At 62.2% G+C, this 57,671-nt stretch carries 47 protein-coding genes and 1 pseudogene (1 of these 48 running past the window's edge); 29 read left to right on the forward strand and 19 right to left on the reverse strand.

The window, feature by feature from the left end; genetic code table 11:
* The coding region (locus VGD45_RS26865) for a DNA-directed RNA polymerase subunit alpha C-terminal domain-containing protein (RefSeq protein ID WP_331158472.1) at window positions 1-217 on the forward strand (217 nt) is incomplete at its 5' end.
* A 68-nt stretch (window positions 218-285) separates the two neighbouring features.
* Window positions 286-690 (forward strand): annotated as a pseudogene (gene rplQ, locus VGD45_RS26870) (50S ribosomal protein L17); the annotation flags it as partial.
* A gap of 297 nt (window positions 691-987) precedes the next feature.
* Here the strand turns inward: rplQ and VGD45_RS26875 are convergent.
* The 3 genes from VGD45_RS26875 to VGD45_RS26885 are packed head-to-tail and all read right to left on the reverse strand — an operon-like array spanning window position 988 to window position 2,274.
* The gene (locus VGD45_RS26875; RefSeq protein ID WP_331158473.1) at window positions 988-1,308 is read right to left on the reverse strand and encodes a putative quinol monooxygenase; all 321 of its coding nucleotides are present in this window, start codon (window positions 1,306-1,308) and stop codon (window positions 988-990) included.
* Between the two features lie 13 nt (window positions 1,309-1,321).
* Entirely contained in the window at window positions 1,322-1,621 is a 300-nt protein-coding gene (locus VGD45_RS26880; protein WP_331158474.1) for a hypothetical protein, read from the reverse strand.
* 17 nt (window positions 1,622-1,638) lie between these two features.
* A complete protein-coding gene (locus tag VGD45_RS26885) occupies window positions 1,639-2,274 on the reverse strand; it encodes a DUF1579 family protein (protein WP_331158475.1) in 636 nt (211 codons plus the stop codon).
* A 118-nt stretch (window positions 2,275-2,392) separates the two neighbouring features.
* Between VGD45_RS26885 and VGD45_RS26890 the strand changes: the two genes are divergently transcribed.
* Window positions 2,393-3,238: an AraC family transcriptional regulator gene (locus VGD45_RS26890; RefSeq protein WP_331158476.1), complete on the forward strand. Its 846-nt coding sequence runs from the start codon at window positions 2,393-2,395 to the stop codon at window positions 3,236-3,238.
* Here the strand turns inward: VGD45_RS26890 and VGD45_RS26895 are convergent.
* The gene (locus VGD45_RS26895; RefSeq protein ID WP_331158477.1) at window positions 3,232-4,215 is read right to left on the reverse strand and encodes an FAD:protein FMN transferase; all 984 of its coding nucleotides are present in this window, start codon (window positions 4,213-4,215) and stop codon (window positions 3,232-3,234) included. The genes VGD45_RS26890 and VGD45_RS26895 overlap by 7 nt on opposite strands.
* A gap of 82 nt (window positions 4,216-4,297) precedes the next feature.
* Window positions 4,298-6,760, reverse strand: coding sequence for a TonB-dependent receptor (locus VGD45_RS26900; RefSeq protein WP_331158478.1), 2,463 nt, complete (start codon window positions 6,758-6,760; stop codon window positions 4,298-4,300).
* Window positions 6,761-7,098: 338 nt separating this feature from the next.
* On the opposite strand from VGD45_RS26900, the gene sthA reads away from it, so the two are divergent.
* Both sthA and mscL read left to right on the forward strand, forming a co-directional pair.
* Window positions 7,099-8,490, forward strand: coding sequence for a Si-specific NAD(P)(+) transhydrogenase (gene sthA / locus VGD45_RS26905; protein ID WP_331158479.1), 1,392 nt, complete (start codon window positions 7,099-7,101; stop codon window positions 8,488-8,490).
* 72 nt (window positions 8,491-8,562) lie between these two features.
* Window positions 8,563-8,970, forward strand: coding sequence for a large-conductance mechanosensitive channel protein MscL (mscL, locus tag VGD45_RS26910; protein WP_331158480.1), 408 nt, complete (start codon window positions 8,563-8,565; stop codon window positions 8,968-8,970).
* A 39-nt stretch (window positions 8,971-9,009) separates the two neighbouring features.
* Here the strand turns inward: mscL and pepQ are convergent, their stop codons facing one another.
* Window positions 9,010-10,347: a Xaa-Pro dipeptidase gene (pepQ, locus tag VGD45_RS26915; protein ID WP_331158481.1), complete on the reverse strand. Its 1,338-nt coding sequence runs from the start codon at window positions 10,345-10,347 to the stop codon at window positions 9,010-9,012.
* 43 nt (window positions 10,348-10,390) lie between these two features.
* Window positions 10,391-11,245, reverse strand: coding sequence for a 2-keto-4-pentenoate hydratase (locus VGD45_RS26920; RefSeq protein WP_331158482.1), 855 nt, complete (start codon window positions 11,243-11,245; stop codon window positions 10,391-10,393).
* Between the two features lie 172 nt (window positions 11,246-11,417).
* Between VGD45_RS26920 and VGD45_RS26925 the strand changes: the two genes are divergently transcribed.
* The 4 genes from VGD45_RS26925 (at window position 11,418) to VGD45_RS26940 (ending at window position 13,447) form a co-directional block, all read left to right on the forward strand.
* Window positions 11,418-11,702, forward strand: coding sequence for a hypothetical protein (locus VGD45_RS26925; protein WP_331158483.1), 285 nt, complete (start codon window positions 11,418-11,420; stop codon window positions 11,700-11,702).
* Between the two features lie 230 nt (window positions 11,703-11,932).
* Window positions 11,933-12,445 (forward strand): GNAT family N-acetyltransferase, encoded by a 513-nt coding sequence (locus VGD45_RS26930; RefSeq protein ID WP_331158484.1) that lies wholly within the window; start codon window positions 11,933-11,935, stop codon window positions 12,443-12,445.
* Window positions 12,446-12,651: 206 nt separating this feature from the next.
* A complete protein-coding gene (locus tag VGD45_RS26935) occupies window positions 12,652-13,032 on the forward strand; it encodes a hypothetical protein (RefSeq protein WP_331158485.1) in 381 nt (126 codons plus the stop codon).
* 1 nt (window position 13,033) lies between these two features.
* Window positions 13,034-13,447: a hypothetical protein gene (locus VGD45_RS26940; protein WP_331158486.1), complete on the forward strand. Its 414-nt coding sequence runs from the start codon at window positions 13,034-13,036 to the stop codon at window positions 13,445-13,447.
* 84 nt (window positions 13,448-13,531) lie between these two features.
* Here the strand turns inward: VGD45_RS26940 and VGD45_RS26945 are convergent, their stop codons facing one another.
* From VGD45_RS26945 to uvrA, 6 genes are all read right to left on the reverse strand, one after another.
* On the reverse strand, window positions 13,532-15,586 hold the full coding sequence (locus VGD45_RS26945; RefSeq protein ID WP_331158487.1) for a sulfatase-like hydrolase/transferase: 2,055 nt from the start codon (window positions 15,584-15,586) through the stop codon (window positions 13,532-13,534).
* Between the two features lies 1 nt (window position 15,587).
* Entirely contained in the window at window positions 15,588-16,277 is a 690-nt protein-coding gene (locus VGD45_RS26950; protein ID WP_331158488.1) for a YidC/Oxa1 family membrane protein insertase, read from the reverse strand.
* Window positions 16,277-17,614 carry a hypothetical protein gene (locus VGD45_RS26955; RefSeq protein WP_331158489.1) on the reverse strand — a complete coding sequence of 446 codons (1,338 nt, stop codon included), beginning with the start codon at window positions 17,612-17,614 and terminating at the stop codon, window positions 16,277-16,279. The genes VGD45_RS26950 and VGD45_RS26955 overlap by 1 nt, the downstream gene beginning before the upstream one ends.
* Window positions 17,611-18,207: a class I SAM-dependent methyltransferase gene (locus tag VGD45_RS26960; protein WP_331158490.1), complete on the reverse strand. Its 597-nt coding sequence runs from the start codon at window positions 18,205-18,207 to the stop codon at window positions 17,611-17,613. The genes VGD45_RS26955 and VGD45_RS26960 overlap by 4 nt, the downstream gene beginning before the upstream one ends.
* Window positions 18,204-19,211 carry an adenylyltransferase/cytidyltransferase family protein gene (locus VGD45_RS26965; RefSeq protein WP_331158491.1) on the reverse strand — a complete coding sequence of 336 codons (1,008 nt, stop codon included), beginning with the start codon at window positions 19,209-19,211 and terminating at the stop codon, window positions 18,204-18,206. Before VGD45_RS26965 ends, VGD45_RS26960 begins: the two co-directional genes overlap by 4 nt.
* Window positions 19,212-19,339: 128 nt before the next feature.
* Window positions 19,340-22,195 carry an excinuclease ABC subunit UvrA gene (uvrA, locus tag VGD45_RS26970; protein WP_331158492.1) on the reverse strand — a complete coding sequence of 952 codons (2,856 nt, stop codon included), beginning with the start codon at window positions 22,193-22,195 and terminating at the stop codon, window positions 19,340-19,342.
* A gap of 227 nt (window positions 22,196-22,422) precedes the next feature.
* Here uvrA and ssb point away from each other — a divergent pair, with 227 nt between their 5' ends.
* The 16 genes from ssb (at window position 22,423) to VGD45_RS27050 (ending at window position 40,153) form a co-directional block, all read left to right on the forward strand.
* Entirely contained in the window at window positions 22,423-22,911 is a 489-nt protein-coding gene (gene ssb / locus VGD45_RS26975; RefSeq protein WP_331158493.1) for a single-stranded DNA-binding protein, read from the forward strand.
* 217 nt (window positions 22,912-23,128) lie between these two features.
* Window positions 23,129-24,505: a tRNA (N6-isopentenyl adenosine(37)-C2)-methylthiotransferase MiaB gene (gene miaB, locus VGD45_RS26980; protein WP_331158494.1), complete on the forward strand. Its 1,377-nt coding sequence runs from the start codon at window positions 23,129-23,131 to the stop codon at window positions 24,503-24,505.
* Window positions 24,506-24,524: 19 nt separating this feature from the next.
* Window positions 24,525-25,532: a PhoH family protein gene (locus VGD45_RS26985; protein WP_331158495.1), complete on the forward strand. Its 1,008-nt coding sequence runs from the start codon at window positions 24,525-24,527 to the stop codon at window positions 25,530-25,532.
* Between the two features lie 20 nt (window positions 25,533-25,552).
* On the forward strand, window positions 25,553-26,023 hold the full coding sequence (ybeY, locus tag VGD45_RS26990) for an rRNA maturation RNase YbeY (protein ID WP_414717612.1): 471 nt from the start codon (window positions 25,553-25,555) through the stop codon (window positions 26,021-26,023).
* Window positions 26,004-26,870 (forward strand): HlyC/CorC family transporter, encoded by an 867-nt coding sequence (locus VGD45_RS26995; RefSeq protein WP_349263380.1) that lies wholly within the window; start codon window positions 26,004-26,006, stop codon window positions 26,868-26,870. The genes ybeY and VGD45_RS26995 overlap by 20 nt, the downstream gene beginning before the upstream one ends.
* A 25-nt stretch (window positions 26,871-26,895) precedes the next feature.
* Complete coding sequence (gene lnt, locus VGD45_RS27000) at window positions 26,896-28,422, forward strand: apolipoprotein N-acyltransferase (RefSeq protein ID WP_331158497.1); 1,527 nt, start codon at window positions 26,896-26,898, stop codon at window positions 28,420-28,422.
* A gap of 47 nt (window positions 28,423-28,469) precedes the next feature.
* Window positions 28,470-29,117: an FMN-binding negative transcriptional regulator gene (locus VGD45_RS27005; protein ID WP_331158498.1), complete on the forward strand. Its 648-nt coding sequence runs from the start codon at window positions 28,470-28,472 to the stop codon at window positions 29,115-29,117.
* A gap of 100 nt (window positions 29,118-29,217) precedes the next feature.
* Window positions 29,218-30,000, forward strand: coding sequence for an undecaprenyl-diphosphate phosphatase (locus VGD45_RS27010; RefSeq protein WP_331158499.1), 783 nt, complete (start codon window positions 29,218-29,220; stop codon window positions 29,998-30,000).
* Window positions 30,001-30,010: 10 nt separating this feature from the next.
* A complete protein-coding gene (locus VGD45_RS27015; protein WP_331158500.1) occupies window positions 30,011-31,279 on the forward strand; it encodes a dicarboxylate/amino acid:cation symporter in 1,269 nt (422 codons plus the stop codon).
* A gap of 85 nt (window positions 31,280-31,364) precedes the next feature.
* The gene (locus tag VGD45_RS27020; RefSeq protein WP_331158501.1) at window positions 31,365-31,847 is read left to right on the forward strand and encodes a hypothetical protein; all 483 of its coding nucleotides are present in this window, start codon (window positions 31,365-31,367) and stop codon (window positions 31,845-31,847) included.
* A 125-nt stretch (window positions 31,848-31,972) separates the two neighbouring features.
* Window positions 31,973-34,270 (forward strand): TonB-dependent receptor, encoded by a 2,298-nt coding sequence (locus tag VGD45_RS27025; protein WP_331158502.1) that lies wholly within the window; start codon window positions 31,973-31,975, stop codon window positions 34,268-34,270.
* Window positions 34,267-35,853, forward strand: coding sequence for a sialidase family protein (locus VGD45_RS27030; protein ID WP_331158503.1), 1,587 nt, complete (start codon window positions 34,267-34,269; stop codon window positions 35,851-35,853). The genes VGD45_RS27025 and VGD45_RS27030 overlap by 4 nt, the downstream gene beginning before the upstream one ends.
* Window positions 35,854-35,976: 123 nt before the next feature.
* Window positions 35,977-37,461, forward strand: coding sequence for a peptidoglycan recognition family protein (locus VGD45_RS27035; protein ID WP_331158504.1), 1,485 nt, complete (start codon window positions 35,977-35,979; stop codon window positions 37,459-37,461).
* Between the two features lie 4 nt (window positions 37,462-37,465).
* Complete coding sequence (locus tag VGD45_RS27040; protein ID WP_331158505.1) at window positions 37,466-38,524, forward strand: cell division protein FtsA; 1,059 nt, start codon at window positions 37,466-37,468, stop codon at window positions 38,522-38,524.
* A 185-nt stretch (window positions 38,525-38,709) separates the two neighbouring features.
* Entirely contained in the window at window positions 38,710-39,852 is a 1,143-nt protein-coding gene (locus tag VGD45_RS27045; RefSeq protein WP_331158506.1) for a fatty acid desaturase, read from the forward strand.
* Window positions 39,853-39,952: 100 nt separating this feature from the next.
* The gene (locus VGD45_RS27050; protein WP_331158507.1) at window positions 39,953-40,153 is read left to right on the forward strand and encodes a type II toxin-antitoxin system VapB family antitoxin; all 201 of its coding nucleotides are present in this window, start codon (window positions 39,953-39,955) and stop codon (window positions 40,151-40,153) included.
* 386 nt (window positions 40,154-40,539) lie between these two features.
* Here VGD45_RS27050 and VGD45_RS27055 read toward each other — a convergent pair whose 3' ends face one another.
* Window positions 40,540-42,519, reverse strand: a complete 1,980-nt coding sequence (locus tag VGD45_RS27055; RefSeq protein WP_331158508.1) for a TonB-dependent receptor — start codon at window positions 42,517-42,519, stop codon at window positions 40,540-40,542.
* Between the two features lie 212 nt (window positions 42,520-42,731).
* Here VGD45_RS27055 and VGD45_RS27060 point away from each other — a divergent pair, with 212 nt between their 5' ends.
* On the forward strand, window positions 42,732-44,000 hold the full coding sequence (locus VGD45_RS27060) for a hypothetical protein (RefSeq protein ID WP_331158509.1): 1,269 nt from the start codon (window positions 42,732-42,734) through the stop codon (window positions 43,998-44,000).
* Window positions 44,001-44,012: 12 nt separating this feature from the next.
* On the opposite strand, the gene VGD45_RS27065 is transcribed toward VGD45_RS27060, so the two are convergent.
* The 3 genes from VGD45_RS27065 to VGD45_RS27075 all read right to left on the reverse strand — a co-directional run bounded on the left by VGD45_RS27065 (window position 44,013) and on the right by VGD45_RS27075 (window position 47,304).
* Window positions 44,013-44,450, reverse strand: coding sequence for a hypothetical protein (locus VGD45_RS27065; RefSeq protein ID WP_331158510.1), 438 nt, complete (start codon window positions 44,448-44,450; stop codon window positions 44,013-44,015).
* A gap of 104 nt (window positions 44,451-44,554) precedes the next feature.
* Window positions 44,555-45,808: an amidohydrolase family protein gene (locus tag VGD45_RS27070; protein WP_331158511.1), complete on the reverse strand. Its 1,254-nt coding sequence runs from the start codon at window positions 45,806-45,808 to the stop codon at window positions 44,555-44,557.
* On the reverse strand, window positions 45,808-47,304 hold the full coding sequence (locus VGD45_RS27075) for an amidohydrolase (RefSeq protein WP_331158512.1): 1,497 nt from the start codon (window positions 47,302-47,304) through the stop codon (window positions 45,808-45,810). The genes VGD45_RS27070 and VGD45_RS27075 overlap by 1 nt, the downstream gene beginning before the upstream one ends.
* A gap of 323 nt (window positions 47,305-47,627) precedes the next feature.
* Between VGD45_RS27075 and VGD45_RS27080 the strand changes: the two genes are divergently transcribed.
* Together VGD45_RS27080 and VGD45_RS27085 are read left to right on the forward strand one after the other, a co-directional pair.
* Complete coding sequence (locus tag VGD45_RS27080) at window positions 47,628-49,661, forward strand: tetratricopeptide repeat-containing sulfotransferase family protein (protein ID WP_331158513.1); 2,034 nt, start codon at window positions 47,628-47,630, stop codon at window positions 49,659-49,661.
* Between the two features lie 109 nt (window positions 49,662-49,770).
* Window positions 49,771-52,158, forward strand: a complete 2,388-nt coding sequence (locus VGD45_RS27085; protein ID WP_331158514.1) for a TonB-dependent receptor — start codon at window positions 49,771-49,773, stop codon at window positions 52,156-52,158.
* Between the two features lie 49 nt (window positions 52,159-52,207).
* Here VGD45_RS27085 and VGD45_RS27090 read toward each other — a convergent pair whose 3' ends face one another.
* On the reverse strand, window positions 52,208-53,500 hold the full coding sequence (locus VGD45_RS27090) for a serine hydrolase domain-containing protein (protein ID WP_331158515.1): 1,293 nt from the start codon (window positions 53,498-53,500) through the stop codon (window positions 52,208-52,210).
* A gap of 181 nt (window positions 53,501-53,681) precedes the next feature.
* Here VGD45_RS27090 and VGD45_RS27095 point away from each other — a divergent pair, with 181 nt between their 5' ends.
* Complete coding sequence (locus tag VGD45_RS27095; protein WP_331158516.1) at window positions 53,682-56,048, forward strand: Tex family protein; 2,367 nt, start codon at window positions 53,682-53,684, stop codon at window positions 56,046-56,048.
* On the opposite strand, the gene VGD45_RS27100 is transcribed toward VGD45_RS27095, so the two are convergent.
* Window positions 55,992-57,671, reverse strand: the 3' portion of a protein-coding gene (locus VGD45_RS27100; protein ID WP_331158517.1) for a DUF3413 domain-containing protein. Its footprint extends 225 nt past the window's final position; the window shows 1,680 of its 1,905 coding nt (coding positions 226-1,905); its start codon lies off the right edge, out of view; the stop codon is at window positions 55,992-55,994. The genes VGD45_RS27095 and VGD45_RS27100 overlap by 57 nt on opposite strands.

The raw sequence follows: 57,671 nt of genomic DNA on the forward strand, positions 1-57,671 counted from the left end.
TCGCAGCGCGAACTGCTTGAAGGCCGAGAACATCCACTACATCGGCGACCTGGTGCAGCGGACCGAAGTGGAGCTGCTGCGCACGCCGAACCTCGGCAAGAAGTCGCTCACCGAGATCAAGGAAGTGCTCGAGAGCCATGGCCTGTCGCTGGGCATGCGTCTGGACAACTGGCCGCCGGTCAGCCTGAAGCGCGACGACGAACGCGATGTGATCTGACGAGTATCTGAGATGAGTAATCCGGGGTCTCGAAGAGACCCCGGTTTCTGTTTGAAGGACTTAGAAAAATGCGTCACCAACTTTCTGGCCGGCAGCTTAGCCGCAACGCCCCGCATCGCCAGGCGATGCTGCGTAACATGGCAGCCTCGCTGCTCCGTCACGAGACCATCCGCACCACCGTGCCGAAGGCGAAGGAATTGCGTCGTGTCGTCGAGCCGTTGATCACGCTCGGCAAGGACGACAGCGATGCCAACCGCCGCCGTGCTTTCTCTCAGCTGCGCGACGCCGAAGTGGTCGTGAAGCTGTTCGAGACGCTCGGCCCTCGCTTCAAGGCGCGTCCGGGTGGCTACACCCGCATCCTGCGCATGGACCCGCGTCCGGGCGACGCCGCGCCGATGGCGCTGATGCAGCTGCTCGATCAGCCGGCTCCGGCCGCTGAAGAAGCCGCTCCTGCCGCCGAGGGCGAAGAAGCCGCGCCGAAGAAGAAGGGCGCTTCCAAGAAGAAGTCCGCGGGCTCGAAGCGCGTGAGCAAGAAGGCCGTGAAGACCGAGGCGGAAAAGGCCGATAAGAAGGCCAAGGCCGAGAGCAAGGCCGCCGCCAAGGCCAAGAAGGTCGAAGCTGCCGCCGCCAAGAAGAGCGCCAAGAAGACTGCCACGCCGAAGAAGAAGGCTGGCGGCGCCAAGAAGAAGGCTGCTGCGAAGAAGTGATTCGAGCGCGCCGTTCGCGGCGCGCTGCCGATACCAAAGGCCCTCTCGAAAGAGAGGGCCTTTTTATTTGGTCCCCTCATTTAGCGGTTGGTGCCGCACCCAGCGATAACTGTCTGGCGAGCCCTCGATCACTTCGTCCTTGCTGCGTAGAAACGCCTGCAAGTGCGGGCTGCCGACGTGAGCATCCAGATCGGCCGCCGAACGCCACTGTTCGAGCAGCATCCAGAGCGCCGGATCTTCGGTCGATCGGAACAGCTCGTAGGAGATGCAGCCGGGTTCCGCGACGGTGGGTGCGATCAGCGCTGCCATTCGCCGGCCAAGCTCTTCTTCCTGCCCTGGTCTGGCGCGCACGATTCCAATGGCAGTGAGGCTGATATCGGTCAAGCGACGTCCCCGATCAGCGCTGTTCGGCGAACAGCGCTTGCAGCCCGATGAACGGCGTCAAAGTAAGGATCTCCACGTCCAGCAGTCCGGCCGCGACCATGGGCAACTGACGCACCAGAGCGTCGGCCTGCGCTCGATCTGGCGCTTCGATATTGAGCACCGCGCCGCGGCCGGAGCCCGAAAAGAAATGAATTGCCCGCACCGAATCGGCGACCAGCAGTTCCCAGACCTTGGCGACTTCGGCGTGGCGCAGCTTCGCCTGGTCTTCTTCGGTGGCGGTGGGTTTCAGTTTGAGAATCGCAATGTGTTGCATGCGGAGCTCCTGGATTGTCACATGCGCGTGTAGATGGACCGGTCGATCAGCTGCTCGCCGCGTCCGGGCGGGGTGAAATACAGCTCGATGACGTGCCGGTCGTCGTTCTGAATATCGATGGCCGTGCGCATGGGAATTTCCTTGCCGGCGAACTGCTCGCCCAACAACCCTTGATCGGTGAACGCGCCGTCGAGATCGAGGCGTGCGGCGGGTTTGTCCAGTCGCGAGCTTCGATACAACATCATGTTCGAGTTGAGCGCGTCGAACGTGACCCACTCGTAACGGCTGTCGATGTTGCTGAAGCCCAGAATTCCGAGCCGATAGTAAGGCGAGCCTGCCAGCGCGCCCTGCGTCACGTCGTGCAGATGCCGACCGCCGGCAAACCAGAAGCGTTGCGCCACCATGCCGCTGGATTTCGCGGGAGCTTGCGGCGAGCCGATGGCGATATAAATCTCTTTATCGACCAGCCATTCGCCCTGCAGCGATCGAACCGCGGCGTGAAATGGGCCCGGTAAGCCTCGACGTACGAACGCGGGCATTCCTGCGGCGGCCCGTTGTTTGTCGGCGGGCTGAATGTCGGCGGCATGGGCGCCGGTGCTCGCTAGGGCCGTGGCGCCGGCCATCAAGGTCAGAAAATCTCGTCTGTCCGTCATAAAAAAACTCCCGTCGCAGGCCCACGATTGTTCCTCGCGTAAGCAGTCGGGTCGCGCACGTTCGGTTATTCGGCCCGAGCATTGACGGATTGTGCTCGTCAGCCGCTAGACTCGGCGCATGACCTCTGTCGCCCCCGAGACCTCTGCAGCGTCATTGCTGGTCGATGCCGTCGAGATCGCGCACCTGATGGCGGGACCTTGCGAGCCGCCGCCGACGGACACTTATCGGCTGTCGATGAACACCGGCCCGGCCGCATGGGGCACGTGTAGTAATCCCGAGCGCGGACGGCGTTATCTTCGCAGTCCAGGCGGCATCAACTTCGCGCCGGCCGGTGCGGCCATTGGCTGGACGCTGCATTCGCCGTTGAGCATGTTGAAGCTGGCCGTGCCTCACCGATTGATGCGACGAGCGGCGCAAGACCTGGATCTCGACTACCGGTCGCTGGATTTTCGGATCGCGATCCAGGAACGCGATACGCAGATCGAATGGCTCGCAAGATCGCTGCACGCGGAAGCGATCGCGGGTGAACCCAATGGCCTGTTGTTTCGGGAAACCGTCGGGCTCGCGTTATCGATCGTGCTGCTGCGAAAGTTCGGCGCGTCGGCGCACAACAGCCGGATCGAGAACGGACGTTTCGCGCCGGCGCAGCTGAAACGAATCGTCGATTACGTGGAGAGCAACCTCGGTCGTGAGGATCTGTCCCTGGCTCAACTCGCCGCTGTCGCGGGAACCAGCGTCTCCAGCTTCAAGATCCTGTTCAAACGCTCGGTGGGGCTGCCGGCTCATCGTTTCGTGATCGAACGTCGCGTGGAACGCGCGGCAGCTTTGCTGAGCCTCGGTCGACGCATCAGCGAAGTAGCGGCGGAAACGGGCTTCGCCCACGCCACTCACCTGGCGCGCTGGACACGTCGCCTACGTGGATTGAGTCCCAGCGATTTACAGCGACGCAGCGCCGCTCAGTGAGTCTGGTCGGGCGGAGCGAGGCCTTTGGTGTACAGCACCTTGCCTTCCGGCGTGACTAGCACGGCGTCGATGTCGTCGAGCCGGTTGTATATTTCAATGGCTTTTTCCGGACCGAGCACGAAGGCTGTCTTCGACAACCCGTCCGTGCGCGTTGCCGTCGGTCCAATAATTGTCGCGCTTCTGACCTTGCTCGCCGAGTGACCCGTCTTGGGGTCGATGATGTGGTGATAGCGGACGCCGTTCTCGTCGAAGTAACGTTCGTAATCTCCCGAGGTTGAGAGCGCTGCGTCTTCGAGAGGAATACGCGCGATCACTTCGTCCTTGCGATCGGGATGACGAATACCCACGACCCACGGCTTGCCGAAGCGATCGCCGATGATTCGGCTGTCGCCACCCGCTGTGACTAGTGCGTGGTCGATGCCTCGCGCCTGGAGCACGGCGATGCCGCGATCCACCGCATGACCCTTGCCGATGCCGCCCAGATCGACGCGCACGCCGGGTCGGGCGAAATGGACGGTGCTGTTCTTGCGATCCAACTCGACGTGCCGATAGTTGATACCCGGCAGCGCGGCGGCGATTTGTTTCTCGTCGGGCCGCACGTGTTTCCGGAAGTCATACATGTATCCGACGCTCGCGTAAGTCACATCGAACGCGCCGTCGGTGATGCGTGAATATTCGAGCGAAGTATTCAGCAGATCGAACAGCTCCGCGGAGATCTTGATCGGCTCCTGCGCGGCGCGAGCATTGACGATGGAGAGTTCGCTGGTCGGCTTATAAGTGCTCATCGCCTGATCGACACGGCGCATCTCCGCGAGCACCGCCTCGATGGCGGCGTTGCCCTGCGCCTTATCCGCGGCCCACAGCTCCACGACGATGCGGGTGCCCATGATCCCGTCTTGGACGCGCTCCACCCATTCGGCGCGAGCGGGCTGGACGAAGCAGAGCAGGGCGAGGATGGCCGGCAGCAGGTGTTTCATGGCGCGCATGGTAGCGCAAAAGAAAAGGCGGCTCGGTTTCCCGAGCCGCCTCACTCCTGCGAGAGTCAGTCGTTGCTGTTGTTTAGAACTTGAAGCGTGCAGTCACACCGTAGGTTCTCGGCGCACCGAGGAAGCCATTCACAGTGCTGGTCGAAGCCGCGCCGCCGGCCGAAGATCCCTGCAGCGTTGCGTCGAAGATCACCTGGTAGTAGTCCTCGTCCGTCACGTTCAGCGACCACACCTCGACCATCCACTTCTCATCCGCCGCGCCAAAGCCGAGCCGCGCGTTCACCAGCGTCATCGCATCCTGCATCTTGCGAGGATCCAGGTTGGAGCCGGTGTTGTACTCCGATGTGTAGCGCGCGCCAATGTTGCCGCGGATGAGCAGATTGTTACCGATAGGCTGTTCGTAAGTCGCCGACAGGCTGCCCGACCACTCCGGCGCGAACGACAGCTGATCGTCCTCTCGCTCCGGACGGAAGAAGGCAATCGCCGTGCCGAAGTCCTCGATGGTCGTGTCCGCGTACGTAACGCCACCTTGGAAGCTCAGCTGTTCGAGCGGCGTGTACCACACGAAGTCGAGATCCACACCCTGCGACACCACCTGCGGCAGCGAAGTGACGATGAACTGCAGACCGGTGAAGGTGTTGAGCTGGAAGTCGGTGTAGTCCTGGTAGAACACCGCGCCATTCAGGAGCAGGCTGTTGTCGGCCCACTGTGTCTTCACACCCAGCTCGTACGAATCGACGGTCTCCTTGTCGAAGCTCGTATCGGTGTCCACCACGGGACCGCCCGGCGTACCTGGATTGAGAATGAAATTTCCGGTGCGCTCGCGATACAGGTTGAAGCCGCCAGCCTTGTAGCCCTTCGCATACGACAGGTACGACATGACATCGTCGGTGAAGCGGTAGGCGATCTTGGCCGTGCCGCTCCATTCCTCTTCGTCGAGCGATTGCGAGAACGCCACGTCGTTGAAGATCGGATCGGCGTAAGTGACGCTGCAGCCGATGCCGAAGATGGTCGCGGCGTTTGGGTTGCTCACGAACCCTGGGATGCCGCGCAAGGTCGCGCAACCGACGCCGCCGTGCCCGTTGGAATAATCCGAGTCGAGGTCCTTGGACTCGTCCGTGTAGCGCAGGCCCAGAGTCAACTCCAGCGCGTCGGTGAAGCGGATGCTGTTGTTGGTGAACAGCGCCCAGCTCTTGGACTCCTGCTCATAAACGTCACGCGTCGCGCCGCCGCCCGGATACATCAGCGCCCGTATCGGGGCGGGGATCGCGTTCAGCGCGCCACCCAGCAGACCGTTGAAGTAAGCCTGGAACTGATTGCCCAGAATCAGCTGGTCGTGCGACTCCAGATCCTCGTCGGCATAGAACAGACCGACCAGCCAGCTGAGCTTCTCGCTCTCGCCGGCGAGCCGGAATTCCTGCGACAGCTGCTCGAACGAGTTGCTGAAGTCGCCGTTCGGCTCGCGATACAGAATGTCGACCGTGGTGAAGTCGGCGTCCTGACCGTTGATGGTTTCCCAATCGCGCCAGGCCGAGATCGAGGTGACGGTCGCGCCGCCGAGCGCTTCGAGATCCCAATTGATCTCCATGGATCCGCCCTTTTCCTCGACTTCCTGTTTGGTCGAGCGGTTGGAATACGCGACCCGATCGAACGGATCGACAGGATTGCGGAACGAGCCGGGCACCAGCGTGTTCAGGACCTGCAACACGCCGGTGGTCGGCGTCAGCACGACTTGCGGAGCCGCGCAGCAGTTCTCGTCGCGATCGGTGTAGTCGGCGGTCAGGCGGATATCCAGCGAGTCGCTGGGCTTGATCAGCAACTGGCCGCGCGCGGTCTTGAACTTGCGGTCGACATCTTCGTCTTCGGTGCGAGGACCGGGGCCACGCACGACGTCGAGGAAGCCGTCGCGCTCGCGCGAAGCGATATACAAGCGTCCCGCGACCGCGTCGGAGAAGGGCACGTTCACGGAGGCGGCGCCTTCCATCGCGCCGTAGTCGCCCGCGGTGAGCTCCACGTCGGCGCCGAAGTCGAACGACGGACGTTTGGTGACGACGTTGATGACGCCCGCAGAGGTGTTCTTGCCGAACAGCGTGCCTTGCGGACCTTTGAGCACCTCGATGCGCTCCAACTCGCCGAGGTCGCCGAAGCCCACGCCGTTGCGCGGCCGGTAGACGCCGTCGATGACGACGCCGACGGACGATTCCAGGCCGGCGTTGTCGCCGACGGTACCGATGCCGCGGATACGGGCGGTGGTGACCGACTCGTTGGAGGTGGATGTCACCAGCAAGCCGGGCGTGAGGATGGTGAGGTCTTTGATGTCCTTGACGCCGGTATCTTGCAACAGCTGCTCGGACACGGCCGTCACGACGATCGGCACGTCCTGCAGGCTTTGCTCGCGCTTCTGAGCAGTGACGATGATGGTGTCGATAGTGCGCGTGTCTTGTTGCTCGGAGGCTTCCTGCCCGAACGCCGGCACTGTTATCAAAGCCAATGCACCTACTACCGCTCGGCGCAGCAGCACACTTCGATCTTTCATGGATCCCCCTTGTTTAGATCCAGATGCTTAGAGCCAGATTAAGAACTTGTCATGGCGGGGCTGCAAAGCCCGCAGCTGATAGCCCAGCACGTGAAGCGTACTGAGTTCAGAGCGCCAGCGAAAGTGATTTCGCATAAAAGCAACGCCTGCAAAGGCACCAAAATGATTCAAACATGACCGTTGCGGGCGGCATATTCGGAGATTGCGCCATGCAGTCCGGGCTAGTCCCGAGCCCCGGCAGAACTAGTTGCGATCTGCAGCACTGGGCTGTTGTTCCATGACAACGAGTCAGGGATGATGCACGGCTCGAATGTCTGAATCAGAGTCTGGTAGCGAGCATGGCGACCGAACAATTTGATGTCGTGGTCATCGGCAGTGGCCCCGCCGGCGAGGGGGCAGCGCTCACCGCCGCCAAGAATCACCGCAGCGTCGCCATCGTCGAGCGTTACGTCGAGGTGGGCGGAGGCTGCACGCATTGGGGCACGATTCCCAGCAAAGCCCTCCGCCACGCGGTGAAGATCCTGCATGACTTGCGGCGAAATCCCTTGCTCCGTGAGTTTCACGACGCCTCGCGCCTGACTTACCCGCAACTGCTGGCGTCCGCGAACAAAGTGATTGAGGCGCAGGTGGCCAGCCGGCGGCGCTTTTATGAACGCAATCGTGTCCCCGTGTTCTTCGGCGAGGCGAGCTTCGTGGATGCGAACACGGTGGAAGTGCAGCCGCCGGTCGGCAAACCGACGCGGTTGTCCGGCAAGCACATCGTCATCGCGGCGGGCTCGCGCCCGTACCATCCACCGGAACTGGACTTTACCCACGATCGGATTCGAGACAGCGATTCCATCCTGCGCTACGCCGAGCATCCGTTCTCCGTGACCATCTATGGCGCGGGTGTTATTGGTTGTGAGTACGCCTCGATCTTCATCAACTTAGGCGCGAAGGTGACGCTGGTCAATACTCAACACCGCCTGCTGTCGTTTCTCGATGATGAAATCGCCGAGGCTTTGTCATATCACCTGCGCGAGCAGGGCTGCGTGATTCGTCACAACGAGCAATTCAAGGCACTGGAGGCGCGCGAGCGCGACGTGGTGCTGCATCTCGAGTCGGGCCGCAAAATCAAATCGGACCTGCTGCTATGGGCCAACGGCCGCACCGGCAACTCGGACAAGCTGCACCTGGAGCGCGTCGGCCTCAAGGCCAACAGCCGCGGCCAGATCGAAGTTAACCAGCATTACCAGACGGCCGTCCCGCATGTATACGCGGTGGGCGATATCGTGGGCCCGCCGGCGCTCGCCAGCGCCGCCTATGTGCAGGGCTCGCACGCGGTGTTACATATGCTCGATCCGAACATCGCGCCTCACAGCACCGCGACCATCCCGAGCGGCATTTACACGATCCCGGAGATTTCCTCCATCGGCCGCAACGAGCGCGAGCTGCAGGAAGCGAAGGTGCCGTATGAAGTCGGTCACTGCTCGTTCAAGAATCTGGCGCGCGCGCAGATGACGGACGAACGCGTCGGCATGCTGAAGATCATCTTCCATGCCGAGACCATGCAGGTGCTGGGCGTGCACTGCTTCGGCGACAACGCCTCGGAGATCGTGCACATCGGCCAGACGGTGATGGCGAGCGCGAACAACGATATCCGCTATTTCACGCAGACCACGTTCAACTATCCGACCATGGCCGAGGCGTATCGGGTCGCGGCCTATAACGGCATCAACCGACTGACCTGAGATCCGCATTACATTTGTCACTTCAGTTGGCGTATCGTCGCGTTGCGCTAACAACTCCAACCGAGGTGGCTAATGAGCTTCGTCAAGGAATTTCGGGAATTCGCCGTCAAGGGCAACGTGGTGGACATGGCGGTCGGTATCATCATCGGCGCCGCCTTCGGCAAGATCGTGAGCTCGCTGGTCAGCGACGTGGTGACCCCGCCGCTCGGTTATCTCATCGGCGGCGTGGACTTCACCAAGCTCGCGGTCACTTTGCCGGCCATCCAGGACGGAGCGGAGCCAGTGACCATCCGCTACGGCGTGTTCCTGCAAGCGACGTTCGATTTCATGATCGTGGCGTTCGCCATTTTCTTGCTGGTGAAGCTCATCAACCGGCTGCGTCGCGCTGAAGAAGCCAAACCGGCCGCGCCTCCCGCGCCGCCCCGCCAGGAAGTGTTGCTGGAAGAAATTCGCGATCTGCTGAGACAGCAGCAGCGCTGAAGACTAGCTCTCGCCGCCGCGCTGGACGCGGCGGCAATCCTACTTCACGTTAGCGAACGCCGGCCGCGTCAGGTTCTCCGGCGTGCCGGTCGTGCACACCACGTCGTCTTCGATGCGAACGCCGCCGTACGGTTTGAATCGCTCGACCTGCTGCCAGTTGATCTGCTTGCCCAGAGGCGAGGTGCGCGCCTTGTCCAACAGCTGGTCGATGAAATACAAACCGGGCTCGATCGTCACCACGAAGCCAGGCTCCAGCGTGCGAGTCAAGCGCAAGTAAGGATGTCCCTGCGGCCGCGCTTTCTGTTTGCCGTCCGGCGTGACGCTGAAGCCCGCGACGTCGTGGACTTGCAAGCCAATCAAGTGCCCGATGCCATGCGGAAAGAACACGCTGCTCAAGCCACTGCTCAACGCTTCATCGGGCGAAGCCGTGATGACGTTGAAGACGCGCAGAATCTTGGCGATGCGACGATGTGCGCTGAGATGAATGTCGGCGTAGTCGACGCCGGCGCGCACTTCCGAGCACAGTTGCTGCTGCTGCTCGTCCATCGCCTTGATCATTGCCGCGAACTCGTCGTTCTCACGTGAGTAGGTTCGCGTGATGTCGGCCGCGTAGCCGTGAACCTGCGCACCGGCATCGATCAAGAAGGAGCGAACGTTTGCGGGAGGAGAGCGCTCCTGATTCTGATAATGCAGGACGGCAGAGTTGGCGTTGAGCGCGACGATGTTGGGATAGGGCAGCTCGTTCTCGGTCTGCCCGGACGCACTCACATATGCCATCTGAATTTCATACTCGGACGCCCCGCGCCGAAACGCGGCCTCGGCGGCTTTGTGAGCGCGCGCTCCCATCAGTGAAGCGCGACGCATGCACTCCAGCTCATATTCCGTCTTGAACGCGCGCACGTAATGCAATCGATGCAGCAGCGCTTCAGGATTGCGCCCAGTGAATCCCCAATCGGTAAATTCTTCTCGCCACTCGCCGACGAACGCGCAGCGCGTGAGCCCGGCGATGTGGGCCTTCGCTTCGGACGCTTCGCGAATGACTTTGATCTCGAACGCGCTGGTCCAGAAATCGTTTGGCATCTCGGGCGGCTTGTACCAATAGTCCACCGGCTGCAGAAAGATCAGCTGCAGGCGCTGACCCGGCCGATAGACGATCCAGCAATCGGCGGCCTCCGCGAGCGGCGTCCACAATCGAAAGTGCGGATTGGGTTTGAACGGGTAGGGCTGGTCGTCGAGAAACTGCATGTGCAGCCCGCCTGCATAGATGGCGAGCGCGTCGAAGCCGGTGACTGACAGCGCCTCGTCGGTGTGGCGGCGCTGGATTTCCAGGTGCGCGGCGTACAGGGTTTGCAGCGAAGCGTTCGATTGAGCGTTCATGAGCGTCGTTCCGAGCGAGTCGTCGTGGACTCAGTGCGTAGGACTATTCGGTCACGTTGATTTCCAGCGTGGCCCAGGGGATCTCCTTGGTCGCATCGTTCGCATAGTAGCTGGCGACGCAACGGCCTGTCGTGGCGGGCAGCATGCGCCCGAGCGCGCCGGTGAGCAGAATTTGCCCACGCTCGATTTTCCATCCTTGCTCCAGCATCTTGTTCACCAGAAACAGCGCCGCGCGCCATTGATCGCCGAGCGAGTCGCTGCCCTTGCCAGTGAACATTTCTTTGTCGTTGCAGGCGAGCCGGATGTCGACGGCGTTCGGATCGCGCTGCTGCGGCGGGATGAATTCGCCGACGATGTATTTCGCCGCCGCGACGTTGGTGGCGACGATGTCGATGGCGTCGAGCGTCTGCGGCTGCGAATAGTCGAGATTGGGAAGCTCGATCGCCGGCGCGACGCCGTCGATGTGAGCGCGCAAAGCTGTGACGTCGGCAAGCGGCTTTTCGATTGGAGCGCTGATGCGCATCGCCATCTCCACTTCGATGTGAAGTCCGCGCAGCTCGCGCAGACTCACAGTGTCTGCAGATCGCAACGCGCCCTCTTTGAACAACACACCTGCGACCGCGTCGTTGGTTTTGAAGCGTGCTTGCGCAGGCGGCGATGTAAGTCCTGCTTTGAATCCCGCGGGGCGTGTGTCCTGCAGTTTTGCGCGCACGCTGCGCGTCTGCACGCGATATGCAGATTCAATTGTCAACGTTTCGTCAATGTTGGGCAGCGTGCGATGCTCGCGCCACGATGTCACTATTTCGTCAACGACTCGTTGCGGCGTCGAGCTGCAACCGCCGAGCGCGAGACAGATCAATGACATCGACGCGATCGCGCGCGCGCTACTGGTTTTCATGTGAGTTCGTGACATGTCTTCACGCAGCGACGTTGCACTTGGCATGACGAGTGACTGTTTCAAACGTAGGTGAAACATCTTAGACTGCCGCCGCTGCAAAGGAATGGTGGCATGCGCTACCAGACTGTTGCTGTCCATCAACCTACATCATCACATTGGGGTGATCGTTCACATGAACATCAAAATGATCCTCGCTGCGTTGGCCCTGTCGCTGTCGCTCGCTGCTTGCGCCAAGAAGGAAGAGGCTCCGGCCGAAGCCGCTCAGGAATCGGCTGCTGAAGCCACCGACGCCGCCGCTGCTGCTGGCGACGCCGCTGCCTCCGCTGGCGAAGCTGCCACCGACGCGGCCGCTGCCGCTGGTGACGCTGCTGCCGCCGCTGGCGAAGCCGCTGCCGACGCTGCCACTGCTCCTGCCACGCCGCCGGCTGGCGAGACCACTCCGCCCCCGGCTCAGTAATCGAGCTTGGCGAGTTTGGGGGCAGATTCAAGTCTGTTCCCACCAGCACCGGGCGGGTTCATCCCGCCCGGTTGCTTTAAGGGGTTCACTGCGGCCTCGCAAGCGGAGATCACCGATATCGTCGCCGCCGATTTTTGCAGTAACGTAGTCACGGATAAGTAATCGCTCCCGGCAGCGCCGCTGTCGGCCTCGATTCAAGTCGGAGGTGGCAAGGGAATCGCCAGCAACCCGTGCCCGTCAGCATTCGCGATGCATTGAATTCTCCGCGCGACCGTCAATGGATCCAGGCTCAATACCCGGCGTACCTGGAAGACCTGTCGCAAACGAGCATGAACACCGGCATCTTTCCGGCCACCGGCGAGGTGCAGACCGAGCTCATGGCGCGGTGGTTCGCCGACGACAGCTCGTATCCCCTCATTATTCTCAAGAACGAGCAGCCCGCCGGCTTCGCACTGGTGAGCCGCCCGCCGCGCAACCGCCGCGATCTGATCGATTTCCGCATGGCCGAGTTTTTCATCGCCGCCAGGTCACGCCGCCTGGGCATCGGGCGCGATGCGGCTCAGCTGATCTTCAATCGCTTCGCCGGAAGCTGGGAGATCACGGAGTTCGTACACAACAAGACCGCCGTGAGTTTCTGGCGTGCGATCCTGTTGGAATATACGGGCGGCAAATACAAGGAAAGAGTGATGCACGGCGAGGTCCATCAAACCTTCGTCTCCACCAATCGTCAGCGGCCGCGCTGAGCTCAATTGCCGAGCGACGTGGAAACGCACCTTGCGTCGTGGCTTCAGGGGCATGTTCGGAAATCGATTTAACATTCGGCGCTCCAGCTGGAGTGTGTGCTGGAGGCTGTTCCACAGGGAGGATGCTCTTGGTGGCGTGCGCTTGGTCGATTATTCTTGCCCAGCCCTGACACTGTGCGCGACCGGCCATGATCAAGAGGTGAAGGATGTTCGGTTGGTTCAAGAAGGACTCTGCGCCAAGCAACGGTCCTGATTTCCGGTCGGTGGATTCTCCCGAGAAGGCGCAGGCATTGGCGCGCTCGGGCGAGTTGCAGAAGATGCTGTTGCTGCCGGCGGAGTTTGGCGGCGAAGATGTTCCTCCGAACTGGGTGCTGGTGCCGTCCTGGGTCGCAGAGAAAAAAGCCGAGACCGACCAGAACATCGTTTTTCCGCTCGCCGCCGAAGGCAAGATTTCCAGCTACCGCGCCACGCCTCAATACCAGGGCAAGAGCTTCGTACCCAACGCCATCACTATCGAGGCGTCCGATCCCGAATCTTTCAGCGTGACCATCGCCATCTGGGGCGATGCTCTCGAAGAGGATGCCTGAGATGCTGGAGGCCACGAATCGGACCCTCGTCATTTTCTTTCTAACAATTCAGAGCAGCTACTCCGGTAACACGGAACAGCCCGCGAGCGACGAGGCGTTCGACACCGTACAATTCTTCCAGTCAGACAGCGGCGCCTGGAGAATCAAGACATTCGCGATGGACCAGGATGTTCACGTCTGGTCTCTCGGAGGGAAGGTCGGCGACATCGTCACGGTCGCGCGCTCGAACACGGAGAAACACTACGGTGACGTTCTGCTCGAGGGATACATCTCGAAAAGCTCCACGGGCTTCGACGGCCTGCGCCAGGAGCTCGAATCCCGCGGCCTGTCCACTCATCTCGAGATATCGGATTCCGGGCTTGTCTTCTGGACCCCGGAGGGGACGCGATATCGATCCAAATCGAAGCCGCGGTGAGTTGGAATTGCGTCAGTTACACCTGGCAGTCTTCATGTTTTTGTCGCCAGCGCGGCTGCTGGCTGGTCGCAACGAGCTCGGCGCTCACTCCAGCGACGACCAGCCCTTCGCGTCGAAAGGATCTTTGCCCTTCAGGACGTACTGAGTCTCGATCACGAACGCTTCCGGCTTCTGCGCGGTGAATTGCCATGGCACGATGGAGACGTAGAACGGATCGTCGCGGCCGGCCGTGACGATGGGCTTGTCGTTGAGGTATGGATTCACGCAGCCGCCGATTTCCTCGCAGACGATGCGAGGCACTTCGGCGTTGGGCGTGAATGTTTCGGATACCTGGAGAGCGCCGTTTGCGCTGCGTTCTTTGACCAGCAGCACCGAGCGGCTGCCGACGAATTTGTTGGCCGTGGTGCCCCCGGCGATGGCGCGCGACGAGCGGTCCTGCACGACTTGGGCGATGCCATGGTCGGAGACGATGACAATCTTGGTGTTGTCGTAGACGCCGGAGCGCTTCAGGAAATCCAGATAATCTGCAACGGCCAGCAACGAGCACCGGGCCGCTACATAGTGCTGCAGGGAAAGCAGGTGGTTATGGCCACGACGCTGCACTTCTTCCTTCGATACTTCATATGGCTCGCGTCGCGGCCGGCAATCTTCGCCCATGTACACAGGTTGGTGCGGCAGCAGATTGGAGATGAAGTTGAAGTTGGACTCGGTCGCGGTTGTAGCCGACATCTCCGCGAACCCTTGCAACTGCGCCCACTCTCTGAATGTCGTCGCCGCCGATTGATCCATGAACGGCCGCCACGGGCCTCGCTTGTACAGAACGGCCTTCAATGCATACGGCGCACTGCGCATCGAGCCGAGCAGGACGAGTAGATCCGCATAGTTGGCCATCGCCAGGTCGTTCAGTGCGAAGCCCATCTGCTCGGCGCGCGATTTGACCGCCGACATCGGGACGTGGCTGCACGTCACGCCCTCGATCTGCAGCGAGCGGCAATCGCCTTCCAGAGTGAATCCCATGCCGCGCGGCCCGACCATGTTTACTCGATAGCCGTGCTGGGCGAAGTTGTGAGGCAGGATCGAGAATGCTTCGGCGGATAGCTTGCTGAGCGACTGATGCCGCGCGTTCATCTCCAGAGGCGTGTAATCGTAGCCGCCCAGCATCGGATGTACGCCGGCGATGGAGTTGTAGCCCGCGGCGATGGTGCGCGGATACCAGGTGAACCCGCTGAGCCGCTCGCGCAGATCGGGGTGGTCCTGCAGGATGGACTCGACGAACGAGCCCATGAACCGATCCAGAAACACGATCAACACGTTGGGCTGAGTTTGCGAAAACTGTAACGGACGCTCCGACGCGACCAGACCGCCTCGAGAGCCGCCAGCTTCACCGACGCGGTCTGCGGTTATCCTCGACGCAACGACGAGAGCCAGAGAGATATTGACCAGCACGATGCCGATGAGGAAGGGGCGCGCCTTGAAGCGCAGCAGCGCCCAGCACAACGCCGGCGTGACGATCAGAACGAGTGCGCCGTCGAACAGCGCTCGCCAGCGGATCGTGGCTGCCGACTGCGGAACCTGCTCCAGCGTCAGCCCCGTCATCGCGGGATAACCCAGCGGGGCCGCGTAGGTATAAATAATCGTCAGTATGACCGCGCTGAGGGCGAGCACGGTGAGCAATGTCCGCATTCGCGCAGTGAACGCCAACATGTAGAGCATGCCGGCGACATAGACGATCAGCATGGCGTCGCGGGCATTGACCGAGACCAGATAGCCGAGATGCAGATCCAACTCTCCCGGCGACGTGAGGAACGTCGTGATCGGCACGACCAGCAGGATCAATCCCGACACCAGTGCTACCGACAGCAGGTAAAGCGGCAGGCGCAGCCGTCCTAAAGCGTCTGTGAGGCGCACCAGCCCCTCTCCATACATCCCTATGGTGCCGATCGCCGCCGCGACGGCAACGCCAAGCAGCACCTCCGGTTTGAAGTCGTACCAGAGGGCGGCGGTGAGAACGGCGTAGATGGCTAGCATGCCCAGCGCTATGCGCAGCGCGTCCGGTATGCGCAAGCGAGGCGAGCTGAGAACGCGAAACGCCAGGAGCAACGTCAACGCAGCGAGCGCAAAGTAAGGCAGGTACATCATGTCAGCGCTGCGCGGCGAGCCGTTCGAAGGGTAGCAACGATTGCAGACTGCGACCCGCGAGCTTTCGTTGCACCACGTTGCGGACCAGTGAGAACAAATTGTTCAACGTCCAGTACAGCGTGAGTGCGGCGGCGCTCTGGTACAGCAACACCAGGAAGAGGGTCGCCAGCAACCAGGCTTGCAGACGTTTGCCGCGATCTTCGACGTAGTAATAAACCGACGCTGCATTGATCGCCGTCATCAACAACGGCAGCACGTTTACGCCGCCGAGCAGCCCGTCCGGACGGCTCAGATCGGCGATCGGGCCGAACGGCGCGCCGACCAGCACTTCCAGGCCGGAAAGAAAGCGATACACCGTGACGAACACCACGATCTGAACGAACAAGTCGGCCGAGCCGAGCACTTCGGAAATCGGGTGATAGCGATAATGGCGGTACACCGTCCTGATGTAGAAGTACCGCTCGCGACCGCGGAAGTGACGTTTCATTCGCGCCACTTCGCTGGCCACTCGCTGTCTGATGGCGCGAGCTGCCTTGGAACGCTGCTCCATCTGATAGTAGAGCGGCAGCAGCGCCACGTTGAGCAGCACACTGAAGATGACGAGCTGCGGGCCCGCCTGGTCGCTGAACCAGGCGTACGAATAGATCAGCATCAGCGGCTGCAGGAAGATCTGATCGAGCACTTCCAGCATCAGGCCGCTCCTTGCGAGCCCAGTCCAGCCGGCGTTCCGGAGAAGCCGACGCGCGCTTTTTTAGGCGAGGCACTCGCGCGCTCGCGGACCAGAATCTCCGAGATCTGTTCCGCGGCTACCCGGCTCGCCGTGCCGAAGTTATAAATGAGCTGAGCGCGCACCTCGGTCAGTCGCGCCGGCGAATGATTGACGAGCGCCTGGCCGATGTGAGCCGCGATATTGTTTATCTCGGACGGCGGCACTGGCACGATGAACTCGCGGCAGCGCTCCTTCAACTCACTATCGCCGCCGAGCAGATCGCCCTCGAGACCTCCGACGATGCGCCGCTGGTCGATGATCAACACGGGGCGCTCGTAGATGAAGGCAAACTCGTGAGCGATGCCGGAGATGTCGCTCAACAGCACATGGGCTTTGGACATCGACTCGGCCGGCGTGCGCGAGGTATCGACCTGCACGCCGCTCACCGCTAAAACTTTGGCGTACAGCTCGGGCTGAGAGACCTTCATCTGCGGATGGGGGCGGACGATGACGCGATACTGCCGGGCGATCGCGGCGATGAAATCCACGCCGAACGACTCGAACATGCTGAACGGTCCCCAACTCGGCGCCACCAGCACAACCGTTTCACCGCTGGGCGGCGGCGCTGCGTGGCGGTTCTTCAGCAATTCTTCATAGTGCGGTATGCCCGTGTGGTAGAGCTGTTTGGCGGGTAAGCCTCGAATGCCTTCGATCTTCCGGATGTTGGCTTCGAGAATCTCGCCGCAACACAGGACCGAGTCGAAAAAGTCATAGGCGTACGGCCGCACATAGCGCGATTCGCCCAGCGCGTGCTGCAGAATCGAATAATGTTTCACCCGGGGCGAGCGACGGAACGTCATCACATCGAGCTGCGGCGTGGTGGTGACGAGCATGTTGGCTTCGATGTTGTTCAAATACGCGTAGCCCACCATGCCCGGCGCGATGGCCCGGTGCGTGACCTTCGGGGGCAACGGCTCGTACGAGTCGTCTCGTTCGTACATCGTGAAGAACGTCGGTTCGACGCCGCGTGCGACCAGCTCCTTCAGCACCGGCAGAAAAGTAATTTCGTAACGTGGATCCTCGCAGTGGATGGCGAGATCGCAGCGCTGATCCTTGTGACGGATGCGAAAGATCGCTTCGAGCACGCGGTAATAGAGCCCGCGCACGCCGAAGTAAACGGATACGACGAGGCCGGAAACGACGTAGAAGAGCGCGCTGCCGGTGCCGGGGTCGATGTATGCAGCCGCTGGCGCGGCGTGCGCGAGCAGCCACAGTCCGATCAGCCAGTAAGTCGCGGATCCATCCGACGAGCGTGTCATGTTCGCCGCCGCGCCTCGAAATAGAATTGTTTGGTGCCGAACGCCGACTCCAGCTCGTCAGGGTAGATGCGATCGACCGCCGTGACCTGGTGATGCCGCGACAGCAGCGCGATGGTTTCCGGCAGAGTGCGGTAGTTGGAGGCGTAGCCGTCCTTGACCACCCGTTCAGCCTGCGATTGCAGCGTGCAGGTCGAGCGCACCCATACGATAGGCGCCGTCAGGCGCGCGAACAGAGCGTCGACCACCGAATCGTCGAAAACATACTGAATGACGCCCGCGACGATGGCGGCGTCGACCTGCGGCAAGTCGCCTGGCTGAGCGATGTCGAACACAGCCGTGCGCACTCGCGGATCTATATCTCGCAGCAGATCGGCCGCGATGTCGTAACCGTAGAATTCCTCGAAGTCCGTGAGGCGCAGCAGACACTCGAGCAACGAGCCGTCGCCACAGCCCAGGTCGAGCAGCCGCTTGCCGGAAACCTTCGCCAGCCGCGGCACGAGATAGTTGAGCTCGTGGATACGACGCTTGCGCGTGAACGCGAAAGGATATTCCGTCTGCGCTTTCCAGAACGCCGAGGCGGTTTGTGTGCTCATGCTGGGTGGCTGCTCGAAGAACCGTTCACGCCGTGCCATTCGTCGCACACGTACACGCCGGACGCATAGAAGCGGATCTGACCGCTCGAAATGCTGTTCTCGAGGTATGCGGTCAAATCGAACAGCTCGCCGGACATCAGACTTGCCAGCGGAATCGGCAGGCGGATCACGCTTTGCGGCACGCGATGAAACGTTTCGCCGTTGGGGATGAGCTTGCCGCTCGCGGCGGCAGCACGAATGTCGTCGGGGCTGCGACGCGGGAACTCGATCGGTTCGCCGACCTCGCGCGCGAACTCCGACAGCCGTGTGACGGTCCCGTTGTTGACGAAGTGCACGTTGCCGAGCAGATCGACTTCGGAGTAGTCGTAGACGACGCAGGGCGCGGCTTTGGCTCCGAGTCGTCGCAACGCCTCGAGGCGATTGGCGCCGTCGATGACGATCATCTCGCGCACCACCGAGATCGGATTGAAGAACGTGCGATCGGCGCGGATCTTGGCGAGCAGCCGCTCGACCTTGGCTTCGTCGTGCGCCTCGTAGCGCTTGAGTTCCTCGATCGGCACCATGCGCAGCCGATCGCGCAGGAAGTGTTCGTCGCGCCGGCGCGAGCGCTCGACGCGTTTGCGAATCTCAGTCGTGGAGATTCCTTGCGTGCGCGGCAGCAGCACCAGTCGGATGCCGTTGTCGCGCAGAAAATTCAGGGCCGGCGTGCGATCCGCCGAAAACAACCAGTCGTCGCCTTGCACGACGATGTCGGGTCGCAGCGCCGCGTAGTTGGGGCGCTGGTCGACATCGGTGTAATGGATGACCTCGGCGACGAATGGCAACGACCGGATCTGTGCATCGCGCTCCTCGAGGGTGAGGATGGGACGGGCCCCCTTGGTCTCCTCGACGCCCTGGTCGCTCATGATCCCGACCGTCAGCTCGCCCAAGGCCGCCGCCTGGGTCAGGATGTTGAGGTGCCCGCGATGGAGGATGTCGAACACGCCAGTGGTGTAAACGCGCACGTGAGCTGTCTCGCTTGGACCCGATGCGACCGAGAAGGCGGCCGGCTAGCGGCGGTATTAAGTCATAAAGCCGCTGGATCCGGTGTGAGGGATGTCACATGAGCCGTGGGGTCCCCAGGTGACGCGCATCACGCTCTTTTGCGCACCGCCTGCTGCTTCTTCTTGTCCAGGATGGGCTTCAGATACTTGCCCGTGTACGACCCCTTCACCTGAGTGATCTGCTCCGGCGTGCCCGTACCCACGATAGTGCCGCCACCGCCGCCGCCCTCGGGGCCGAGGTCGACGATCCAGTCGGCGGTCTTGATGACGTCGAGGTTGTGCTCGATGACCACGATGGTGTTGCCTTCGTCGCGCAGACGATGCAGCACGCCGAGCAACTGTTCGATGTCGAAGAAGTGCAGGCCGGTGGTGGGCTCGTCCAGAATGTAGAGCGTGCGGCCGGTGGAGCGCTTCGACAGTTCCTTTGCCAGCTTGACGCGCTGAGCTTCGCCGCCCGACAACGTGGTGGCGTTCTGGCCGAGGCGGATATAAGAGAGGCCGACGTCCATCAAGGTCTGCAGCTTCGGTGCGATCACCGGCGCATGGCGGAAGAACTCCAGCGCGTCTTCGACCGTCATCTCCAGCACTTCGTTGATGTTCTTGCCCTTGTAGCGGATCTCCAGCGTCTCGCGGTTGTAGCGTTTGCCTTTGCAAACGTCGCACGGCACGTACACGTCGGGCAGGAAGTGCATCTCGACTTTGATGACGCCGTCGCCCTGGCACGCCTCGCAGCGGCCGCCTTTGACGTTGAAGCTGAAGCGCCCGGCTTCATAGCCGCGGGCGCGCGCTTCGGGCACGCCGGCGAAGATGTCACGGATAGGAGTGAACAATCCGGTGTAGGTGGCCGGATTGGAGCGAGGCGTGCGGCCGATGGGGCTTTGATCGATGTCGATGACGCGATCGATATTGTCCAACCCCTCGACGCCGTCGCTCGGCGCCGGATCGGTGGAAGCATCGTTCAGCTGGCGCGCGACGAATTGATACAGCGTGTCGTTCACCAACGTGGACTTGCCCGAGCCGGACACGCCCGTCACGCAGGTCATCACGCCAAGTGGAATGTCGACTGTCACGCCTTTCAAGTTATTGCCGCGCGCGTTCAGGATCCGCAGATATCGGTCTTCCTGCACGGGCGTGCGCAGAGCCGGAATGGCGATCTCACGTTTGCCCGAGAGATATTGACCAGTGATCGAATCCGCGTTCGCCGCGATTTCCGCCGGCGTGCCCTGTGCGATGACCAGGCCACCGTGCACACCCGCACCCGGTCCGAGGTCCACGACATGATCCGCGTGGCGAATCGCATCTTCGTCGTGTTCGACGACGAGCACGGTGTTGCCCAGGTCGCGCAAACGATTCAGCGTCAGCAGCAAGCGATCGTTATCGCGCTGGTGCAAACCAATGGAAGGCTCGTCGAGAATGTACATACAGCCGACCAGCCCCGAGCCGATCTGACTCGCCAGACGAATGCGCTGCGCTTCGCCGCCTGACAACGTGTCGGCGCTGCGATCCAAGGTGAGATAGTCGAGGCCGACGTCGCTGAGGAATCGCAGCCGCTCGCCGATTTCCTTGATGATTTTGCCCGCGATCTCGCCGCGCCAGCCTTCCAGCTTCAGGTCCGAACTGAAGTTCAATGCATCCGCGACCGCCAAGCGAGCGAGCTCCGGCAAGCTGCGCTCGGCGACGAACACGTGGCGCGCGGCCCGATTCAGGCGCGTGCCGCCGCAGTCGGGGCAGGGCTGATTGCTGAGATATTTGGCCAGCTCCTCACGAACGGCGACCGACTCGGTCTCGCGATACCGCCGCTCGAGGTTGGGGATCACGCCTTCCCACTTGTGAGAACGACGCAGCGTGCCGCCATTGGCGTTGACATATTTGAAGTCGATCTTGTCTTCGCCGCTGCCGTAGAGCACGACCTTCTTGAACTTCGCCGACAGGTCCTGCCACTGCTCTTCGACATCGAACTTGTAGTGCCTGGCCAGCGACTGCATCAGCGCGAAGTAATAAGCGTTGCGCCGGTCCCAGCCGCGAATCGCGCCACCTGCCAATGAGAGATTCGGATGGTGAACGACGCGCGCCGGATCGAAGAACTGTTGCACGCCCAGGCCGGAGCAAGTGGGGCACGCGCCCGCCGGGTTGTTGAAGGAAAACAGCTTCGGCTCCAGGTCGGCGATGCTGTAACCGCAGACCGTGCAAGCGAACTTGTCGGAGAACACCAGCTCTTCGCGCTTCGGGTCGTCCATGAAGGAAATGCGCGCGACACCGTCGGCCATGCGCAGAGCGGTTTCGAACGACTCCGCCAGGCGTTGCGCGACGTCGGATCGGACTTTCAGGCGGTCGACGACGGCGTCGATGCTATGTTTCTTTTTGGGGTCGAGCTTCGGCACCGCGTCCAGCTCGACCACATGACCGTCGACGCGAGCGCGCACGAAACCCTGGCCGCGCAGTTGCTCGAACACTTGCGCATGCTCGCCTTTACGCTCATCGATCAATGGCGCGAGCAGCAGCACCGGAGTGCCTTCGGGCAGGCGCATTACTTGATCGACCATCTGACTCACGGTCTGCGCAGCGAGATCGACACCATGATCGGGACAACGCGGCGTGCCCACGCGCGCGAACAGCAGACGCAGGTGATCGTAAATCTCAGTGACCGTGCCCACGGTGGAGCGCGGGTTGTGCGAAGTGCTTTTCTGCTCGATCGCGATGGCCGGCGACAGACCTTCGATGGAATCGATGTCGGGTTTTTCCATCATCGACAGAAACTGCCGCGCATACGCCGACAGCGACTCGACATAGCGCCGCTGGCCTTCGGCATAGATGGTGTCGAACGCGAGCGACGACTTGCCGGAGCCCGACAGCCCGGTGAAAACGATCAACTTGTCCCGCGGCAGCTCGAGATCGAGGTTGCGCAGGTTGTGAGTGCGGGCGCCGCGGATGACGATGGAAGGCATGGCTACCGTACGTGGCGTCGAAACAGGACCGTTCAATATACGGGGCCGGGGACATTCGGCGCAAAACCTGGTCAGGATGCGGCAGGGAATAGGCTCGCCCGGCCAAGCATGAATTGGCCCGCGCCGGGGCTTCGAATAACTGGCGGTTAGGGGTCCCAAAATGCTCTGCGAGGCTCGCGCGGCGAGATTACAATCGCCGCCTTCACTGAATTCGAGGTTCGCTAGTCATGGCGCGCGGTATCAATAAAGTCATTCTGGTGGGCAATCTGGGAGCGGATCCCGACACGCGCTACATGCCCAGCGGCAAGGCCGTGACCAACATACGCATCGCCACCTCCGAGTCCTGGAAGGACAAGCAGAGCGGCGACATGCAGGAGCGCACCGAATGGCACTCCATCGTCATGTACGACAAGCTGGGCGAAATCGCGGCTGAATACCTGCGCAAAGGCTCGCAGGTGTACATCGAAGGCTCGCTGCGCACCCGTAAGTGGCAGGACAAGGAAGGCAAGGACCGTTACACCACCGAGATCATCGCGCAAAACATGCAGATGCTCGGCGGCCGCGGCGGCGGCGGCGGTGGTGGTGGGGGCGGTGGCGGCTTCGGCGGCGACGACGAGCAGCCCCGTCGCGCCCCGTCCAGGCCCGCGCAGAGCGAGCGTTCCGCGCCCCCGCCGGCCGATGACGGCGGCGGCTTCGACGACGATATTCCGTTCTAATAGCCTCCAGCAGCGCCTGAACGGCGCTGGCCGCCACCGCCGGCATGCGACAGAAGCTGGCAGGTGGCGCGCCTCGACGGCGGTAGGCTCTTGAATCCGCGACGGATTGCCCCATTTACGGGCATCCGTTCGCAGCTCCGCCGGTGGAAAAGGCCGGGCGCGGACCTTATCCTTATTGGTCTCCAGCTACTGCGCGTTTGTCCGCCCTTTCCAACCAATGCCTCGCGTCTTTATCCGCACTTTCGGCTGCCAGATGAATGAGTACGACTCCGCCCGGATGGTGGACGTGCTGCGCGAGGCCGAAGGGTACGAAGTCACCGAAGATCCGGCGCAGGCCGACCTGCTGCTGCTGAACACCTGCTCGGTGCGCGAAAAGGCGCAGGAGAAGGTGTTCTCCCAGCTTGGCGGCTGGAAGCAGCTGAAAAAGGCCAATCCCGGCCTGCTGATCGGCGTGGGCGGCTGCGTGGCCAGTCAGGAAGGCGACGGCATCACCAAGCGCGCGCCTCATGTCGACCTGGTGTTCGGTCCGCAGACCCTGCATCGCCTGCCCGACATGATCCGCGAGATCCGCTCGGCAGGCCGCTCGGTTGTAGATGTGAGCTTCCCTGAGATCGAGAAGTTCGACAATCTGCCGGCGCCGCGCGCCGATGGCGCGACCGCGTTCGTCTCCATCATGGAAGGCTGCAGCAAGTACTGCACCTTCTGCGTGGTGCCTTACACCCGCGGTGAAGAAGTCAGCCGTCCGTTCGAGTCCGTCATGGACGAGATTCGCGCGCTGGCCGATCAGGGTGTGAAGGAAATCAATCTGCTGGGCCAGAACGTCAACGCCTATAACGGGCCGATGGACGATGGAACGCCTTGCGATCTCGGCACGTTGATTTATTGCGTGGCGGAGGTGCCCGGCATCGAGCGCATTCGCTTCACGACGTCACATCCGGTCGAGTTCAAGGACTCGCTGATCGAGGCTTATCGCGACGTGCCGCAGCTCGCGAATTATCTGCATCTGCCCGTGCAGGCCGGCTCGGACCGGATCCTCATGGCCATGAAGCGCGGCTACACGGCTCTCGAATACAAACAAAAGATCCGCAAGCTGCGAGCGGTGCGGCCAGACATCAGCATTTCGTCGGATTTCATCGTCGGCTTCCCGGGCGAGACCGACAAAGATTTCGAAGCGACCATGAACCTGATCGCGGACGTGGGCTTCGACCAGTCGTTCAGCTTCATTTACAGCCGTCGCCCCGGTACCCCGGCGGCGTCGCTGCCGGACGATGTCACTCAGGAAGAGAAACATCAGCGGCTGGAGATCCTGCAGGCGCGCATCAATCAGCAAGCCATGGCGATCAGTCGTGGCATGGTCGGCACGGTGCAGCGCGTGCTCGTCGAGCGGCCCGCGAAGAAAGACGCGCGGCAACTCGCCGGCAAGACCGAGAACATGCGCTGGGTCAATTTCGACGGCCCGCACACGCTCATCAATCAGTTCGCGGATGTGTTGATCACCGAGGCCATGCCCAATTCGTTGCGTGGCCGCCTGGTCGGCGCGGGCGAAACCTCTTCCATCCCGGCCGCGGCGGAGCTCGCCGTGGCTGCCCAATGAGCTCGCGCGTGGCACGGCATTGAACGCATCCTTAGCAACGCGCGAGCTCGCGTTCGAGCCAGTGGACAACGCCCGGCTCGCCAATTTCGTCGGTCCCATGGACGAGAACCTGCGACACGTCGAGCAGCGGCTCAACGTGCAGGTGCACCGTCGTGGCGGCCGTCTGGAAGTGTCCGGCATCGCGGCCGCGGCCAACGCAGCCGAGCGCGTGCTGCGACGTTTGTTCGAACTGTCGTCACAAGAAGCAATCACACCGGAACGTGTGCACTTAGCCGTGCAGGAGGCAGGGATGGAAGAACCAACGGCGCCAGTTTTGGTCGCGCCCCGTCCGTCGGACGAGGTGACGATCCACACCCAACGCGGCGGCATCCGCGGGCGGGGTCCGAATCAACGACAGTATCTGCACAACATCCACACCAACGATCTGACCTTCGGAATCGGGCCGGCGGGCACGGGCAAGACGTATCTTGCCGTCGCCTGCGCGGTCGAGGCGCTGCAGACGGATCGTGTCCGCCGCATCGTGCTGGTGCGGCCGGCGGTGGAAGCGGGCGAGCGCCTGGGCTTCCTGCCGGGCGACATCGGCCAGAAAGTGGATCCGTATCTGCGGCCCATGTACGACGCGCTGTACGACATGATGGGGTTCGACCGCGTGGCGCGCGCCATCGAGCGGCAGGTGATCGAGATCGCGCCGCTCGCGTTCATGCGCGGCCGTTCTCTTAACGACTCCTTCATCATTCTCGACGAAGCTCAGAATACTTCCGTCGAGCAGATGAAAATGTTTCTGACGCGTATGGGTTTCGGCTCCAAGGCCGTGGTGACCGGCGATATCACGCAGACCGACCTGCCCAAGCAGCAGATGTCGGGCCTGAAGCACGTGATGAACGTGTTGCCGGGCGTGGACGGCGTGGCGTTCAGTTATTTCAGTTCGCGTGACGTCGTCAGGCATCCGCTGGTGCAGCGGATCGTGCAGGCGTACGAACAGAAATCGACCGCGCCGCCCGACCGACCTGGAGGCGATGGAGCTTGAAATTGGCCGTGACCGTGCAAATGGCAAGTTCGCGTCGCGGCGTACCGCATGCCCGAAGTCTGAATCGGTGGGCGCAGGCCGCCTGCGCCCATCATGCCCCGCGGGGCGAGGGTGAGCTCGCGCTGACGATTCGCATCGTCGGCGCCGCGGAGAGCCGCCGCCTCAACCGCACCTGGCGCAGCAAAGACAAACCCACCAACGTCCTGTCGTTCCCCGCCGCGCCGCTGGCGCCGGGCGACAAGGGCGTGCCATCTCGATTTTCCACGAACCGATTTTCAGAGCTCGGCGATCTCGCCATCTGCGCACCTGTGGTGGCGCGCGAAGCGCGGGAGCAGGCCAAGCCGGCGCAGGCGCACTGGGCGCACATGGTGGTCCACGGCGTTCTGCACTTGTTGGGCTTCGATCACGAAAACGATCGGGACGCCAGCGTGATGGAAGCCCGTGAAGTGAAAATTCTGGCGCAACTTGGATATGACAACCCGTATGCCTGAAGAGCACAGTCATCACGCTGGTAGCTGGCTGCGAAGGATCACCGGCTCGCTGAGCGGCGAGCCTCGCGATCTGGAAGATCTGAACGAAGTGCTGGGGCAGGCGCGCGAGCGGGGCATCATCGATCCGGACGCGCATGCGATGTTCGAAGGCGTGCTGCGCGTGGTCGAACTGCAGGTGCGCGACATCATGGTGCCGCGCTCGCAGATGATCATCGTCAATCGCGACGACCCGCCGGAAGAAATATTGCCCATGGTGGTGGAATCCGGTCACTCCCGCTATCCGGTCATCGGCGACGATCGCGACCAGATCGTCGGCGTGCTGCTCGCCAAGGACCTGCTGCGTTACTTCGCCGAAGGCACGCGCTCCAATTTCGATATCAAGGAATGCCTGCGTCCGGCGGTGTTCATTCCCGAGAGCAAGCGGCTCAACGTGCTGCTGAAAGAATTCCGCGTCAGCCATCATCACATGGCCATCGTCGTCGACGAATACGGCGGCGTGTCGGGCCTGGTGACCATCGAGGACGTGCTGGAGCAGATCGTCGGCGACATCGGCGACGAGTACGACACCGACGACGACCTGGACATCCGCAAGGAAGGCGAGCGGCAGTTCACGGTGAAGGCGCAGACCCGCATCGACGAGTTCAACAACTACTTCGGCTGCGATTTCAGCGACGAGGAGTTCGACACCATCGGCGGCCTGGCGATCAGCAGCCTGGGCCGGCTGCCCCGGCGCGGTGAATCTTTTTCGCTGGGCGGGCTCGAATTCAAGGTACTGCGCGCCGATCGCCGCCGGCTGGACCTGCTGCGCGTGATCACGCCGCGCGACATCGAGCCCAACGAAGATTAACAATAGTCAGGGACAATCGGCGGCCATGCCGCTGCTCGAAAAGGATCACGCCGTGAGCGTGCGCGCCTTCAAGTACTACACGCATCTGGCTTTGCCGGTCGGCGCCACGGTCTCGCTGGCGTTCGCGCCATTCAATTTCTGGCCGCTCGGCATCGTCTGCTTCGCCTTTTTGTTTCTTGCGTGGGAAGACGCCACCCCGCACCAGGCTGCCAAACGGGGTTTCCTGTTTACATCCGGCACCTACCTGGCTGGAACGTACTGGCTGTACAACAGCATTCACACCATCGCGCATGCGCCGATCTGGCTCACGTTGTTCGTAATGCTGGCGCTGGTCGCCATCATGGGCGGGTACATGGCGTTGCTTGCGTACGTGCTGAAGCGCTGGATTCCCGCGCAGGGCTGGATGCGCTGGCTGCTGGTGCTGCCAGCCGCCATCGTCATCCTCGAATGGTTTCGCGGCTGGTTCCTCAGCGGCTTCCCGTGGCTCGCTCTGGGCTACACACAAACCGACACCTGGCTGGCAGGCTTCGCGCCTGTTGGCGGCGTCTACACCGTCAGTCTGGCGGTGACATTGTGTGCCGGCGCCGTGACGGCGCTCGTGCTCGGCGACAGGAAAGTGCGAATCGCCGCGGGCAGCGTCATTGCCGTGATCTGGCTCGTGGGGCTGGGCTTGCACGACAGGGAATGGACGCGGCCGAACGGCGCGCCTGTGAGCGTCGCCATCGTCCAAGGCGCCGTGCCGCAGTCAATGAAGTGGGAAGCCGAGCAGCGCGACAAGACCGTCGCGTTATATAGCGGGCTCACGCGACAGCATTTGGGCAGCAAGCTGATCATCTGGCCCGAAGCGGCTCTGCCTGGCCTGTCTCACGAATTCACCGATGTTTTGAGCCGGGAGTGGACCGCGGCACATGCGGCCGGCTCGGCGCTGCTCATGGGCATCGTGCGCTATGACTTCGACGAGCAGGTGTACTTCAACGCCGTGCTCGCTCTGGACAAGGAACCGCAGTGGTATGCGAAGCGCCGCCTCGTGCCGCTGAGCGAATATTTCCCGCCGGTGCCGCAGTGGGTTTCCGATTGGCTGCGGCAAATGGACCTGCCGTACAGCGGCTTCAGGGCCGGCGTCGACAACCCGGATCCGCTGGATGCCGCGGGCCAGAAGCTCGCGCTGACGATTTGTTACGAGGACGCGTATGCCTCGGAGCAATTGGAAGTGTTGAAGACCGCGACTCTGCTGGTGAATGTGACCAACGACGCGTGGTTCGGCGATTCCACCGCCGCGCATCAGCATCTGCAGATCAGCCGTATGCGGGCGCTCGAAGCCGGCAGGCAGTTGCTGCGCGCTGCGAACGACGGCATCTCCGCCATCATCAGCTCCAACGGTTACGTGGAGAAAACTTTTCCGCGCTTCAAGCCGGGCGTGCTGACCGGAGACGTGCAGCCTCGCGTCGGACTGACTCCGTATGCAAAGGTCGGCAACTGGCCGGTCATCATCGTGAGCTTTCTCCTGCTGGTGGCGGGTTTGTGGCCGCTGCTCGCGCGCCGACGCACCTGATACGTTTATAGCTGGCGCATCGTGCGCGGCCCGTATACAACGTTCGTATGAGTGCCAGGATCGATCGTTTCGCGGCGCGTTCCGACGCCGATTTGTTACGGCTCGTGCAAAGCCAGCCGTTGGCTTGGGTGATCTCCGGTTCCGCCGCCGAGGACAACTTTCGCGCGACCTTGTTGCCCATTCTGGTCGAGACCGGCGCGGACGGACGCATCGAGCGGCTGGTCGGTCATTTCGCGCGTTCCAACGACCAATTCAAACTGCTGATGCAGAATCCCAAGGCGGTGATGCTGGTGCTGGGCACGAACGGTTACATCTCGCCGTCGTGGATGCACGACAAGACCCAGGCGCCCACCTGGAACTACGCCAGCGCTCAGTTCTTCGTCGACGTGGAATTCTTCGAGCAGCCCGAGGCCATCGAGGCGCACCTGCGTCAGTTGGTGAATACAATGGAAGGGCAGGCGTCGCGTGAGTCCGACACGTCCGCATGGAAGGTCGACGACATGGGCTCGCGCTACGCATCGTTGTCCCGCGGCGTCATCGGCTTTCGCGCGAAAGTCCGTAACGTCCGCGCCAAATTCAAGCTGGGTCAGGATGAACGTGACGACGTGTTTCGCGACATCATGGCCGGGCTGAGCCACGGCGGCAGCGCGGAGCTGCGGACCTGGATGAGCGATTTCAATCCGGGCCGCGGCTGAACCTGTCGCGCCCCGGTAACTAGACGCCTGCAAACCCTGTCCCCGACCGCGTCGCGCCAGTATCATTGGCCGATGTGCCTATGAATAGCGACGGGGACGAGTGGATAATTTTTTACAGGTCATCCTGCTGGGGATCATCGAAGGCATCACCGAATTCCTGCCCATTTCCAGCACCGGTCATTTGCTGATCGCGCAACATTGGCTGGGCCGGCGCTCGGACCTGTTCACGGTGGCCATTCAGGCCGGCGCGATCCTGGCGGTGGTGGTGATTTACTGGCGGCGGCTGTGGAATCTCAGTGTCAATTTTGCGCAGCCGGACAATCGCGACTATCTGTACAAGCTCACGTGGGCGTTCGCCATCACCGTGGCGGGCGGCTTCGCGGCCAAGGAAGTCGGGCTCGAGTTGCCGGAGACCGTCGCGCCGATTGCGTGGGCACTGATCGTCGGCGGCCTGGTGATTTTCGCGGTCGAAGCGTATGCAGAGCGTCAGCCACCACGCGAGATTTTGAGTTGGGGCGTGGCGACGTGGGTGGGCGCGGCGCAGATCCTGGCGGCGGTGTTTCCGGGCACGTCACGTTCGGCGGCCACCATTTTCGCGGCCATGCTCGCCGGCATGACGTCACGTCCGGCCGCGGCCGAGTTCGCGTTCCTAGTGGGTATTCCGACCATGTTCGCGGCCACCGCTTACGAATCGCTGAAGATGTATGAAGCCGGCTCGATGGCGCAGGAGAACTTCGGCGATCTGGCGCTGGGCTTCGTGGTCTCGGCCGTGGTCGCATTCATCGCGGTGAAGTGGCTGCTGCATTACATTCAAACGCATCGCTTCACCATCTTCGCCTGGTACCGGATCGCGCTGGGCATTCTGTTGCTGGTCGCCGTGTAGAGGACTGCCGATGCCGAATCGCCTCACTCGCTGGATCATTATCGGCCTGGTGCTCGGCATCGCGAGCGGCTACATCGCGTACGCCTATTTTCCAGAATCCAGCGCCGGTTTCGCCCAAGTCGCATCGCTACTGCCCACCGTGTTCCTGCGGCTGATCAAGATGATCATCGCGCCGCTGGTGTTCACCACGCTGGTGGTGGGCATCGCCAAGATGGGCGACATCGCCACAGTGGGGCGCGTCGGCGGCAAGGCGCTGGCGTGGTTCATCGGCGCGTCGCTGATCTCGCTGACCCTGGGCTTGATCCTGGTGCAGATCTTCGAGCCCGGCAAAGCCATGCAGCTGCCCATTCCCGAAGCGAATGCAGCTTCGGGCGTGACCACCGAGGGGCTGTCGCTCACCAACTTCATCGCGCATACCATCCCGACCAGCGTCGTCGACGCCATGGCGCGCAACGAGATTCTGCAGATCGTGGTGTTCTCGCTGTTCTTCGGCACCGCCATGGCGGCGCTCGGCCAGCGCAGCAAGGTCGTCATCGAGGTGTTCGACGTGATCGCGCACGTCATGCTGAAAGTCACCGGCTATGTGATGAACTTCGCGCCGTTCGCGGTCTTCGGCGCGCTCGCCAGCACGGTTGCGAAGGAAGGCCTGGGCATCATTCGCGTGTACGGCCTGTTCATGGGCGAGTTCTATTTCGCCCTGATGGTGTTGTGGATCGTGCTGATCGTTCTGGGCGGCTTGGTCATCGGTCCGCGCATCCTGCAGTTGGTGCGACGGATTCGCGAACCGGCGATTCTGGCGTTCTCCACGGCCAGCTCCGAAGCCGCGTATCCGAAGACGCTGGAAGAGCTGGAACGTTTCGGCTGCAGCAACCGCGTCGCCAGCTTCGTGCTGCCGGTGGGCTACTCGTTCAATCTCGACGGCTCGATGATGTACTGCACGTTCGCGGTGCTATTCATCGCGCAGGTGTATGGCATCGAGCTGAGCATCGCTCAGCAGATCGTGATGGTTGCGATTCTGATGCTCACATCCAAAGGCATTGCTGGCGTGCCGCGCGCTTCGCTGGTTGTGATCGCGGCGACGTTGCCGCAATTCAACATTCCCGAAGCCGGCATGCTGCTGCTGCTCGGCATCGATCACTTCCTGGACATGGGCCGTTCGGCCACCAACGTGGTCGGTAACAGCATCGCGACCGCGGTCGTTTCCAAGTGGGAAGGCGAGTTGCAAACGAACGGCAGCGGCGAGGCGATGGTTGCTTCCAGCGAAAGCCGCTTGAGCTGAGAGCCGGGCCGGCTGAGGGGCGGCGCCCTGGACAATTTGCCCTGGCCATTCTTTCCGGAATGGGCGTGCGGATCTGACTTTGGTGATGCCCGGCGGCGGCGCTTCGGGCATATACTGCCAACTCGCCGTCATGCGCCGCCATCACCTCAAACTGCTGAGCCTCTGGATTCTCCCGCTGCTGGTCATGCGGGCGCTGATTCCGGCCGGCTTCATGCTGTCGGTCGAGGCGGGGCGGCTGCAGTTCATGTTCTGCCCGTCGGGCGTCGTTCAGCCGCTCGGCGCGTCGATGTTCGAGCACCTGCAGGGCACAAAGCAGCAGGCGCACGCCGAACATCATCAGGGCATGCATCACGGCGGCGAAGCCGATCATGCGTCGTCCTCTCACGCGCAGGACAATGCCCCGTGTCCGTTCTCGCTGGTGGCTTCGGCCACTCCGGCCGCGATTGCTTATCTCACCGACGTCGTCGCGACGCCGCGTGACGAACGTTTTGAATTCCTATCCGCGCCGACCTTCCGAGTCGGCCCGATCCGCACCGACCCCATCCGCGGTCCGCCCAGTCTCTCCTGACATCTCATCAAGTGAGGGCACCCGGACCGGCAGGTTTCGCGGGCATTGCTGCTCCTCCTGACCGATCCGTGCCTCTGATGCCGTGACTGAGAAAGTCACGGCGGCGATGGTCATGGAGTCGATTCATGGACACCCGAACTTTTCTCGCGACGGCGGCAATGCTGACTGCCGGCGCGCCTGTCTGCGTCTGCGCGCAAGGCGTGGCGACAGACAAACTGATCGATGCAATAACAGTCACCGGCTTGCGCGAGCGGGCCGGTGTCGTCGATGTGCCCAACACCACGGCGTCGAAAACGGCCGAGCAGTTGCGCACGCAGAATCTTTTCAATCCCGAGGACGCGCTGAACTATCTGCCGAATGTCACGATTCGCAAACGTTACATTGGCGACCGCAACGCCCTGATCGGCGGCCGCAGCTTCTCCACGCTGCAGCCCGCCCGCGGGCTGGTTTTCATGGACGGCTATTTGCTGTCGAACTTTCTCGGTCGTTTCGACGCGCCCCGCTGGAACATGATCGCGCCGGAGGAGATCGAGCGTGTGGACGTGCTGTATGGGCCGTATTCCGCGACCTATCCCGGCAACTCCATCGGCACGACGGTCGCGATCCGCACGCGGCGGCCCGACGCTCTGACTATGAGTGTGCGGACCACGGCCTTCAGCGAGCGCTTCGACGAGTACGGTCTGAACGAAGAGTACGACGGCTACCAGGTGTCGGCGTTCTTGGGCGATCGTTTCGATAACGACGTGTGGTTCACGCTGGCGGCGAACCGACAGGACGCCACCGGTCATCCGATGCAGTACTACACGGTCTCGGCGAATGCAGCCGGCGTGTTTCCCACAGTGACAGGAGGACCGGCCACGCCTGTCACCGGCGTGCGATTCGATCGCGACCCGCAAGGTCGCCGCCGCGCTGTGTTCGGCGCCAACTCGGGCGCGATCGATCACACGATTCAAGATCAAGTGAAACTGCGCGGCGGCTACGCGATCACCGACTGGCTCGAAGCCGAGGGCTTCATTGCCCTGTGGCGCAATGACACCGTCAACGAGAACCGTACGTTCATGCGTGATGCGGACGGGAATGAAGTGTGGTCGGGACGCGTGATTGCAGACGGTGTGACTTTCAACGTGCCCGCGACCGCATTCTTGCCGAGCACGCGAGATGAAGAGCACCGGCAGTGGGGTACGACGTTGCGCACCACGCGCGCCGATGGTTGGAACGCGTCGCTGGTTTATTCGCAGTACGACATCCTGGAGGACACGCTCATCGAGGGCGAACGAGGTGGATCGATCGCCACCAACACCGAACGTGACGGCACGGGCTGGCAGACGTTCGAGGTGCAAGGGGTTTACACACCCGTTGCCGCCGATTGGACGGGCGGCCGACACACGCTCGCAATGGGTTTTCACCAGAACGAATATGAGCTGGACAATCCGGTCTACAACATCGGATCGGTGTCCAACGCCTTGCTGCCTCAGGATGTCTTCGGTCAGACGCGACTGCGGGCGTGGTATCTGCAGGACGAATGGCGACTCACCGATGCGTGGTCGCTAACACTGGGTGCGCGATACGAGGACTGGTCAGCGTTCAACGGCGGGCAACGCCTCGGCGCTGAACCGTCGCCGGATCGATGGAAGGATTATCCCGCGCGCAGTGACAGTGCCATCTCGCCAAAGGCTACATTGACGTATGTGCCAAACAGCGATTGGACCTTTCGTTTGAGCGTTGGACGCGGCGTGCGTTTTCCCACGGTTCCCGAATTGTTTCAGGGGACCACGTCCGCGGGCAGAATTTTCGTCAACGATCCGAATCTCGGAGCGGAGCGCTCCGACTCGGTCGACTTCACCGTCGAGCGCTGGCTCGAATGGGGCAAGTTGCGAGCGTCGCTGTTCCAGGACGACGTGCGCGACAGCATCTTCGGCCAGCTCGACCTGGTGCAGAACGTCAACACCGTACAGAACGTCGATCGTGTGCGGACTCGCGGGATCGAAACCGCGTTCAGCATCGCGCTGCCAGCGATCGAATCGGTGACGTTCGACGGCAGCCTCGCATATGCGCGCGCGAGAATTCTGGAGAACGATAATGTGCCCGCGTCGGTCGGAAAGATCTGGCCACGCGTGCCGAAATGGCGTGGCAATTTGCAAACCGTGTGGCGGCCGACGGATGCCTGGCTGGCCAGTCTCGGCGTTCGTTACTCGGGACGAATGTTCGGTCAACTCGATAACAGCGACATCAATCCTGACACTTACGGCGGCGTATCGCGGTTCACAATGCTGGATGCACGTGTTGCGTACACGACAGCGAACAACGTGGAGCTTGCGGTGGGCGTGGACAACGTTACCGACGAGCACGCGTACCAAATGCATCCTTATCCAGGTCGCACTGCCTTCGTGGAAGCGCGGTGGTCGTTCGAGGGCACACCATGATTTCAACATCCTGCATCTACGTGCGGCGCGCGCTGGCGATGTTTCTTTGTCTGGTGGTCGCGCAGTCTGTGCTCGCCATGAGTTCGCATGGTCGCGCGCTGGGTACGACGGCGGCGTTCGATCATCAGCAGCGTCTGTGGATCGTGCGCACGGAGCCGGTCGATAAGAACGCGCATGTGATCCTGCAGCGCTCGGATGACGATGGCGTTACTTGGCAGCCAGCGATTCGTGTCACATCGACGCCGGAGCCCGTATCGGCGGACGGCGAAAATCGTCCCAAGCTTGCGTTCGGACCGCGGAATGAGATCTATGTGACCTGGACGTCGCCGACCTCGGCGAAGTTCACAGGCGACATTCGCTTCGCGCGCTCGCTGGATGGCGGCAAGAGTTGGTCCGCGCCCAGCGTGGTCCATCGCGATCGCCAGGTGATCACGCATCGATTCGAGTCGATGCTGGTCGACAAGGCCGGTCGGGTGTGGGTGACATGGATCGACAAGCGCGATCTCGGCGTCGCTCAAGCAGCCCAGCGTGAGTACGCCGGCGCAGCGGTGTACTACGCGTATTCGGACGATCAGGGCGCGACATGGCGCGGCGATTACAAGCTCGCCGACCACAGTTGCGAGTGTTGTCGAATCGCCCTGGCGCTCGATGACAAAGGTCGCGCAACTGCGATGTGGCGGCATGTGTTCCCACCTAACGAACGTGATCATGCGCTCGCAGTCCTGCAGCCCGAAGGCAAGCAGGTAGTTGTGGAACGAGCGACGACCGATGGTTGGAAGATCGACGCCTGTCCGCATCACGGTCCTTCGCTCGCCATTACCCCGGACGGCACGCGTCACGCTGTGTGGTTCAATCAAGTGAATGGCGAAGGCCGCGCTTTCTATGGCCGGTTGACCGGCGCTCCACCCGAAGGAGTGCAAGCGTTGCCCGCGGCAGCCGTGCATGCGGACATCGCCGCACGAGGAAACATCGTCGGCATCGTCTGGAAACGTTTCGACGGAACCGCCACGCGTGTCGAATCGTGGCTTTCCAAGGACGGCGGTCGACATTTCACCGCCGGCCCGTCGTTGCAAACCCAAGGCGATTCGGATCAACCCCGGTTATTGAGCAGAGACTCGTTGATGCTGATCGTCTGGCGCACGGCCGAGGGTATGGCGGTGGCCAAGCTCGGGGACGGTGCGAGCGATGACGCGATCAAACCTTTCAGCCGCGACACTCTCAGCAAGATCGAACAACGGCACGCGGGCTCGGAGTTCTGGGTGGTGCTATGGGACCTGGAATGCGTCTATTGCATGAAGTCACTGACCAATCTCGCGGCCGTTCAGAAACAGCGACCCGCGCTCAAGGTCGTCACGATCTCGACGGATCCTATTGTCACAGCATCAGACATCCGTCAGCGGCTCGCGGATCTTGGCGTGCAGTCGGAAGCCTATGCGTTCTCCTCGGCCCCCGAGGAGGCGCTGCGCTACGCCATCGATCCGAAATGGATGGGGGAGAAGCCGCGCGCATACCGATATGCGGCCAACGGCTCGCGCACGCCCATGTCCGGAGTGCTCACCGCCAAGGAATTGGCGGGATCGTGAACTGCATCGTCAACGAGGTACTGGTTCAGCGGACATAATGCGACTGTAATCCCTGATTGCAACGCAGAATGTTCGCAGGCATAACGTGCATCCCATTGTTTTCGTTGGATGGATGACCAGTCCATGACGGCCGCGGCGCAAGGCTCGCCCACGGAGCGCTATCGGCGTGAGCGCCCGCCCGTGAGCCGTGAATGCGGCGATGAGCTGACCCGCATCACGGACGACATCGACGATCCAGTGGTGAAGCTGCGCTACCTGCAAAAGGCGCTGAACGGGGAGGGCGACAAGAGCGCCCTCGTGCAACTTGTGCCCATCCCTCCCGCCCGGCGGGCGTGGTACCGATTGAAAGGTTTGCAGGCCCTCGACGCCGTGGCCGACGCGGACGAGGTCGTAGCGGATCGCACGCTCGCGGCTCGCAAGACCGCGCGTCGTGTCGTCGTGGGGACGACGGCTGCGGCGTTGTTGTTCGTGCCGGTGCTCGTTGCTGTCATCGCTTGGCAGGTCAACAAGTGGACCAGCTCCGATCCCGAGCCGATGGCATCGTCCGTTGGCTCGTCGACGGAGGCCAACGCCACTGCGATCGCATCCACGACGGCGCCGCTGGTCGTGCCATCGACGCTGACTCCCGCGCCCGAAGCAGAAGCGCCAGTGAATCAGCCGCCCGTTGCCGAGACACTCGCGGCCGAGGATCTCGGCATCGTGCCGAGCATGCTGTGGCTCGCGGATCGCGGCCCAGGCTGGGAGTTGTATAGCAACGGTCTGCGCATCGAGACGGCTTACACGGTGAAGGGCACGCCGCGTAACTATAGGGTGCATTCGCGTAGCGGTCAGCTGCTGCCGACGAAACATTCGCGGCCCATGGGCATTCTGTTCCATACGTCGGAGAGCGATCTCTGGCCGCTCGAGCCCAGCTACGAGCAGGAATTACGCAAGGGCTCCGAAGCGCTGCTGCGTTTCGTGAAGCGCGAGCAGGCTTACAACTACATGATCGATCGTTTCGGTCGCGTGTATCGCATCGTCGATGACGATAGCCGCGCCAATCACGCCGGTCACGGCGTGTGGGCGCGAGGCGATGAGGTTTATCTGGATCTGAATTCGGCGTTCCTGGGCGTATCGTTCGAGTCGCGTTGGGAAGGCGGGCGCACGTTGCCCATCACGCGCGCACAGCTGATCGCGGGTCGCAATCTCACTCATTACTTGCGGCAACGGTTCGCGATTGCGCCGGAGATGTGCGTGACTCACGGCTTGGCGAGCATTTCGCCGAAGCGCGGGCTCATCGGTTATCACTTGGATTGGGCGCGCGGCTTTCCGTTCGAGGCATTCGGGTTGCCAGATCTGTATTCGCAACCGCTGCCGAGCGTGGCGCTGTTCGGTTTCAACTACGACAGCGAGTTCCTGCGCACCATGGGCGAGGAGCGCTGGCCCGGCTTGATCGCGGCCGAGCGGCAGCTGGCCGACGAGGCGCGCGACCGCGCGATCTCTCTGGATGATTTACGGCGCGAGCGTCAGGCGGAATATCGCCGCTGGCGCGCGGCTATTCCGACTCCAACTTCGGCAGAGCCCGAGTTGGAGACACCGGTTCCACAGACTGCAGACAAAAGAGGGTAACGCTATGGACGATCGTAACGACCACGGCTCGGAATCTTCGGGCTCCGGCAGCCACACGGGTCAGAGCCAGAGCGGGACCCGGACCCGCATCGGCCTCGACGTGGGCACCAGCAAGGTGGTCTCCGCGCGTGGCGACAACGTCTCGCCGCATACCGAAGCACAGCTCAACGCGTTCTTCGACGTGCCGTACTCGGCGTTGCACGAGCAAGGGTTGAAGGCGAATCGCACGCCGTTCTATCGCGAGGACGACCGGCTGATCGTCTATGGCGACGCTTCGGAAAAGTTCGCGCACATTTTCAACGCGAACGTGCGTCGGCCGATGGCGAAGGGCATTTTGAATCCCAGCGAGCCGATGGCCACGCATGTGTTGGAGACGGTGCTCAGCACGCTCGTGCCGGTGTCGCGCAATCCCGGTGAGCTGCTGGCCTTCTCCGTGCCGGCCGCAGCGACCGAGACAGGTCACGAGCTCACGTATCACGAAGAAACCATCAAGCGTTATCTGAAAGGCCGCGGTTACACGCCGCTCGCCGTCAACGAAGGTCTGGCGGTGGTCCTGGCCGAGCTCGCGAAGGAAGGCTTTACCGGTATCGGAATTTCGTGCGGCGGTGGCATGTGCAACGTCGCGATCTCGTACCTCTCGATTCCCTCGCTCACCATGAGCCTCGGACATGGCGGCGACTTCATCGACTCCTCGGTCGGTGCGGTGGTCAACGAGCCGGCCACTCGGGTCAAAGCGATCAAGGAAGAGACGCTGGATTTGACACGCGAGGGCGGCGACAAGATCGACAAGGCGTTGCACATCTACTACGACAAGCTGATCGAGTCGCTGGTGGAAGAGCTCGGCCGCGCTGTGCAAAAGACACAAAAACTGCCGCGCAACGATCAGCCCATGCCCATCGTGCTGGCCGGCGGCACCTCCAAGCCCAACGGCTTCCGGGATCGCTTCGAGAAGGCGCTGCGCCGCCGCTCGTGGCCGTTCCAGATCGGCGAGGTGCGCATGGCCAGCGATCCACTGACAGCCACGGCGCGCGGTGCGCTGGTCGCAGCCCTGGCGGAGAGATAATCGAACGGCCGCCGCTTGAACAAAGACCCAGTTCACGCAATTTAGCGGTGGTCTCCTAGGGCATTCCCTGAACTTGGCCCGTACTCAGAACGGAGTACGGGCCGGGTCGCTCTGAGACATTATTGCGCGGAAATCCTCGCGCACCCCTGCTAGGATCCACGGCTCAAGCTTCCTATGGAGTACCGATGACCGCAGACGCCTCGACCGCCCGCGCGCCGCTCAACTGGCCCGCGATCATCATGTTCCTGATCTCCACCATCCCGGTGGTGACGGTGTTCCCGTGGTACGCGGCCAAATTCGGCTTCGACGGCTTCGAGTGGATCAGCTTCTTCGTGCTGTGGGCGCTGAACGGCATGGCCATCACCGCCGGCTATCACCGCCTCTGGGCGCACCGCAGTTACGAGGCTTCCAAGCCATTGCAGATTTTTTACATGCTGTTCGGCGCGATGGCGCTTCAGAACAGCATCCTGGTGTGGGCGTCGTCCCACCGCACGCATCATCGCCACGTCGACGATGTCGACCACGATCCGTACTCGGCCAAGCGCGGCCTGTGGTTCTCGCACCTCGGCTGGATGCTCCGCAATTACGAAAGCGGCAAGCAGGACTTCCGTAACGCCAAGGATCTGGAAGTCAATCCGATCGTCGCCTTCCAGCACAAGTATTACGTGCCGATCGCCGTGGGCATGAACTTCGGCATTCCGCTGCTGCTGGGCTGGATGCACGGTGACATCTGGGGCAGCCTGCTGCTCGGCGGCTTCCTGCGCCTGGTGGTGAGCCACCACTGCACGTTCTTCATCAACTCGCTGGCCCATTTCTGGGGCAGCCGCCCGTACACCACCGAGAACACCGCCCGCGACAACGGCATTCTGGCGCTGTTCACCTGGGGCGAGGGCTATCACAACTATCACCACCTGTTTCAGTGGGACTATCGCAACGGCATCCGCTGGTACCAGTGGGATCCGACCAAGTGGCTGATCTCGGCCTGCAAATTCCTGGGCCTCGCCCGCTCGCTGAAGCGCGTGCCCGAGTTCCAGATCCGCCAGGCGTTGGTGCAGCGTCAGCTCGAGAAGGCCCAGGAGAGCCTCGGGCAACTGCAAGACCACGGCCGCCTCGCCGCGCTCCGCCAGTCCCTCGAGACGGAGATGCAGCACTTCAAGGAGACGCTGGGTCACTGGGCCACGTTGCAGCAGCAACGCGTCGAAGCGGCCAAGAAAGCCGTCATCGACCACATCGAACACAACGAATTCCTCGCCCGCGTCCGCGAGCTCGAAGAGTCGCTGCGCCAGCAGTACCTCCGCGTTCGGTTGATCGCCGTGCAGGCGACCTGACCGGTCTCCGCGTTAGCTTCGAGAAAGGGCGCCTTCGGGCGCCCTTTTTGTTTTGCATGCCGGATAGTATGCATGTGTAGAGGATTGCGTGAGGTGACACATGGCTACCAATCTTTCCATCGATCCTGAACTGATGGAGCTGGCACTGAAAGTCGGCGGGGAAAAGACCAAGGCGGCGACCGTCACTAAGGCGCTTCAGGAATTTATTGCCCATCGTCGGCAGAATGCGATGCTCGACTTAGCCGGCAGGCTCGAATGGGACAGCCAATACGACTACAAGCGTGACAAATCGCGGCGTTGAACCTTTCCGTCAGGCCCGAAGGCGCGAGAACAAATCATGCATCAAACTCGACCTCGGCATTTGATCATCGCCGCAGGCGGCGCCAGCCGATGACGCTGCTGGTGAGGGAGAGGAGGAGGCCGGCCAGGCTGAGGAGCCACATCAGGAGGTTCCAGGGGGGCGGTGGGAGAGGAGCCAGGGGAGGTCGAGGCTGTGGAGGGCGTTGAAGAGCCAGCGGTCAATGCGATTGGTGTGGCGCAGCCAGTTGAGGACCTGGCCAGTTTGGGGGTTCACGTGCGCTGAGTTTCGATGAGACGAGCATGGCTCAGCAGGCGAGGAGCAGTTCTGGTCTTCTGCTCGAAAGAGGCCCTTCGATACGCTCCCCAAAACGCGTGACTTTTTCCGGGCTAAAACTCATACGTGTAGGTCAGACCGTACGTTCTCGGCACCCCAAGCCGCCGCGCCAGGAATGCACCGCTGCCGTCATCGAGTCGAGCTTCAACCAGACGAGTCGCGTATTCCTCATCGAAGACGTTCTGCACGTTGACGCCGACCTGATGACGGCGCGTGCCGCCGACGAAATAACGTGCGGCGAGATTGAGCGTCACATAGTTGCCGTAGTTGCGGCGGCCTAAAGTTCGCAGTGGCTGATACACGTCGCCCACCCAATTGACCGTCGCGCTCGCATCCAACGGCAGCCGCGCCGGAGTGAATTGCAGGGCGCCTTTGGCGTAACTCTCCGGAACGCGTGAGATTTGCTGATCGGAGCCTTCGGGATGCGATTCACTGAAGGTGTAGCTGAAGCTGGTTTTGAAGCTTGCACTCAGGGGCACAGCGACCGAAGCCTCCACGCCGCGCACCTCGGTGACGCCCGGAAGGTTTTCATAGCGGCCGTTGGGAAACGCCTCGGTCGGATCGCCGATATCGATCAGACTATCCACATCGCGTGCAAACCCGGTGAGCTGCCAAGCTAGCGGACCTTCGGGAAGCGCGATGTTCCCGCCAATAGAAAGATTCAGATTCTTGCTTTCCTCCGGTTCCAGATCCGGATTGCCGGCGTAATCGTCTTCACCGATGTAATAAAGCTGCTCGGCGCTCGGCAGCAGAAACGCCGTCGCCACGACGCCTTCGACGTACAGCGCGCCGCTGAATTTATAGCGCCCGCTGACGTTCCACACCGTCGCGTTCTTACCGCCACTGCCGCGGTTATAGCGAGCGCCAGCGGCGATACTCAGGTTGTCGAACGCATTCTCGGCCGTGCGCATCTCGCCGAACACCGCATGCACCGTCTCGGTTTCTCCAGCGATGGGAAAGACATCGTCGCGCGCCTTGTAGTTCTGATAGTCGTAGCCGACGTGATAATCGAGCAGCCCGCCGGGCCGCACTTTCACGAGCGCGCTGCCGCCGTAGTCGTGAAAGCCCCAGTAAGTTCCCGGCGCATAGACCACGACTTCCTCGCCAGTCAGCGAGTCGTTCTTGATGTTGGCGTAGGTCGTGTCCCAATCGTGCAGATAAGCCTTCACGACCAACTGCACGTGCTCGCTCGCGTCATAGGCCAGCTTGGCGCTGACGATGTCTTCATCGCGATCGTTGTAGCTGCGCTTGGTGCCGACCGGCTGGTTGTTGTCGAGCCGGGCGTCGGTGTGGTGATAGAGCAGGTCGAGGCGCAGCGAGTCGGTGAAGTCCAGGCCGTATTTCACACCGACGTTTGTGACATCGTAGCCGCGCTCCCGATCGGTGGCGCTGGGCTCGAAACGATCGTATTGCCGATAACCGTCGCCCTCATTCTTCGAGCTGTACAAGACGAACTTGTGTCGCCCGAGGGCGCCGCGGCCATAACCGCCGATCTGGTACCCGTCGTTGCTGTCGTAATTCACCGCGAGGCTGCCGCCAGGCTCGTTGGAGAAACCGCGAGTGACGATGTTGATCGCCCCCGCCACACCCTGGGTGCCGTAGAACAGACTCTCGCCACCCTTCAGCACTTCCACACGGTCGATCATGTTGGCGGGCAGCGTGTCGGGGCTGGTCTCGTTGAAGATGCGGTTGCTGATGCGCACGCCGTCGATCAGCCACAGCACGTCGCCGGGTCGCGAGCCCTGCAGCGACACGTCCACATAGTCGAACGGTCCGCTGCCCGGCGAGACGAACAGGCCCGGCACTTCGAACTGCAGGGCGGTGCTGGCGTCGACGTAGCCCGCCGCCCGGATGCGATCCGCGCTGATGTATTCCACGTCGTGGCCGTAACGGGCCAACTCCACCGGCAGCGTGTCTTCGATGCTGCGAGCCGTGACGAGAATCTCCTCCAATGGATCCGTGCCTTCGGCAAGAACGACGGAGGTGGCCAGGCTCAGCAGCGAGGCAGCAGCGAATCGACGATGAGAGAGCAAGGCTTCGGTCCCCGGATGAACGAACGGAACAGCCGAGCCGCGTTTCGGTGACCGGCGAGTTACCGCGCGACGCTTCGGGCTGGGGCAAACTAGGCGGGGGCCACACTAGTGGGCGAAGCGCGCGAGTCTCCAGTAATTTACTGTTTCCAATGACGTTACTTAACGTTAAAAACTCTATGATGACGGCCTTATCAGGGGACGGCGCGGCGTTCATGACAGCAGACGAGCTGCAGCGACAGGCGAAGCTGTTCCGCGCCAGCGGCTTGCTGGGCAAGCCAGGCGCCCTGTCGCGTCTGTTCGATTTCCTGCTGGCGCGCTCGCTGGCGGGCGAGGTGCCCAAGGAGATCGAAATCGCCCTGCAGGTGTTCGGCAAGGGCGCCAATTTCGACGTCGCGCAGGACTCGGTGGTCCGCGTTTATGTCCACAAGCTGCGGCGACGGCTGGAGGACTTCGCGGCGCGCTCGCTAACGCCCTACGACAGCCGCATCGCCATTCCCAAGGGTGAGTACCGTCTGGTGCTCGAGCCGCCTGCCCAGCTTGCTCCTGCGCCGCCGGTCGTCGAGGTAGCGCCTTCCGCTCCGACTCCAACATCCGAGACGCCGCCACCATGGCGGCAGTGGCTAAAGCCCGCGCTCGTGGTGTTTGCCGCCTTCGTCGCCGGCGTTGTGCTCACATACTCATTCACTTTCGATTCCCAAGATCGCAACCTGAACGCAGTCCGCCACAGCGCGGTCTGGAGTCCGCTGCTGGACGATGACCTACCGATCACGGTGGTAGTCGGCGACTACTTCCTCCTGGGCGAAGTGGACGAGGCGAGCAACGTGCAGCGCCTGGTGCGCGAGTTCTACATCAACTCCAACCAGGATTTCCTGGATCACTTGCAGATCAATCCGGATCGGATGCGGCGCTATCGCAATCTCGAACTCACCTACCTGCCGGCCGCGAGCGCCTTCGCCTTGCAGGATCTCGTGCCCGTGCTGAACGCGGGCAAACAAGTGCGGGTGACACTCTTGTCGGCGCTCGATCCGAGCGTGCTGAAGTCCACTCACGTGGTGTATGTCGGCTACATCAGTGGCATGGGCATGCTCGGCGATCGCGTGTTCGCGCAGTCTCGGCTGGCGCTGGGTGGATCGTTCGACGAGCTGCACGATTTGCAGACCGGCACCACTTACGTGAGCACTGCCATGCCCATGGGCAGCGAGGGCGGGGCGTTTCGCGATTTTGGGTACTTCTCGACGTTCGCGGGGCCGAATGGCAATCGCGTGGTCGTCATCTCCGGGACGCGGGACAACGGCGTCATGCACGTCGCAGAGGCGCTATCGCATCGAGCGGGCGTCGAAGAGGTCGGCAGCAAAGCAGCGGGCGCCGAATCGTTCGAAACGCTTTACGAGATCGACGGCATGGCGCGCGCCGGTTTGAACGCGCGCCTGCTGTTCGTGTCCGCGATGAAGAACGATGCGATCTGGAGCGGTGCGCCGTAAGAGGCTCGCTTGCTAGCGCCTGCGGGCGCGCATCTGCTCGCCCGCGTCCTTCGCAGCTGCCTTCGCCGCAGCCAGTTCCTTTGAATCGAGCACGTTGTTCCGGTCCGCATCTGCGCGATCGAAGATCAACGTCGGGCCATTCAGGAATTCTTCCTTGGTCACCTTGCCGTCGCCGTCGGCGTCGAACTGGCCGACCATGAAGTCGCCGCCGCCGTTCTGCTGGCGGCGCGCGGCCAGGCGTTTGGGCACATCGTTGCTGTCGATGACGCCGTCCGAGTTGCGATCGAACTTGGCGAATTGGTCGGCGCGAGCCGCCGCGAACTCTTCCCGGGTGACCGAGCCGTCGTTATTGGCATCGGCGCGTTCGAAGATTCCTTCGCCGCGCATCTGCGCCATGGCGGGCGCGGCGAGCAGTATCAAAGCAGCAGTCGTAAGAAACATGCGGGACATGGTGCGTTCCTTGGTGGTTCAGGGATCCCGCTGGAGTCGATCCAGCGTTCACCCTGATAACGCGTCCCGCCCCGCAGGGTTGACACATTCCGCGCGGTTGACGGCTAGTTCGCCGTCGACTGTTTCAGGCGTTGGAAATAGCGATCCCGCAGCTCCAACTGGCGCGAGCGCATCTCCACGGCCTCGCCTGCGATCCAGACGTGATCGGCGAGGCTGGTGACATCGAGCGGATCTCCGCTCCACAACACCAGGTCGGCCGTCTGTCCGGGGGCAATGCGACCGCGAGTAGCACCGAGTCCAAAGATATCCGCGGCGTCAGCCGTCAACGCGGTAATCGCAGCTTCCTTCGGCATGCCGTGAGCAACGGCATTGCCGGCGGTTTGCCGCACCTTGCGAGCGTTGTGACTATCCTCGAATTGCGTGAATGTGATCTTCACGCCCGCCTTGTGCAGCAGAGCCGCGTTGTCGAGGCGCGCGCCGATCTGATCGAACGTGTTCGGCAGATTGGTGAGAGGATCGAGGATGACCGGCACCTTCGCTTCGGCCAGCTCGTCCGCGACCACCCACGCTTCGGCGCCGCCGGCGATCACAGGCTTGATGCCATAACGCTTGGCGAACGCGATGGTCTTCACGATGTCACCGGCACGGTCCACGTTGAAGATCACGCGTCCGCCCGAGAGATAGCGACCGAACACTTCGCGACCCAACGGATGCATCAACGCTTTCTCGTCAGTGACGCGATTGCGCGTTTCGTGCACCGCCTGTTCGAGCAGCATCCACTGCGCCGCGCGACTGCCGCCCGAATGCGAGTTCATCTGTCCGCCGAGATTGATGAACAGCGAGCGACTGCCATCGATCACGGCGTCCCGACGACCGTCGAGCGTCACGGCCGCGCCTTGTCCAGCGAGGAAGTTGCCAGACTCCGCGGTGCCCGGCGTCAACACGGTCCAGGTCATGCCTTCGATGCGCGTGACCGGCACGATCACCGAGCGGCTGTTGTAGGCCGTGGAAACATCGAACTCCGGACGCCACTGCATTTCATAAGCCGGCGCGCCGAGCCCGAGCGAAGCATCGTTGGTGGTCTCTTCCTGACTGACTTCCTGCACGCCGATGGTGCTCAAGCCGGCGAACATGCCCGCAGTCAGTGCGCGGCCTTTGGCGTCGATGATCACGGCGCCGTCGCCAGCGGCAAGCCCGCTGCCCACCGATTGAATCTTGCCGTCGCGAATCCGCACGTCGGTGTCGGTGAGCGTGCCTTTGGAGGTGGCCGTATGCACGGTCGCGCCGCGAATCAAAAAATCCTGCGCGATGGCGTTGCTGGCGCAGACCACCAGCAAAGAGGCGATCAAAGTTCTCATTATTGGGCGCTCCCTTTAGCAGTCTCGTATTGGCCCAGCAAGAAATCGGAGGAGGGTTTCGCCGGCGGATTGGCGCGGTCGTAGACCAGCGCGCCGTCGATGAACACCTGCTCGGCGAGCGCATACACGCTGAACGGATCGCTGTTCCAGATCACCACGTCGCCCATCTTGCCGGCTTCGAGCGTGCCGGTGACTTTGTCGATGCCCAAGGCCTTCGCCGGATTTAGCGTGAGCCACTTCATCGCGTGCTCGCGGGAAATATCCAGACCCATGCGCACGCCGCGAGTCATCGCTTTGGCGGCTTCCTGATTCAGTCGTTGTATACCTTCGGCCGAATCCGAGTGCACGACCGCGCAGCCGTTCTTGGGCATGTCGGTCAACGCCAGGTTCTCCATCACACCATCGAAGGCTTCCATCTTGAAACCCCACCAGTCGGCCCACTCGGCGCCGCAGATGTTGTTCTGCGCCAGCAGGTCGGCAATCTTGTAGGCCTCCACGGCGTGATGGAAGGCGGCGATCTTGAAGCCGAATTCCTTGGCCAGATCGACCATGATGGCCATCTCGTCGGCGCGATAGCAGTGGATGTGCACCAGGATCTCGCCGTCCATGGCGCCCACCAGAGTCTCGGACTTCAGATCGCGCTTGGGCGGTGAGGGCGGCTTGGCTTCCTCGTCCTTTTTCTTGCCGGGCTGCTGTTGTTTCTTTTCGTACTCGGCCAGCTCGCGCCGATATTTGTTCCACTCCTCGCGATAGGCCTGCGCATCGGCGAACGCCTGGCGATAACCGGCGACGTTACCCATGCGCGTCATCGGCGCCTGGCCTTTGTGGCCGTAAACGTTCTTGGGATTCTCGCCGCACGCCATTTTCAAGCCCTGCGGCGCGCCGGGGAATTTCATGGCCTGATAGGTCGTGGCGTGCACGTTCTTCAACGTGACGCCGCGGCCGCCGATGAGATTGCCGGAGCCGGGCAGGATTTGCAGGGAGGTGACGCCGCCTTCGAGCGCGGTCTGGAAACCGGGATCCTGCGGCCACACTGCATGCTCGGCCCATGCCTGCGCGGTCACCGGATCGACCATCTCGTTGCCGTCGCTGTGCGCATCCACGCCCGGGCTCGGATACACACCGAGATGCGAGTGCACGTCGATCAGGCCCGGCGTGACCCAGCGGCCGTTCGCGTCGATGACTATTGCGCCGGCGGGAGCGCTGAGCTGATTGCCCACACCGGCGATCTTGCCGTCGACAATAAGTACATCACCGCCGTCGATGCGTGCGCCGGTACCGGTGAGAATGGTCGCGCCCCGGATCAATGTCGCTTGCGATGCAGGCGCTTTGTAAGTCGATGTATACGGCGCGGGCGTCGCCGCTGCGGTGGCGGTAGTTGCTTGCTGTGTAGGCGCCTGCGACTGCGGAGCGGTTGCGCAGGCAGTCAACAAAACACCCAGCAAGGGAGTGATGACATGGCGACGCGAAGCGCCGCGCACATGCTTGTGCTGCATTTCCTGTGGTGTCCCCTGGACGAACAAACGAAGCGCGGGAATCTATCAAATCGGACCGTAATACGCTCTGCTCAATGAGTCGTTTGGGATTCAGATTTGGATGGCATCCAACTTGCTTTCCGGACTGTATGCAAAGGAGCCAGCCGGAAGACCCACCCCCTGCCCCCTCCCGTGCACGGGAGGGGGAAGGAATTTTTTTCTTCCGTCAGAGAGCGGCAGAGGCGGGTGTTGAAAAAAAGAGCATTTGCCGGGTTGGGTGTGGGCGGCGTTATCATGCACGCCATCGAAATGGGGATCGCGCGTTGTCACTGGCCAGCTGACGAATGAGCGCAACACCGGAACCGGTCGGGACTCTGGAAGTCGCCCTGGCGCATGCCAGGCGGCTGCTGCAGGAGGATCCGTCCGCCGCGGCCGAGCAGGCGACGGAAATTCTCAAAGCCGTGCCCGGGCATCCCATGGCCCAGTTGCTACTCGGCGTGGCGCGCCGTAGCTCAGGGGCCTTTGCTGGCGCCATAGAAGTTCTCACCGCACTCACTCAGCAGCAGCCTCGATGGGCTGCGGCTCACTTCGAGCTTGGGCTCGCGTTCGGCGCGAATCGGCAAGGCGACCAGGCAGTGATGGCTTTACGCCGCGCCGTGGAGCTCAAGCCCGATCTGCCCGATGCCTGGCGCACTCTGGCCGATCATCTCACTGCCGCCGGCGACGCCGAAGGCGCCGATCGCGCATATGCGCAGCACATTCGTTATTCGACGCGCGATCCGCAACTGCTCGAAGCAGGCGTTGCCCTTGCGGAGAATCGCATCTCAGCCGCTGAAGCGTTGCTGCGCGAACATCTGAAACGACACCCCACCGATGTCTCGGCCATTCGCATGTTCGCCGAAGTGGCGGCGCGTCTCGGTCGCTACGCCGAAGCGGAAGTGTTGCTGGAGCGCGGCCTCGAACTGGCGCCCAGCTTTCTGGGCGCGCGACACAACTACGCCTATGTGCTGCACCGGCAGAACAAACTCGCGAAGTCGCTCGAGCAGTTGGAACGGTTGCTAGCGGGCGATCCGCGCAATCCTAGTTATCGCAACCTGCTGGCGGCGGTGCTGGCGCGCGCCGGCGAGTATGAGCGCGCTCTGCAAATCTATGCCGAGGTGGTGAAGGAATATCCGAGCAACGCCAAAGTGTGGATGAGCTACGGCCACGCGTTGAAGACGGCCGGCCAGCAAGGCGAGTGCGTCGCGACCTATCGCCGTGCGATCGAACTGATGCCGCAGCTGGGCGAGGCGTACTGGAGTCTCGCGAACCTGAAAACATTCCGCTTCGGCGAGCAGGATGTCGTGGCCATGCAGGAGCAACTGCGACGCGCCGATCTGAGCATGGAAGATCGTTTCCATTTTCATTTCTCGCTCGGCAAAGCTTTCGAGGATGCGCGCGACTATGCGAAGTCGTTCGAGCACTACGATCAGGGCAATCGTCTGCGTCGCGAGATGGTTCAGTACGACGCCGACGAGAATTCGCAGCAGATGCGTCGTTCGAAGCAACTGCTGACGCGTGAGTTCTTCGCCGAGCGCCAGGACTGGGGATCGCCCGCGCCCGATCCGATTTTCATCGTCGGCCTGCCGCGCGCCGGCTCGACACTGTTGGAACAAATTCTCTCCAGCCATCCGTTGGTCGAGGGCACCATGGAGCTGCCCGACATCATCGACATGGCGCGATCGTTAGGTGGCGGTCGCGCGCGGGGTGGAGACTCGAAATATCCAGAGATTCTGGCGCAGCTGTCCGCAGTCGAGTTGCGTGCTCTCGGCGATCAATACATCGCCAACACGCGCATCCAGCGCAAGACCGACGCGCCATTCTTCATCGACAAGATGCCGAACAACTTCGCGCACATCGGTCTGATCCAGCTGATTCTGCCGCGCGCCAAGATCATCGACGCCCGGCGGCATCCGCTGGGCTGCTGCTTCTCCGGCTTCAAACAACATTTCGCGCGCGGCCAGCACTTCACTTATGGGCTCGACGACATCGGTCGCTACTACCGAGACTACGTCGAGTTGATGGCGCATTTCGACGCGGTGCTGCCTGGTCGCGTGCATCGTGTGATTTACGAGTCAATGGTCGCCGACACCGAAATGGAGGTGCGTCGGCTGCTCGACTACTGCGGATTGCCGTTCGATGAGCGCTGTCTGCGCTTCTACGAGAACGAGCGCGCCGTGCGCACCGCAAGCTCCGAGCAGGTTCGGCAGCCCATCTATCGCGATGGCGTCGATCATTGGCAGCACTTCGAACCCTGGCTCGAGCCGTTGAAGCGGGCGCTGGGGCCGGTGCTCGAGGCCTATCCGAACGTTCCGGAGATTCTGGTTACACGGCAATAGCGATCAAGCGAAGCGCCGCGGGCTCGCGCGGCTACAACATGGGGAGAGAGAGATGGTCAAGCGTCGCTTTCATGCTCACAAGAATCGACTCTGGCACAGTCGAAGATCGATGTCGGTTCCGCTCGCGGCCGCGTTATCGGTGACGATGGCGCAGGCGGTGGCTCAAGATAACGAGCAAGGGGTGCTGGAGCAGGTGATCGTTACGGCACAGAAGCGGCAGGAGAACCTGCAGGAAGTGCCGCTGAGCATCACCGCGCTGGGCACGGCAAAGCTCGAAGAGCTGCACGTCTCGGACTTCGACGATTACGCCAAGTTTCTGCCGAGTCTTTCCTACACGTCGTTCGGGCCGGGCTTCTCCCGTGTATTTTTCCGCGGCGTCAGCAGCGGCGATAACGGCAATCACTCGGGCTCGCTGCCCACCGTGGGCATCTATCTCGACGAGCAGCCGATCACAACGATTCAAGGCGCGCTCGACGTGCATATCTATGACATCGCGCGAGTGGAAGCGCTCGCCGGGCCGCAGGGCACGCTGTATGGCGCGAGCTCACAGGCGGGCACGATTCGCATCATCACCAACAAGCCCGATCCGTCTAAGTTCTCGGCGGGCTACGACATCGAAGGCAACGTGCTCGATGGCGAGGCGGGCTACATCGCCGAGGGCTTCGCGAACCTGCCGTTGAACGAAAAGGCCGCGATCCGGCTGGTGGGCTGGGGCAAGCGTGACGCGGGCTACATCAGCAATGTGGCGCGGGATCGTCTGTACCCGACGGCCGAGATCACGATCAACAACGCCGACCGCGCCGAAGAAGACTACAACGGCGTCGACACCTACGGCGCTCGCGCCGCCTTGCGTGTCGATTTGAACGAGAGCTGGACCGTCACGCCGACGATCATGCATCAGCAACAGAAGTCGAACGGCGCGTTCGCTTACGATCCGAGCCTCGGGGATCTCAAGGTGGCGCGCTATCGACCGGAGAACGCCGACGACCGCTGGACGCAGGCGGCGCTCACCGTCGAGGGCAAGATCGCCAGCCTGGACGTGGTGTATGCGGGCTCCTATCTGAAACGCGACGTGGACACCGAGCAGGACTACTCCGACTACTCGCTGTTCTACGACATCGCTTACGGATACACGGTGTACGACGATGACGGCGTCACCATCGATCCAACCCAATACATCCAGGGCAAGGATCGTTACAAGCGTCACAGCCATGAGTTCCGTGTGTCGACGCCCAGTGACAAGCGCGTGCGCTTCGTCGGCGGCCTGTTCTTCCAGCGTCAGCAACATCGGATCGAGCAGAACTACAAGATCGACGATCTCACCGCCGTGTACGAGGTGGCGGGCTGGGAAGACTCGATCTGGCTGACCGAGCAGGAACGCGTGGACCGCGACTACGCCGTGTTCGGCGAGCTCAGTTTCGATATCACCGAGAGTTTGACGGTGACCGGCGGCGCGCGCTGGTTCAAGGCCGAGAATTCGCTGGAGGGCTTCTTCGGTTACGGCGAGGGTTACAGCAGCAGCGGTAACAGCGGCGAAGCGTTGTGCAGCCGATTCTACGGCGACGAAATCGGCGATCGCTCCAGCTTCGTGCCTTATACCTCGATCGGCACCGCGCCTTGCAAAAACCTCGATCGCACCGTCGACGAAGACGGCGTCACGCCCAAGATCAATGTGACTTACAAGTTCGACGACGATCGCATGGTGTACGCCACGTACTCGGAGGGCTTCCGGCCGGGCGGCGTGAACCGTCGCGGCACGTTCCCACCCTATGACGCCGATTATCTGAATAATTACGAGATCGGCTGGAAGACCACCTGGCTCGACAACCGCCTGCGTTTCAACGGCGCGGTGTTCCTGCTCGACTGGGACGACTTTCAGTTTTCGTTCACCGGCGAGAACGGCCTCACGAATATCACCAACGCCGGCGGCGCCCGCATCACCGGCATAGAAACGGATGTCGAATGGGCCGCGACCGATCGCCTGCTGATCTCGGGTGGGTTGTCATTGCTCAACGCTGAATTGCGCGGTGACTTCTGCGAGCTCGTGTCGGAAGGCGCGCCATTGCCCTTCGACGAATGCTTCGGGCCGGACCCGCATGGCGGCGAGGGCGCAACGATTCTGCGCGGAGCGCGCGATGGCACGGAACTGCCGGTCGTACCGGATTACAAGGCCAATCTCACCGGCCGCTATCGCTTCGAGATCGGCTCGCTCGACGCCTTTGCGCAGGCGGCGTTCGTTTATCAGTCCGAGACACGCTCGGCGCTGGTGGAGTTCGACGAGAGCATCCTTGGGAAGAACCGCGCTTATGGAGTCGCCGACTTCGCGGTCGGTGTCACCAACGGCTCGTTCACGACCGAGCTGTTCGTCAACAACGCCTTCGACAAGCGCGCGGATATCGCGAGATTTTCGCAATGTCGCGAAGAGATGTGCACCAAGCCCTACATCGTGACCAATCAGCCAAGAATCATTGGCGTCAAGTTCGGGCAGAAGTTTTAGAGCGGAAGACCCACGGGCGGGAGCATTGCGCTCCCGCCCGTCAATTCATTTACTTCGCGGGTTCGACCAGCGCCTGGAACGTGAGCTGGCGCGACAGGTCTTCGATGTTGGGCACGCCGGCGGGTCCGCCGCGCCGCTGGATGATGCCGAGGAACACCACGTCGTTGGTGGGATCGATCCAGAACCAGGTGCCGGCGATGCCGTCCCACAGATACGTGCCCTTGCCGGTGGGGCTGCCGATTTCGAGCGGCTCTTCGTAAATCGCCACGTCGAAACCGAAGCCGAAGCCCGGCTGCATGCGGTAATTGCCGATGCCGAACTTGCCGTTCTGATTCTTCACGGCGTCCGGCACGTGATTGGCCGTCATCAGCGCCACCGTGCTCGGCGCAAGCAGGCGCTTGCCGTCGAGCTGGCCTTCGTTCGCCAGCATTTGCGCGAAGCGCAGATAGTCGGCGGCCGTCGAATAGAGGCCACCACCGCCCGACGGCATGCCGGGAGGCTCGTTCACACCCTTGTCGTGCGGCATCGGGCTGAGTCCGTCGGCGCCCCAGGAATAAATGGTCGCGAGCCGGGACATTTTTTCTTTCGGCACGTAGAACGCGGTGTCCTTCATGCCCAGCGGCTCGAAAATGCGTTCACGCAGGAAGTCGGGGAACGGCTTGCCGGACAATTTCTCGACCAGATAGCCCTGGATGTCCACGCCCACGCTGTACACCCAGCCTTCGCCGGGCTGATACAGCAGCGGCAGCTTGGCCATGCGATCGATGAATTCCTGCAGCGACGGCGCATTCAGCGGGCTGGACTGCTGATACAACTTGTCCACCGGCGTGCTGCCGAACACGCCATACGTGAAACCGGCGGTATGCGACATCAGCTCGCCCATCGTCGGCGCATGCGAGGGCGCGACGAACGTCGGCTGACCGTCGGCGCCGTTGCCGCCGTACACCTTCAGGTCCTTGAACTCCGGAATGTGGCGCGAGATCGGATCGGAAGGTTTCCACTTGCCTTCCTCGTACAACATCATCAAAGCCACGCCGGTGATGGGCTTGGTCATCGAGTAGATGCGCACGATGCTGTCCATCTGCATGGGTTTGCCGCCAGCGATGTCGGCTCGACCATACGTCATCTGCTGAACCACCTGGCCGCGACGCGCGACGACGGTGGCGATGCCCGAGAGTTGTTTGTTGTCGACGATGGCTTTCATGCCGGCGTCGAGGCGCTTCAGGCGTTCCGAGGAAAAGCCGACGCTTTCAGGTTTCGCCTCCGGCAGCGACAGGTTGCGCGCCTCGGCGGCAACTGTGAACAACAACGCCAGCGCGACCAGAACGGGTTGTATCCGCACAGTGAAATCCCCCCAGACTTTCTATGAATGGAAGCGAGGGAAAATACCGCCGCCGGGAGCCTCTCGGGGCGCCATGACAGAACTTTGCCTTAGACCACTCCCGCCCGAATCTCAAGCCTTGTCCTGCCGGGGTCGCTTCTTCATAGTGCGCGCCTCGTTTTCGCACTGTGGATCGGACCCCATGCTCCCGTCGATTGAATCCCGCATTGCCGCCGAGCTTTCGGCCAAACCGCAGCAGGTCATTGCCGCCGTAGCGTTGCTGGATGAAGGCGCGACGGTGCCGTTCATCGCGCGTTATCGCAAAGAAGCGACAGGGGGCCTGGACGACACGCAGCTGCGCACGCTGGAGGAGCGGCTGGCTTATTTGCGCGAGTTGGAAGAGCGCCGGGCCGCCATCATCGCCAGCATCGATGAGCAGAAAAAGCTGACACCCGAGCTGCGCGCCAGCATCGAGGCCGCCGACACCAAGCAGCGCCTGGAAGACCTGTACCTGCCGTACAAGCCCAAGCGTCGCACCAAGGCGCAGATCGCGCGCGAGGCGGGGCTCGATGCGCTGGCCGAGGCGCTGCTGGCCGATCGTTCGTTGACTCCCGAAGTCGAAGCCGCCAAGTACCTGAAGCCCGCGTTCAAGAACGCGCAGGGCGACGACAACCCAGGTGTCGCGGACGTTAAGGCTGCGTTGGAAGGCGCGCGCACCATTCTCATTGAGCAATTTGCTGAAGACGCCGAGCTGCTGGCGAACCTTCGCGAACATCTGCAGGAGAACGGCGTCGTGGTGTCCACGGTGGCCGAGGGCAAGGAAGAGCCGGCGGCGAAGTTTCGCGACTACTTCGCGTACAGCGAGACGATCAAGACCGTGCCTTCGCATCGCGCGCTCGCTCTGTTCCGCGGCCGCAAGGAAGAGTTGCTGAAAGTTTCGCTGAAGCTGCCCGAAGACATGCAGCCGCCGCCGGCCACCGGCCAGGCGCCGTTCAATGCGTGCGAGCTGAAGATCGCGGCACGTCACAACATCGCGGATCGCAAGCAGCCCGCCGATGCATGGCTGCTGCAGACCGTGCGTTGGACGTGGCAGGTCAAACTGGCTTGGCAGCTCGAAGCGGAGTTGCTGACATCGCTACGCGAGCGCTCGGAGGAAGAGGCGATTCGCGTCTTCGCGCACAACCTGCACGATCTGTTGCTGGCTGCTCCAGCAGGTCCGCGCGCCACCATGGGCCTCGATCCTGGTCTGCGCACCGGCGTGAAAGTGGCTATCGTCGATCGCACCGGCAAGCTGCTCGAAACCGCGACGGTTTATCCGCACGTGCCTCGTAACGAATGGGACCGCACCATTGCCCATCTCGCCTTGCTCGCCAAAAAGCACAACGTCGATCTGATCAGCATCGGCAACGGCACCGCCTCGCGCGAGACGGACAAGCTGGCCGGCGATCTGATCAAACTGCATCCGGATTTGAAGCTCACCAAGATCGTGGTGTCGGAGGCGGGCGCGTCTGTGTATTCCGCGTCCGCGCTCGCGGCGAAGGAATTCCCCGATCTCGACGTGAGCCTGCGTGGCGCCGTGTCCATCGCGCGCCGCTTGCAGGATCCGCTGGCCGAGTTGGTGAAGATCGATCCCAAGTCTATCGGCGTCGGTCAGTATCAGCACGACGTGAGCCAGACCAAGCTCGCCAAGAGCCTGGACGCCGTCGTCGAGGATTGCGTGAACGCCGTCGGCGTCGATGTGAACACCGCGTCCGCCGCGCTGCTGGCGCGCATCTCGGGATTGTCGAGCACGCTGGCCGAGAACATCGTCCGTTATCGTGACGAGCACGGCGCGTTCGCCAATCGTGCCGGCCTGAAGAAGGTTCCGCGCCTCGGCGACAAGACGTACGAGCAAGCCGCCGGCTTCTTGCGCGTGATGAATGGCGACAATCCGCTCGACGCCTCAGCGGTGCACCCCGAAGCCTATCCGGTGGTCGAGCGCATCCTCGCCGACCTGAAAAAGCCGATGCGCGAAATCGTGGGTGACGGCTCGACGCTGAAGAAGCTCGATCCCGCGAAGTACACCGACGAGAAGTTCGGCTTGCCGACGGTGAAGGACATTCTGAAGGAGCTCGAGAAGCCGGGCCGCGATCCGCGACCGGAGTTCAAGACCGCCACCTTCAAGGAAGGCGTCGAGGAGCTGAAGGACCTGAGCCAAGGCATGATTCTCGAAGGCGTGGTCACCAACGTCACTGCCTTCGGCGCGTTCGTGGACATCGGCGTGCACCAGGATGGCCTGGTGCACATCTCCATGATGTCGAACAAGTTCGTGAAGGATCCGCGCGAAGTAGTGAAGGCGGGCGACGTGGTCCGGGTCAAAGTGCTGGAAGTGGATCAGGCGCGCAAGCGAATCGCGTTGACCATGCGGCTCGACGACTCGGCTCAGCGTGTGCGTGACAACTCGGCGGGCGACTTCCGCCGCGATCGCGACTCACGTCCGCCGCAGCGTCAGCAGCAGCGTCGTGAGCCTGAATCAGTGGGAGCCGGCGCCATGGCCGACGCCTTCGCTCGAGCGCTGAAGCGACCGTAAATCGCCGTTGACGAAGCGCGCTTGCTGTTCCAGCGCGGCGGCGATCACATCGGGTGCGAGGCGGGTATCGAGCTCGAGATGATCTTCATCTCGAACCTCCATGCGGTGCCTGCGCACCACCGCGGTCCGGTTGCCATGCTTGATCGCGAAGTCCGCGTACTCGCTCATGAGGATGATTTCGCGTCCGCCCGGCTCGAACAGCGACTCACCCACGCTGTATGTCGAAAAGGGCGTGTCGCAGCCGAGATACTCGCGTAGCACGGTCGGCATCACGTCGAAGTGCGTGGTTCGATGCTCGTAGGTCCTCGGCTCCAGCCCGGGCGCATATAACATAAACGGCACGCCGGTCTGAAAGCGGGTGAAGTTGCTCGCATGACCCCAGTAGTTCTGCTCGTTGTCGTTGAACTCCTGCCCGTGGTCGCCGGTGACGATCACCAGTGAGTTTTCGAGCAGCCCGCGCGCTTCCAGGGCCGCGAACGCCTCTCCCACCAGCGAATCGACGTAATGCAGCGAGTTGCGATAGCGATTCAGCAACGGCAGCGGATCCGTATTGTTGTTGAGCTGCAGATAGTTCACGTGGCTGGCGGCCGGCTCGAAGGGCTTCGGATAGTCCTCCGGATGCGCAAAGCTATGGGGCGCGTCGTAGAACAGCAGGGCGAAGAACGGAGCCGCCGCCGGGCGGGCATCGAGGTACTGCAGAAAGTCGTTGGTGAGATCGCGGTCCCACGCGGCCGGATCGCCACCGTCCGAACGCATGCGTACGCCTTTGACCCGTGCGAACAGCGTGCGATCGAACTCGGGGCTGTACAGGGGCGCGCTTCGGAACACCTGCACGTCGTAGTTCAGACTGAACAGTTGCTCGATCAGCACCGGCCCCTGACGCTCGGCCAGAACGCGGTGCCAGTACGTGCCCGGTATCGAATAGAACAACGAGAACATGCCGATGCGCGTGGCATTGCCGCCGCTGAAGTGATCGAGAAAGCGGGCGGAGCGTTGCGCGAACTTATCGATGTTGGGCGTCACCCGCGCATTCATCTCGTCGAAGCGCCAGGAGTCGATGGCGATCACGACGATGTTGGGCGGCGTCTGCGGCGCATTGCACGTCAACGGCTGCAATGGATAGGTCAAGGCTCTTCCGGCGTGCGCTCCTTCGGTGTTCGCGACCTGCACGTTGGGTAAGTTCACGCCATAGGAGCGGAGCATGCGCTTCGCGGTCGCCGCGTAGCGCATGGGCAATACTTCCGTCTGTTCCAGGATGGGCTCGTAGCTCACGGCGTCGGCCCAGACGTGCACGAGGTGGAAGCTCAGCAGTGAGGTTACGAGCACGGCCACGATGCCCGTCCGCAGCGGCGAGCGCTCCGGAGCGCTCCCCAAACGTCGCCAGAACCAGCCACACGCGATGCTGAAGACCGCCAGAAGCGTCGCCGCGATCAAGCCCGCTTGCGCGTACATGGCCGCTGAAAACACGAAGGTTTCGCTCGCCGCACCGCCGAGCAACAGGTTCAGCACGCCGGCGTTGATGTGAAACCGATAGAGCTGAAAGACCTGCGTATCGATCAACACGTAGGCGACAGTTGCCGCTCCGAGCAGCACTCCGAACGGAATAACCAGGCGCGGTCGGGG

This window comes from Steroidobacter sp., from assembly GCF_036402275.1.
GTDB lineage: Bacteria > Pseudomonadota > Gammaproteobacteria > Steroidobacterales > Steroidobacteraceae > Steroidobacter.

Excerpts from the sequence above, each read along its gene's own strand:
- VGD45_RS27095 (WP_331158516.1), top strand. The coding sequence starts at position 53,682 with ATGCTCCCGTCGATTGAATCCCGCATTGCCGCCGAGCTTTCGGCCAAA.
- VGD45_RS27065 (WP_331158510.1), bottom strand. The coding sequence starts at position 44,450 with ATGTCCCGCATGTTTCTTACGACTGCTGCTTTGATACTGCTCGCCGCG.
- VGD45_RS27030 (WP_331158503.1), top strand. The coding sequence starts at position 34,267 with ATGATTTCAACATCCTGCATCTACGTGCGGCGCGCGCTGGCGATGTTT.
- VGD45_RS26940 (WP_331158486.1), top strand. The coding sequence starts at position 13,034 with ATGCTGGAGGCCACGAATCGGACCCTCGTCATTTTCTTTCTAACAATT.
- VGD45_RS26920 (WP_331158482.1), bottom strand. The coding sequence starts at position 11,245 with ATGAAAACCAGTAGCGCGCGCGCGATCGCGTCGATGTCATTGATCTGT.
- sthA (WP_331158479.1), top strand. The coding sequence starts at position 7,099 with ATGGCGACCGAACAATTTGATGTCGTGGTCATCGGCAGTGGCCCCGCC.
- VGD45_RS27080 (WP_331158513.1), top strand. The coding sequence starts at position 47,628 with ATGAGCGCAACACCGGAACCGGTCGGGACTCTGGAAGTCGCCCTGGCG.
- VGD45_RS27045 (WP_331158506.1), top strand. The coding sequence starts at position 38,710 with ATGACCGCAGACGCCTCGACCGCCCGCGCGCCGCTCAACTGGCCCGCG.
- VGD45_RS27005 (WP_331158498.1), top strand. The coding sequence starts at position 28,470 with ATGAGTGCCAGGATCGATCGTTTCGCGGCGCGTTCCGACGCCGATTTG.
- VGD45_RS27075 (WP_331158512.1), bottom strand. The coding sequence starts at position 47,304 with ATGCAGCACAAGCATGTGCGCGGCGCTTCGCGTCGCCATGTCATCACT.
- VGD45_RS26900 (WP_331158478.1), bottom strand. The coding sequence starts at position 6,760 with ATGAAAGATCGAAGTGTGCTGCTGCGCCGAGCGGTAGTAGGTGCATTG.
- VGD45_RS26995 (WP_349263380.1), top strand. The coding sequence starts at position 26,004 with ATGACAACCCGTATGCCTGAAGAGCACAGTCATCACGCTGGTAGCTGG.
- miaB (WP_331158494.1), top strand. The coding sequence starts at position 23,129 with ATGCCTCGCGTCTTTATCCGCACTTTCGGCTGCCAGATGAATGAGTAC.
- ssb (WP_331158493.1), top strand. The coding sequence starts at position 22,423 with ATGGCGCGCGGTATCAATAAAGTCATTCTGGTGGGCAATCTGGGAGCG.
- VGD45_RS26950 (WP_331158488.1), bottom strand. The coding sequence starts at position 16,277 with ATGCTGGAAGTGCTCGATCAGATCTTCCTGCAGCCGCTGATGCTGATC.
- VGD45_RS26925 (WP_331158483.1), top strand. The coding sequence starts at position 11,418 with ATGAACATCAAAATGATCCTCGCTGCGTTGGCCCTGTCGCTGTCGCTC.
- VGD45_RS27060 (WP_331158509.1), top strand. The coding sequence starts at position 42,732 with ATGACAGCAGACGAGCTGCAGCGACAGGCGAAGCTGTTCCGCGCCAGC.
- VGD45_RS27025 (WP_331158502.1), top strand. The coding sequence starts at position 31,973 with ATGGACACCCGAACTTTTCTCGCGACGGCGGCAATGCTGACTGCCGGC.
- VGD45_RS26955 (WP_331158489.1), bottom strand. The coding sequence starts at position 17,614 with ATGACACGCTCGTCGGATGGATCCGCGACTTACTGGCTGATCGGACTG.
- pepQ (WP_331158481.1), bottom strand. The coding sequence starts at position 10,347 with ATGAACGCTCAATCGAACGCTTCGCTGCAAACCCTGTACGCCGCGCAC.
- VGD45_RS27015 (WP_331158500.1), top strand. The coding sequence starts at position 30,011 with ATGCCGAATCGCCTCACTCGCTGGATCATTATCGGCCTGGTGCTCGGC.
- lnt (WP_331158497.1), top strand. The coding sequence starts at position 26,896 with ATGCCGCTGCTCGAAAAGGATCACGCCGTGAGCGTGCGCGCCTTCAAG.
- VGD45_RS26885 (WP_331158475.1), bottom strand. The coding sequence starts at position 2,274 with ATGACGGACAGACGAGATTTTCTGACCTTGATGGCCGGCGCCACGGCC.
- VGD45_RS26960 (WP_331158490.1), bottom strand. The coding sequence starts at position 18,207 with ATGAGCACACAAACCGCCTCGGCGTTCTGGAAAGCGCAGACGGAATAT.
- VGD45_RS27035 (WP_331158504.1), top strand. The coding sequence starts at position 35,977 with ATGACGGCCGCGGCGCAAGGCTCGCCCACGGAGCGCTATCGGCGTGAG.
- VGD45_RS27050 (WP_331158507.1), top strand. The coding sequence starts at position 39,953 with ATGGCTACCAATCTTTCCATCGATCCTGAACTGATGGAGCTGGCACTG.
- uvrA (WP_331158492.1), bottom strand. The coding sequence starts at position 22,195 with ATGCCTTCCATCGTCATCCGCGGCGCCCGCACTCACAACCTGCGCAAC.
- VGD45_RS26945 (WP_331158487.1), bottom strand. The coding sequence starts at position 15,586 with ATGATGTACCTGCCTTACTTTGCGCTCGCTGCGTTGACGTTGCTCCTG.
- VGD45_RS27085 (WP_331158514.1), top strand. The coding sequence starts at position 49,771 with ATGTCGGTTCCGCTCGCGGCCGCGTTATCGGTGACGATGGCGCAGGCG.
- VGD45_RS26935 (WP_331158485.1), top strand. The coding sequence starts at position 12,652 with ATGTTCGGTTGGTTCAAGAAGGACTCTGCGCCAAGCAACGGTCCTGAT.
- VGD45_RS27040 (WP_331158505.1), top strand. The coding sequence starts at position 37,466 with ATGGACGATCGTAACGACCACGGCTCGGAATCTTCGGGCTCCGGCAGC.
- mscL (WP_331158480.1), top strand. The coding sequence starts at position 8,563 with ATGAGCTTCGTCAAGGAATTTCGGGAATTCGCCGTCAAGGGCAACGTG.
- VGD45_RS27020 (WP_331158501.1), top strand. The coding sequence starts at position 31,365 with ATGCCCGGCGGCGGCGCTTCGGGCATATACTGCCAACTCGCCGTCATG.
- VGD45_RS26880 (WP_331158474.1), bottom strand. The coding sequence starts at position 1,621 with ATGCAACACATTGCGATTCTCAAACTGAAACCCACCGCCACCGAAGAA.
- VGD45_RS26890 (WP_331158476.1), top strand. The coding sequence starts at position 2,393 with ATGACCTCTGTCGCCCCCGAGACCTCTGCAGCGTCATTGCTGGTCGAT.
- VGD45_RS26895 (WP_331158477.1), bottom strand. The coding sequence starts at position 4,215 with ATGAAACACCTGCTGCCGGCCATCCTCGCCCTGCTCTGCTTCGTCCAG.
- ybeY (WP_414717612.1), top strand. The coding sequence starts at position 25,553 with ATGGCAAGTTCGCGTCGCGGCGTACCGCATGCCCGAAGTCTGAATCGG.
- VGD45_RS27070 (WP_331158511.1), bottom strand. The coding sequence starts at position 45,808 with ATGAGAACTTTGATCGCCTCTTTGCTGGTGGTCTGCGCCAGCAACGCC.